The organism is Pseudomonas sp. 02C 26 (assembly GCF_002843585.1).
GTDB lineage: Bacteria > Pseudomonadota > Gammaproteobacteria > Pseudomonadales > Pseudomonadaceae > Aquipseudomonas > Aquipseudomonas shirazensis.
The window spans coordinates 1702682-1760352 of the sequence record NZ_CP025262.1; the positions used below are offsets into that span (position 1 = coordinate 1702682).

General features: G+C 62.2%; 47 protein-coding genes and 3 pseudogenes (1 of these 50 cut by a window edge). 32 read left to right on the forward strand and 18 right to left on the reverse strand.

All coding sequences use genetic code 11. From position 1 onward, the window contains the following. From sucC to brnQ, 3 genes are all read left to right on the forward strand, one after another. On the forward strand, window positions 1–900 hold the 3' portion of the coding sequence (gene sucC, locus CXQ80_RS07780) for an ADP-forming succinate--CoA ligase subunit beta (protein WP_008091914.1). Its footprint begins 267 nt before the window's first position; 900 of the gene's 1167 nt are visible here — the last part of the coding sequence; its start codon lies off the left edge, out of view; the stop codon is at window positions 898–900. After that, window positions 900–1784, forward strand: a complete 885-nt coding sequence (gene sucD, locus CXQ80_RS07785) for a succinate--CoA ligase subunit alpha (protein WP_101318141.1) — start codon at window positions 900–902, stop codon at window positions 1782–1784. Before sucC ends, sucD begins: the two co-directional genes overlap by 1 nt. 310 nt (window positions 1785–2094) lie before the next feature. After that, entirely contained in the window at window positions 2095–3408 is a 1314-nt protein-coding gene (gene brnQ, locus CXQ80_RS07790; RefSeq protein WP_101318143.1) for a branched-chain amino acid transport system II carrier protein, read from the forward strand. Between the two features lie 122 nt (window positions 3409–3530). On the opposite strand, the gene soxR is transcribed toward brnQ, so the two are convergent. Next, complete coding sequence (gene soxR / locus CXQ80_RS07795; RefSeq protein ID WP_101318145.1) at window positions 3531–3995, reverse strand: redox-sensitive transcriptional activator SoxR; 465 nt, start codon at window positions 3993–3995, stop codon at window positions 3531–3533. Between the two features lie 50 nt (window positions 3996–4045). On the opposite strand from soxR, the gene CXQ80_RS07800 reads away from it, so the two are divergent. The 5 genes from CXQ80_RS07800 (at window position 4046) to CXQ80_RS07820 (ending at window position 11233) form a co-directional block, all read left to right on the forward strand. After that, entirely contained in the window at window positions 4046–4648 is a 603-nt protein-coding gene (locus tag CXQ80_RS07800; protein ID WP_256585708.1) for a DUF2165 family protein, read from the forward strand. Between the two features lie 35 nt (window positions 4649–4683). Next, window positions 4684–5805: an efflux RND transporter periplasmic adaptor subunit gene (locus tag CXQ80_RS07805; RefSeq protein ID WP_101318149.1), complete on the forward strand. Its 1122-nt coding sequence runs from the start codon at window positions 4684–4686 to the stop codon at window positions 5803–5805. Further along, window positions 5802–8909 carry a MexW/MexI family multidrug efflux RND transporter permease subunit gene (locus tag CXQ80_RS07810; protein ID WP_101318151.1) on the forward strand — a complete coding sequence of 1036 codons (3108 nt, stop codon included), beginning with the start codon at window positions 5802–5804 and terminating at the stop codon, window positions 8907–8909. Before CXQ80_RS07805 ends, CXQ80_RS07810 begins: the two co-directional genes overlap by 4 nt. Next, window positions 8906–10342, forward strand: coding sequence for an efflux transporter outer membrane subunit (locus CXQ80_RS07815; RefSeq protein WP_101318153.1), 1437 nt, complete (start codon window positions 8906–8908; stop codon window positions 10340–10342). Before CXQ80_RS07810 ends, CXQ80_RS07815 begins: the two co-directional genes overlap by 4 nt. Window positions 10343–10468: 126 nt before the next feature. Further along, window positions 10469–11233, forward strand: a complete 765-nt coding sequence (locus CXQ80_RS07820) for a DUF599 domain-containing protein (protein WP_101318155.1) — start codon at window positions 10469–10471, stop codon at window positions 11231–11233. A 51-nt stretch (window positions 11234–11284) separates the two neighbouring features. On the opposite strand, the gene CXQ80_RS07825 is transcribed toward CXQ80_RS07820, so the two are convergent. Continuing rightward, window positions 11285–11551 (reverse strand): hypothetical protein, encoded by a 267-nt coding sequence (locus CXQ80_RS07825; protein WP_101318157.1) that lies wholly within the window; start codon window positions 11549–11551, stop codon window positions 11285–11287. Between the two features lie 149 nt (window positions 11552–11700). Here CXQ80_RS07825 and CXQ80_RS07830 point away from each other — a divergent pair, with 149 nt between their 5' ends. From CXQ80_RS07830 to CXQ80_RS07845, 4 genes are all read left to right on the forward strand, one after another. Beyond that, entirely contained in the window at window positions 11701–12177 is a 477-nt protein-coding gene (locus tag CXQ80_RS07830) for a PaaI family thioesterase (protein WP_101318158.1), read from the forward strand. Further along, entirely contained in the window at window positions 12177–12635 is a 459-nt protein-coding gene (locus CXQ80_RS07835; RefSeq protein WP_101318160.1) for a PaaI family thioesterase, read from the forward strand. The genes CXQ80_RS07830 and CXQ80_RS07835 overlap by 1 nt, the downstream gene beginning before the upstream one ends. 96 nt (window positions 12636–12731) lie before the next feature. Further along, complete coding sequence (gene htpG, locus CXQ80_RS07840; RefSeq protein WP_101318162.1) at window positions 12732–14639, forward strand: molecular chaperone HtpG; 1908 nt, start codon at window positions 12732–12734, stop codon at window positions 14637–14639. 74 nt (window positions 14640–14713) lie between these two features. Continuing rightward, complete coding sequence (locus tag CXQ80_RS07845) at window positions 14714–15460, forward strand: dienelactone hydrolase family protein (RefSeq protein ID WP_101318164.1); 747 nt, start codon at window positions 14714–14716, stop codon at window positions 15458–15460. Here the strand turns inward: CXQ80_RS07845 and CXQ80_RS07850 are convergent. Then, window positions 15449–16312 (reverse strand): pirin family protein, encoded by an 864-nt coding sequence (locus tag CXQ80_RS07850; RefSeq protein ID WP_101318166.1) that lies wholly within the window; start codon window positions 16310–16312, stop codon window positions 15449–15451. The two genes, CXQ80_RS07845 and CXQ80_RS07850, sit on opposite strands and share 12 nt — an antisense overlap. 114 nt (window positions 16313–16426) lie before the next feature. On the opposite strand from CXQ80_RS07850, the gene CXQ80_RS07855 reads away from it, so the two are divergent. Beyond that, the gene (locus CXQ80_RS07855) at window positions 16427–17431 is read left to right on the forward strand and encodes an amidohydrolase family protein (protein WP_101318168.1); all 1005 of its coding nucleotides are present in this window, start codon (window positions 16427–16429) and stop codon (window positions 17429–17431) included. A 78-nt stretch (window positions 17432–17509) separates the two neighbouring features. Here CXQ80_RS07855 and fabB read toward each other — a convergent pair whose 3' ends face one another. The 5 genes and pseudogenes from fabB to CXQ80_RS07880 all read right to left on the reverse strand — a co-directional run bounded on the left by fabB (window position 17510) and on the right by CXQ80_RS07880 (window position 23994). Next, window positions 17510–18730 (reverse strand): beta-ketoacyl-ACP synthase I, encoded by a 1221-nt coding sequence (gene fabB / locus CXQ80_RS07860; protein ID WP_101318171.1) that lies wholly within the window; start codon window positions 18728–18730, stop codon window positions 17510–17512. Window positions 18731–18741: 11 nt separating this feature from the next. After that, window positions 18742–19257, reverse strand: a complete 516-nt coding sequence (gene fabA / locus CXQ80_RS07865; protein WP_101318173.1) for a 3-hydroxyacyl-[acyl-carrier-protein] dehydratase FabA — start codon at window positions 19255–19257, stop codon at window positions 18742–18744. 227 nt (window positions 19258–19484) lie between these two features. Further along, a pseudogene (locus tag CXQ80_RS07870) lies at window positions 19485–20993 on the reverse strand (ATP-binding protein); the annotation flags it as partial. Further along, entirely contained in the window at window positions 20990–21880 is an 891-nt protein-coding gene (locus CXQ80_RS07875; RefSeq protein ID WP_101318175.1) for an ABC transporter substrate-binding protein, read from the reverse strand. The pseudogene CXQ80_RS07870 and the gene CXQ80_RS07875, both read right to left, overlap by 4 nt. Further along, a complete protein-coding gene (locus CXQ80_RS07880; protein WP_101318177.1) occupies window positions 21880–23994 on the reverse strand; it encodes a TonB-dependent siderophore receptor in 2115 nt (704 codons plus the stop codon). The genes CXQ80_RS07875 and CXQ80_RS07880 overlap by 1 nt, the downstream gene beginning before the upstream one ends. 186 nt (window positions 23995–24180) lie before the next feature. Here CXQ80_RS07880 and CXQ80_RS07885 point away from each other — a divergent pair, with 186 nt between their 5' ends. From CXQ80_RS07885 to CXQ80_RS07950, 14 genes are all read left to right on the forward strand, one after another. Continuing rightward, window positions 24181–25206 carry an NAD(P)H-dependent glycerol-3-phosphate dehydrogenase gene (locus CXQ80_RS07885; RefSeq protein WP_101318179.1) on the forward strand — a complete coding sequence of 342 codons (1026 nt, stop codon included), beginning with the start codon at window positions 24181–24183 and terminating at the stop codon, window positions 25204–25206. A gap of 26 nt (window positions 25207–25232) precedes the next feature. Then, window positions 25233–25580 (forward strand): DUF4389 domain-containing protein, encoded by a 348-nt coding sequence (locus CXQ80_RS07890; protein ID WP_101318181.1) that lies wholly within the window; start codon window positions 25233–25235, stop codon window positions 25578–25580. Next, a complete protein-coding gene (sixA, locus tag CXQ80_RS07895) occupies window positions 25577–26035 on the forward strand; it encodes a phosphohistidine phosphatase SixA (protein ID WP_101318183.1) in 459 nt (152 codons plus the stop codon). The genes CXQ80_RS07890 and sixA overlap by 4 nt, the downstream gene beginning before the upstream one ends. A 96-nt stretch (window positions 26036–26131) precedes the next feature. Further along, on the forward strand, window positions 26132–26473 hold the full coding sequence (locus CXQ80_RS07900) for a hypothetical protein (protein WP_101318185.1): 342 nt from the start codon (window positions 26132–26134) through the stop codon (window positions 26471–26473). A gap of 102 nt (window positions 26474–26575) precedes the next feature. Further along, entirely contained in the window at window positions 26576–27364 is a 789-nt protein-coding gene (locus tag CXQ80_RS07905) for an alpha/beta fold hydrolase (protein WP_101318187.1), read from the forward strand. Further along, entirely contained in the window at window positions 27361–28215 is an 855-nt protein-coding gene (locus CXQ80_RS07910) for an alpha/beta hydrolase (protein WP_101318189.1), read from the forward strand. The genes CXQ80_RS07905 and CXQ80_RS07910 overlap by 4 nt, the downstream gene beginning before the upstream one ends. Window positions 28216–28324: 109 nt before the next feature. Then, a complete protein-coding gene (locus CXQ80_RS07915; RefSeq protein WP_101318191.1) occupies window positions 28325–29107 on the forward strand; it encodes a DUF4892 domain-containing protein in 783 nt (260 codons plus the stop codon). Between the two features lie 12 nt (window positions 29108–29119). Continuing rightward, window positions 29120–30169, forward strand: a complete 1050-nt coding sequence (locus CXQ80_RS07920; protein WP_101322976.1) for an AI-2E family transporter — start codon at window positions 29120–29122, stop codon at window positions 30167–30169. A 114-nt stretch (window positions 30170–30283) separates the two neighbouring features. Next, window positions 30284–30373, forward strand: coding sequence for a K(+)-transporting ATPase subunit F (gene kdpF / locus CXQ80_RS07925; protein WP_101318193.1), 90 nt, complete (start codon window positions 30284–30286; stop codon window positions 30371–30373). Window positions 30374–30382: 9 nt separating this feature from the next. Continuing rightward, window positions 30383–32077: a potassium-transporting ATPase subunit KdpA gene (kdpA, locus tag CXQ80_RS07930; RefSeq protein WP_101318195.1), complete on the forward strand. Its 1695-nt coding sequence runs from the start codon at window positions 30383–30385 to the stop codon at window positions 32075–32077. A gap of 9 nt (window positions 32078–32086) precedes the next feature. Continuing rightward, entirely contained in the window at window positions 32087–34141 is a 2055-nt protein-coding gene (gene kdpB / locus CXQ80_RS07935; RefSeq protein ID WP_101318196.1) for a potassium-transporting ATPase subunit KdpB, read from the forward strand. A 10-nt stretch (window positions 34142–34151) separates the two neighbouring features. Further along, window positions 34152–34730: a potassium-transporting ATPase subunit KdpC gene (kdpC, locus tag CXQ80_RS07940; protein WP_101318198.1), complete on the forward strand. Its 579-nt coding sequence runs from the start codon at window positions 34152–34154 to the stop codon at window positions 34728–34730. 3 nt (window positions 34731–34733) lie between these two features. Further along, window positions 34734–37388 carry a sensor histidine kinase KdpD gene (locus CXQ80_RS07945; protein ID WP_101318200.1) on the forward strand — a complete coding sequence of 885 codons (2655 nt, stop codon included), beginning with the start codon at window positions 34734–34736 and terminating at the stop codon, window positions 37386–37388. Then, window positions 37385–38074, forward strand: a complete 690-nt coding sequence (locus tag CXQ80_RS07950; protein ID WP_101318202.1) for a response regulator — start codon at window positions 37385–37387, stop codon at window positions 38072–38074. Before CXQ80_RS07945 ends, CXQ80_RS07950 begins: the two co-directional genes overlap by 4 nt. 126 nt (window positions 38075–38200) lie before the next feature. Here the strand turns inward: CXQ80_RS07950 and CXQ80_RS07955 are convergent, their stop codons facing one another. From CXQ80_RS07955 to CXQ80_RS07965, 3 genes are all read right to left on the reverse strand, one after another. After that, entirely contained in the window at window positions 38201–40261 is a 2061-nt protein-coding gene (locus tag CXQ80_RS07955) for a TonB-dependent receptor (RefSeq protein ID WP_101318204.1), read from the reverse strand. Window positions 40262–40340: 79 nt separating this feature from the next. After that, entirely contained in the window at window positions 40341–40745 is a 405-nt protein-coding gene (locus CXQ80_RS07960; RefSeq protein WP_101318206.1) for a DUF2946 family protein, read from the reverse strand. Window positions 40746–40992: 247 nt separating this feature from the next. Beyond that, complete coding sequence (locus CXQ80_RS07965) at window positions 40993–42915, reverse strand: ATP-binding protein (protein ID WP_178080756.1); 1923 nt, start codon at window positions 42913–42915, stop codon at window positions 40993–40995. 228 nt (window positions 42916–43143) lie between these two features. Between CXQ80_RS07965 and CXQ80_RS07970 the strand changes: the two genes are divergently transcribed. The 3 genes and pseudogenes from CXQ80_RS07970 to CXQ80_RS25275 all read left to right on the forward strand — a co-directional run. After that, window positions 43144–44928 (forward strand): GGDEF and EAL domain-containing protein, encoded by a 1785-nt coding sequence (locus tag CXQ80_RS07970; protein ID WP_256585710.1) that lies wholly within the window; start codon window positions 43144–43146, stop codon window positions 44926–44928. Between the two features lie 180 nt (window positions 44929–45108). Continuing rightward, window positions 45109–45795 (forward strand): annotated as a pseudogene (locus CXQ80_RS25270) (PAS domain-containing protein); the annotation flags it as partial. A 99-nt stretch (window positions 45796–45894) separates the two neighbouring features. Next, window positions 45895–46347 (forward strand): annotated as a pseudogene (locus CXQ80_RS25275) (methyl-accepting chemotaxis protein); the annotation flags it as partial. Window positions 46348–46375: 28 nt separating this feature from the next. On the opposite strand, the gene CXQ80_RS07980 reads toward CXQ80_RS25275, so the two are convergent. The 7 genes from CXQ80_RS07980 to gloB all read right to left on the reverse strand — a co-directional run bounded on the left by CXQ80_RS07980 (window position 46376) and on the right by gloB (window position 56192). After that, on the reverse strand, window positions 46376–47986 hold the full coding sequence (locus CXQ80_RS07980) for an ABC transporter ATP-binding protein (RefSeq protein WP_101318214.1): 1611 nt from the start codon (window positions 47984–47986) through the stop codon (window positions 46376–46378). 1 nt (window position 47987) lies between these two features. Continuing rightward, the gene (locus CXQ80_RS07985; protein WP_101318217.1) at window positions 47988–49007 is read right to left on the reverse strand and encodes an ABC transporter permease; all 1020 of its coding nucleotides are present in this window, start codon (window positions 49005–49007) and stop codon (window positions 47988–47990) included. 3 nt (window positions 49008–49010) lie between these two features. After that, on the reverse strand, window positions 49011–50084 hold the full coding sequence (locus CXQ80_RS07990) for a microcin C ABC transporter permease YejB (RefSeq protein WP_101318219.1): 1074 nt from the start codon (window positions 50082–50084) through the stop codon (window positions 49011–49013). 1 nt (window position 50085) lies between these two features. Continuing rightward, on the reverse strand, window positions 50086–51933 hold the full coding sequence (locus tag CXQ80_RS07995; protein ID WP_101318221.1) for an extracellular solute-binding protein: 1848 nt from the start codon (window positions 51931–51933) through the stop codon (window positions 50086–50088). After that, window positions 51930–53759, reverse strand: coding sequence for an extracellular solute-binding protein (locus tag CXQ80_RS08000; protein WP_101318223.1), 1830 nt, complete (start codon window positions 53757–53759; stop codon window positions 51930–51932). Before CXQ80_RS08000 ends, CXQ80_RS07995 begins: the two co-directional genes overlap by 4 nt. Window positions 53760–53881: 122 nt before the next feature. Then, window positions 53882–55312 (reverse strand): lytic transglycosylase domain-containing protein, encoded by a 1431-nt coding sequence (locus CXQ80_RS08005; protein WP_101318225.1) that lies wholly within the window; start codon window positions 55310–55312, stop codon window positions 53882–53884. 100 nt (window positions 55313–55412) lie between these two features. Beyond that, entirely contained in the window at window positions 55413–56192 is a 780-nt protein-coding gene (gene gloB / locus CXQ80_RS08010; protein WP_101318226.1) for a hydroxyacylglutathione hydrolase, read from the reverse strand. Window positions 56193–56276: 84 nt separating this feature from the next. Between gloB and CXQ80_RS08015 the strand changes: the two genes are divergently transcribed. Both CXQ80_RS08015 and rnhA read left to right on the forward strand, forming a co-directional pair. Next, a complete protein-coding gene (locus CXQ80_RS08015; RefSeq protein WP_101318228.1) occupies window positions 56277–57053 on the forward strand; it encodes a class I SAM-dependent methyltransferase in 777 nt (258 codons plus the stop codon). A 23-nt stretch (window positions 57054–57076) separates the two neighbouring features. After that, window positions 57077–57529: a ribonuclease HI gene (rnhA, locus tag CXQ80_RS08020; RefSeq protein WP_101318230.1), complete on the forward strand. Its 453-nt coding sequence runs from the start codon at window positions 57077–57079 to the stop codon at window positions 57527–57529. Window positions 57530–57671: the final 142 nt, after the last annotated feature.

Genomic DNA, 57671 nt, shown 5'->3' on the forward strand with positions numbered 1-57671 from the left:
GGTCAGCCAGTGACCAAGATCCTGGTCGAGTCCTGCACTGACATCGCCAAAGAGCTGTATCTGGGCGCTGTAGTCGATCGTTCGAGCCGTCGTATCGTGTTCATGGCTTCCACCGAAGGTGGCGTGGACATCGAGAAAGTCGCTCACGAAACTCCTGAGAAGATCATCAAGGCTACTATCGATCCACTGGTTGGCGCTCAGCCATTCCAGGGTCGTGAACTGGCGTTCCAGCTGGGTCTGGAAGGCAAGCAAGTTGCACAGTTCGCCAAGATTTTCGTAGGCCTGGCCAAGCTGTTCAAAGAACACGACCTGGCCCTGCTGGAAGTCAACCCGCTGGTCATCAAGGCCGACGGCGACCTGCATTGCCTCGATGCCAAAATCAACATCGATGCCAACGCAATGTACCGTCAGCCTAAGCTGAAGACCTTCCACGACCCGTCCCAGGACGATCCTCGTGAAGCCCACGCTGCCAGCTTCGAGCTGAACTACGTAGCGCTGGAAGGCAACATCGGTTGCATGGTCAACGGTGCTGGCCTGGCCATGGGTACCATGGACATCGTCAACCTGCACGGCGGCAAGCCAGCCAACTTCCTCGACGTAGGTGGTGGTGCTACCAAAGAGCGCGTGACCGAAGCTTTCAAGATCATCCTGTCCGACAGCAATGTCGCGGCCGTACTGGTCAACATCTTCGGCGGCATCGTTCGCTGCGACATGATTGCCGAAGGCATCATCGGCGCTGTGAAAGAAGTCGGCGTCAAGGTACCGGTTGTCGTCCGTCTGGAAGGCAACAATGCCGAGCTCGGCGCTAAAGTACTGGCAGAAAGCGGTTTGAACATCATTGCTGCAACCAGCCTGACCGACGCTGCTCAACAAGTTGTCAAAGCTGCGGAGGGCAAGTAATGAGCGTCCTGATCAATAAAGACACCAAAGTCATCTGCCAGGGCTTCACCGGCTCGCAGGGCACTTTCCACTCCGAACAAGCCATCGCCTACGGCACCAAGATGGTTGGCGGCGTGACTCCGGGCAAGGGCGGCACCACTCACCTGGGCCTGCCAGTGTTCAACACTGTGAAAGAAGCTGTAGAAGCTACCGGCGCTGACGCTTCGGTCATCTACGTTCCAGCTCCTTTCTGCAAGGACTCGATCCTTGAAGCAGCCTTGGGCGGCATCAAGCTGATCGTCTGCATCACCGAAGGCATTCCTACCCTGGACATGCTGGATGCCAAGGTCAAGTGCGACGAACTGGGTGTTACCCTGATCGGCCCTAACTGCCCAGGCGTGATCACTCCGGGCGAGTGCAAGATCGGCATCATGCCAGGTCACATCCACTTGCCAGGCAAGGTCGGTATCGTGTCGCGTTCCGGCACCCTGACCTACGAAGCTGTCAAGCAGACCACCGACGCCGGCTTCGGCCAGTCGACCTGCGTCGGCATCGGCGGTGATCCGATCCCAGGCTCGAACTTCATCGACATCCTGAAGCTGTTCCAGGAAGACCCGCAGACCGAAGCGATCGTCATGATCGGCGAGATCGGCGGTTCGGCTGAAGAAGAAGCCGCTGCCTACATCAAAGCCAACGTGACCAAGCCGGTCGTTTCCTACATCGCTGGTGTTACCGCTCCTGCGGGCAAGCGTATGGGTCACGCTGGTGCAATCATCTCTGGCGGCAAAGGCACTGCAGACGAGAAGTTTGCAGCGCTGCAGGACGCAGGTGTCAAAACCGTGCGTTCGCTGGCCGACATCGGCAAGGCCCTGGCCGAGCTGACTGGCTGGGAAGCCAAGAAGTAATACGCTAGACCCCCCACGCGCACAGAGGCCACCTTCGGGTGGCCTTTGTCGTTTCAGCAGCCCTGCAAGTCAGCTCAGCGGGGCTGTCGTTCATAACCGCGACAGCCAATTGCATTGGCGAGACACCTCGTCAGCCAGCCGTGCAGTCGGGGTGCAACTTGGTTACACTGTCGCCCACTTTCGTGTCGGCGCCCCAAAAGGGCGCGGGTATGTCAAAAAGGTCTGTCCCACCCGGACGGTCCCATATTTCCCTCATCCAAGGGGAAATCCCTCTCTAAATCCCGATTTCAGTAGTGTGGTATTTCCTTAAATGAAAGTTCTCAAAGGCCAGGATATTCTGGCGCTTGGCTTTATGACGTTTGCGCTGTTCGTCGGCGCCGGCAACATCATCTTCCCGCCGATCGTTGGCTTGCAGTCAGGCCCGCACGTGTGGATGGCAGCCTTGGGCTTCCTCGTCACTGCAGTAGGCCTGCCGGTCATCACCGTGGTTGCCCTGGCCAAGGTCGGCGGCGGCATGGACGCGTTGAGCAGCCCGATCGGCAAGTTCTTCGGTGGCCTGCTGGCGGCGGTCTGCTACCTGTCGGTCGGCCCGCTGTTCGCCACCCCACGTACGGCGACGGTGTCGTTCGAAGTGGGCGTAGCGCCGTTGACCGGTGAAAGCCCGCTGGCGTTGTTCATCTACAGCCTGGTGTACTTCATCATCGTGCTGGCAGTGTCCATGTACCCCGGCAAGCTGCTCGATACCGTGGGCCGCTTCCTTGCACCGCTGAAGATCCTCGCCCTGGCGGCCCTGGGTATCGCTGCGTTTGCGCTGCCTGCCGGGACCATCGGCGAAGCACAGCCGGCTTACGTTGCCGCGCCGTTCTCGCAGGGTTTCATCAATGGCTACCTGACCATGGACACCCTCGGGGCGCTGGTCTTCGGTATCGTCATCGTCAACGCGATCCGCTCGCGTGGCGTAGAGTCGCCAAAGCTGATCACCCGCTATGCAATCATCGCTGGCCTGATCGCCGGGTTAGGGCTGGCACTGGTGTACATCAGCCTGTTCCGCCTCGGTGCCGGCAGCCATGACATCGCCGCTGAAGCTACCAACGGCGCGGCCGTGCTGCATGCCTACGTGCAACACACCTTTGGCTCGCTTGGTAGCGGCTTCCTGGCGGTTTTGATCGCGTTGGCCTGCCTGGTGACTGCGGTTGGCCTGACCTGCGCCTGTGCCGAGTACTTCAGCCAGATTCTGCCGCTGTCGTACCGCACGCTTGTGGTGATCCTGGCCGGTTTCTCGCTGGTGGTTTCCAACCTTGGCCTGACCAAGCTGATCATGTTCTCGATCCCGTTGCTGACGGCAATCTATCCACCATGCATCGTGCTGGTGGCGCTGAGCTTCTGCAAAGGGATCTGGAACTCGCCGGTGCGTATCATGGGTCCGGTGATGGCGGTGTCGTTGTTGTTCGGCATGGTCGACGCGATCAAAGGCACTTCGCTCGCGCACATCCTGCCGGATGCCGTAGCGCATCTGCCGCTTAGCGAACAAGGCCTGGCGTGGTTGGTACCTTCGGCGCTGACCCTCGGCGCGGCGATGCTTTGCGACTGGATGCTGGGCAAGCCGCGCGAGGTCCTGGCGTGACGCACTGACAGCTTTTGGCGAGCGCTGGCCACAAGCCGCTTGGGCGTTTGCTGCAGCTGAATGACAAAACCCCGTGTCCGTCAGGACCCGGGGTTTTTTTATGCGTGGCTTACAATGTGCAACTAGGAGCGTTCCAGGATCTGCGGGCCAGGGCCTGCTTCACCGAGTACATCACCTGGGTTGCGCAACGGGCAGTCATCCAGCGATAGACAGCCGCAACCTATGCAACTGTCCAGTTCGTTCCGCAATCTCGTCAGCCGTTCAATGCGCTCATCGAGGTTGGCCTTCCACTGGGACGACATCACCTTCCACTGCGCCGCGGTGAGTTTGCTGCCGACCGGGTACTGGCTGAACGCTGCGCGGATGGACTCCAGGGAAATCCCGGTGCGCTGTGCCACTTTGATGATGGCGATATAGCGCAACATGATTGCCGAGTAGCGGCGCTGATTACCTTCGCTGCGCGTGCTCGTGATCAACCCTTTGGACTCATAGAAGTGCAGGGTAGAGACCGCTACGCCGCTGCGCCTGGCCACCTCGCCGACGCTCAATGTCCGGTAGGGGCCGGTCGATTCGAGTTCTTTGTCCATGGTGCTTGACCTCAAGATAACTTGAGGTATTAGAGTGCCTCGCGCTGCATTTGGCAAATCTGCGTGCGCGCCGCGGGATCGGCGCGTGCTCCCGTGCGGGCTGGCTGCAATGGCAGCCGTTTGCAGCGGCAACGGGTAATAGCACTACTACGGATAAAGGCACTTCTATGAGTTTGGATAGTTCTGTGTGGCTGTTTCAGTCGCTGTACGCAGTCGGCCTGGCCATTTGGCTGACGATCGCTGTGATCGATAACCTGCGCGGGTTTCGTGAGTTGGTCCACGCGGTGGGGGTGACGATGTCGATGACGTCGCTGCAACAACCTCCCGCTATCCATTCGATCCTGTCGGAGCGTGCGCTGACCTCCGTGCGCTGGCATCGCCTGGCCGTGTCCGTGCTGCTGGTGCTGAAGTGCGTTGCTTTGCTTGCGTGCTGGATCGGGTGTTACCTGTTGCTTATCGGCGGCGGCCTGGACCAAGCCCGTCCTTGGCTCAACGTTGCCCTGAGCGCTTTCACTGGCTGCCTGTTGGCCATGCATCTGGGCGGCCTTTGGTTCGCTTACTGGATTCGCGAAGACGACCTGCAACGCGGTCACCTGGCGTTACTGATCTGGACGTTGGGCAGCTTTTTCCTGTTCAACGGCCGCTGGGCATGAACCGAACCAAGTCCGAGACCAGGAGCCTCTTCGCCATGCATACAAAAACGACCCGTGCCCTCGCCATCGCAGCGTGTGCCCTCATCCTGTGCGCTGCGCTCTACGCAGCGGGTAATTTCGAAGACACTGCAGACACAGCTGGAGTGACTGCATTGACCAAGGTCGCGCTCGCTACCGTCGAGCACGGCAACGCTTCGAGTAGCATCTCCGCAATCGCCGGGCTGGAAGCCGCTCGCCAGGTGCAGGTGCCGGCGGAGGTCGGTGGTCGGGTGACCAAGATCTCGTTCACCTCGGGGCAGGCGGTTGCCGCGGGTGAGTTACTGCTGCAACTCAATGACGCACCCGAGCAAGCCGAGCGCATACGCCTTCAGGCACAGCTGCGTAATGCGCAGACAGCGCTCGCACGCACCCGCAGCCTGGTCGCGCAAAACGCCGCGACCCAGGAGCAGCTCGACGACGCACGCGCGGCACATGACATGGCCCTCGGCGCGCTACGGCAGAATGAGGCGTTGATCGCACAAAAGGCTATTCGTGCGCCATTCTCCGGGGTGGTTGGCATCCGCCGTGTGCATGAAGGCCAGTACCTGAACGCTGGTGATGCAATCGTCAGCCTGGTCGACGCGCGTACGCTTCACGCCAACTTCTCGCTCGCCGAGCAAAGCAGCCCAGGCCTCTACGTCGGGCAGCCGGTCGAGCTACTGGTCGATGCTTATCCTGGTCGCAGTTTCCAGGCAAAGGTAAGCGCGATTGATCCGTTGATCGACCGCTCGCGTACGGTCCAGGTGCAAGCCACGCTGACCAACCCCGACAGCCTGCTCAAGGCCGGTATGTACGCGAGCATCCAGGTGGCGCTCGCCGAGACGCAGCCGGTGCTCACCATTCCGGAAACGGCGGTGACTTACACAGCCTATGGCGACACGGTATTCGTGGCGGAACGCAACGACCAGCAGATGCTGGTGGTCAAGCGTGTCGCCGTCGAGGCCGGCGAGCGGCGCGATGGTCGCGTGGAGATCGACAAGGGCCTGCGCAAAGGAGATCGGGTGGTCACCTCCGGGCAGCTCAAGCTCAGCGATGGCATGGCCGTCGAGGAGGTCACGCATGACACCTTGGCCGCACCAGATCCGCTTGCCAGCGATATCGCACAGGTGTCGCCATGAAATTTACCGATGTTTTCGTGCGCCGTCCGGTGCTCGCCTTGGTTGTCAGCACGCTGATTCTGCTGCTGGGCTTGCTCGCAGTGGGCAAGCTGCCGATCCGCCAATACCCCATGCTGGAAAGCTCGACCATCACGGTCATGACCGAGTATCCGGGAGCATCGTCGGAGCTGATGCAAGGCTTCGTTACCCAGCCGATTGCGCAAGCGGTGTCGTCCGTCGAGGGCATTGACTATCTATCGTCCTCCTCGGTGCAGGGGCGCAGCCTGGTCACCCTCAGGATGGAGCTCAACCGCGACTCGACCCAGGCGCTGACCGAGGTCATGGCCAAGGTCAATCAGGTTCGCTACAAGCTGCCGGCGCAGGCCTATGATCCGGTGATCGAACGCTCGTCCGGCGACTCCACCGCCGTCGCTTATGTTGGTTTCTCCAGCGCAACGCTCGCTACGCCAGCGATGACCGACTACCTGGCGCGGGTGGTGGAGCCGATGTTCTCCACCATCGAAGGCGTTGCCAAGGTCGAGGTGTTCGGCGGGCAACGGCTCGCGATGCGGTTGTGGCTGGACGCCGACCGCTTGGCTGCACGCGGGTTGACCGCTGCCGATGTCGCGCAGGCTGTGCGGCGCAACAACTTTCAGGCCGCACCCGGCAAGGTCAAGGGCCAGTACGTGGTGTCGAGCGTGCGGGTCAATACCGATCTTGCCAGCGTCGCCGAATTTCGCGAGCTGGTAATTCACAACGACGGCAACCGCCTGGTGAAGTTGAAGGACGTCGGCACGGTCGAGCTGGGAGCAGCAGCGTCGGAAACCAGCGGCTTGATGGATGGCACGCCCGCGGTACACCTGGGGCTGTTTCCGACCCCGGCTAGCAACCCACTGGTGATCGTCGCAGGGATCAAGGAACTGCTGCCGCAGATCCGCCAGACCCTGCCGCCCGGCGTGCAGGTCGAACTGGCCTTCGAGACTTCGCGGTTCATCGAGGCGTCGATCGATGAGGTCATGCGTACCTTGCTCGAAGCCTTGCTCGTGGTCGTAGTGGTGATCTATCTGTGCCTTGGCTCGTTGCGCACCGTGTTGATCCCGGTGGCGACCATTCCGCTGTCGATGCTGGGCGCCGCAGGTTTGATGCTGGCTTTCGGCTTCAGCATCAACTTGCTGACGCTGCTGGCCATGGTGCTGGCCATCGGGCTGGTGGTGGACGATGCCATCGTGGTGGTCGAAAACGTCCATCGGCACATCGCGGCGGGCAAGTCACCGGTCGCCGCTGCGTTGATCGGCGCGCGTGAGGTGGCCGGGCCGGTGATCGCCATGACCATTACCCTCGCGGCGGTGTATGCGCCGATTGGGCTGATGGCCGGCCTGACGGGCGCATTGTTCAAGGAGTTTGCTTTGACCCTGGCCGGCGCGGTGGTGGTGTCGGGCGTGGTTGCCCTGACCCTGTCGCCGGTCATGAGCTCGTTGCTGTTGCCAGCCAGACAGCAGGAAGGGCGCATGGCGCATGCCGCCGAGCAGTTCTTTGCTGGTTTGGCGCGACACTATGGCCAGCTGTTGAGTATTTCCCTGAGCCACCGCTGGGCCACTGCCGGGTTCGCGCTGCTGGTGTGCGTGAGCCTGCCGCTGCTGTATCAGTTGCCGCAGCGCGAGCTGGCACCCGCTGAGGATCAGGCCAACGTGCTGACTGCGATCAAGGCGCCGCAGCATGCAAATCTGGACTATGTGGAACGTTTTGCCCATAAACTCGATGCCGTCTATGCAAGCATCCCGGAGACCGTCAGCACCTGGATCATCAACGGCAGCGACGGCGTGGCCTCCAGCATCGGTGGCATCAACCTGTCGACCTGGGGCGAGCGCGAACGATCAGCCGCGCAGATCCAGGCGCAACTGCAGGGCGCCGTCAATGAAGTCGAAGGCACCAGTATCTTTGCCTTCCAGTTAGCGGCGTTGCCCGGTTCTACCGGCGGCCTGCCGGTGCAGATGGTGCTGCGCAGCCCACAGGGCCATGCGCTGCTTTACCAGACAATGGAGGAGATCAAACAGCGCGCACGAGACAGCGGCCTGTTTGCCGTGGTCGACAGTGACCTCGATTACAACAGTCCGGTGGTGCAGGTGCGCATTGATCGCGCCAAGGCCAACAGCCTTGGTATAAGCATGCAGGACATCGGTGAATCGCTGGCGGTACTGGTCGGTGAGAACTACGTCAACCGTTTCGGCCTGGAGGGCCGCTCCTATGATGTAATTCCGCAGAGCGTGGGCAATCAGCGCCTTACTCCGCAGGGGTTGGCGCGCCAGTTCGTGCGCACACAGGATCAAACGCTGGTGCCGCTGTCGACCGTCGTGCAGGTAGCGATGCAGGTAGAGCCCAACAAGTTGACGCAGTTCAACCAGCAAAATGCCGCTACCTTGCAGGCCATCCCTGCGGCGGGTGTATCACTTGGCGAGGCCGTGGCCTTTCTCGAGGGGGTGGCGAGCAGCCTGCCGGCCGGCTTCAGCCATGACTGGCAATCCGATGCCCGCCAGTACGTGCATGAAGGCAGCGCGCTGGTGTTCGCGTTCCTCGCGGCGCTGGTGATCATTTACCTGGTGCTGGCCGCACAGTACGAAAGCCTGATCGACCCGTTGATCATCCTGATCACCGTGCCGCTATCGCTTTGCGGCGCATTGCTGCCGTTGGCGCTGGGCTTTGCCACCTTGAACATCTATACCCAAATCGGCCTGGTGACCCTGATTGGTCTGATCAGCAAGCACGGCATCCTCATGGTCGAGTTCGCCAATGAGCTGCAGGCGCATGAAGGGCTGAACCGGCACACGGCCATTCTGCGTGCGGCACAGATTCGCCTGCGGCCGGTGCTGATGACCACTGCGGCAATGGTGGTGGGGCTGGTGCCTTTGTTGTTCGCCAGTGGTGCGGGTGCCAACAGCCGCTTCGGGTTGGGTGTGGTGATCGTGTCGGGGATGCTGGTCGGTACGCTCTTCACCTTGTTCGTGTTGCCCACGGTGTACACGCTGCTGGCCCGCAACCACTCGGCCAGCGCCACGACCCTTCGCGCACGACAACTTGCCGAAGTCGATACTTGTGAGGGCGCAGCGGAGCAGGGGAGCGCATCATGAAAAAACTCTACCCATGGGTCTTGATGGCCAGTGTCAGCGCGGTGCTCGGCTGCGCGGTAGGACCGCAATACGTTCAACCTGTCACGCCGCCGATTGCAGTGCAGAGCAAGCAGGCGAGCCAGTTCAATGCGGCGCTGAGTCAGGCGCCGTGGTGGACGTTCTTCGATGAACAGCGGCTCACTCAGCTTATCTCCACGGCACTGACGCACAACCATGACATTCGCCAGGCCCAGGCCAACCTGCAGGCTTCTCGCGCGGTGTCCGATGAACGCCGCCTGGATCGACTGCCCACCGTCACCGCGCAAGCTGGCTATCTGCGCAGCATCGCGCAACAAGCCGACGCTGACGGTAAGGTTGAACGCAGGCTGAGCGAAAGCTGGCGGACAGGTTTCGATGCTCAGTGGGAGATCGATTTGTTCGGGCGCCTGAACCGCCTGAGCCAGTCGGCACAAGCTCGTTCGCAGGCAATGCAGGCAGAATTGGACTTGATCCAACTGACCATTGCCGCCGAAGTTGCGCGTGCCTATTACGAGGGCCAAGGCGCGCAGCGCAGACTGCAACTGGCTCGAGCGCAGGCACAGAGCTGGCAAGAAACGCTGCAGTTGGTCCAGGCCCGCGTAATGTCGGGCAGCGGCTCCCCGGAGGATCTGGAGAACGCCCGCGCCAACCTGTTGCGCAGCGAGGCCGCCATTCCGCCGCTGGCAGTAATGCTTGAGCAAATGCGCTTACGGCTCGATGTGCTGACGGGTTATCGGCCAGGCCACCATTCAGTCAACTTCGACGCGCCATCATCGCCACCTCTGGTCAGGCAATTACCGCTGGGCGACGTCGATCGCCTGATCCGCGCCAGGCCCGACGTGGTGCGTGCCGAGCGCTTGCTGGCAGCGAGCACTGAAGGCGTCGGCGCTGCGACTGCCGAACTGTACCCGCGTGTGGACCTGGGTGGCTTCATCGGGTTCATCGCCTTGGGCGGCAACACCATCGGCAGCGCATCACGCGCATTCGAGGTTGCGCCTGGCGTCAGCTGGCCTGCACTGCGCCTGGGCAGCGCGCGTGCGCGCTTGCGCGGGGCGCAGGCGCTATCGGAGGGCGCCCTGGCAGGCTACGAGCAGTCCTTGCTGCAGGCTCAGGAGGAGGTTGAGCACGCTGTTACCCAGCTCACCCAGCAACAAACGCGTGTGGCCAGGATGCTGCAATCGGCCACTCATGGCCAGGCAGCACTCGACATCGCGATGGCGCGCTATCGCGCGGGCTCGGGCAGCTACGTGGCAGTGCTGGAAAATCAACGCGCCCTGTTCGAGATCCAGCAGGAGCTTGCCCAGGCGGAGACAGCCTCGTATGTCCACGTCATCGCCCTTTACAAGGCATTGGGTTGGGGTGCAGCAGGCCCTGGTCATGCGCCGCAGGCGCTCACTGCAGGTGCAGGCGTGTGAGCCGAAGCGTGGCAACCTGGGTGGTTGGCGAGGGGGCGCAGCTTTTGTAGTTCAACGCGTGTCTTTTGCCACATTCGGGCGTCGAAACCGATATCCTTTTGTGCACCTGAACGGTCGAGAACCTGCATGAGCTTTATCCAAAGCAACCTGAGCAACCTGTTGGCAGTCTGCTGGTTTGCCCTGTGCTGGGGTGGTTACACCCGCTACGCAATCTGGAAGGGCCGCGATACGGCCTGCCTGGCCAGCGTTCTGCACCTCTATCGGGAAGACTGGATGCGGCGCATGCTGCTGCGCGACAACCGCATTGCCGATGCCAGTGTGATCGGCAACCTTGAGCGCAATGCATCGTTCTTCGCTTCCAGCACGTTGATCATCCTTGCCGGTATCCTCACGGTGCTGGGGGCGTCGGACCGCGCCGTATCGCTGCTGGCCGACCTGCCGTATGTGCAGGTGGCTTCGCAGGGCATGTCGGAAGTGAAGCTGTTGGGCCTGGCGGCGGTGTTCGTCTACGCCTTCTTCACCTTCAGCTGGTGCATGCGCCAGTACAACTTTGCAGCGGTGCTGGTGGGCTCGGCGCCGATGATCGGCGAGCGCCTGGTCAACGAGCTTGAGCGCAAGGCATTTGCCGCGCGGGCAGCACGGGTGCTGTCACTTGCGGCCAACCAGTTCAACTTGGGCTTGCGCGCCTACTACTTCGGCATGGCCATGTTGACCTGGTTCATCAACCCGTGGCTGTTCATGGTCGTCAGCTTCGGCGTAGTGCTGATTCTTTATCGCCGCGAGTTCCACTCCGATGTATTGGAAGTGATGGTGTTCACGCCGACTGAAAGTGTCCCTGGTGACGCGCCGAAAGAGCCGACCGCGGTGTTGACTGAAACGATTAATCGTTAAACTTCAGGCATAAAAAAACCCGACAATGTCGGGTTTTTTAGTGTGCTGCGATTACGGCTTGACTGGTGCAGTCGGGGCCGGCTCGCCTTTGTCAGCAGCTTCTTCAGCTGCTTTTTGCTGCGCTTCAGCCTGGTCTTTGGCAGCTTCGGCGTTTTCCTTGGCAGCTTCATTCATCTTATCCTGAGCTTCGCCCGCTTTTTCCTGGGCTTGCTCAGCGTGTTCCTGTGCATCTTGAGCCTTGTTTTCGCTTGCCTTGTCGCAAGCAGCCAGGCCCATGGCAGCAGCCAGCATCAGAGCAAAAGCAAAAGGTTTACGCATGGGGTGTCTCTCCTTGGGTGGAATAACTTACTTGAACCTTCGAGTTCAAGTGCGCGAAATTAGTTCCACAGAGATTACAGATATATAAGTGCGCGTCCACTCTGGAATTTTCAACGCGCTTGTGCTGTCACGCCAACGAGGGCTTACCGGTGATCGATTCGTCTCTGACGGCCATGGCTGAACGCTTTCTGTCGGCACTCCGGCATTGCCAGTTATTGAACATGCGCGTGCATCAAGCTGATGCTGGCGGCATGACCCTGGTGCTGCCTTGGTCGCCGCTGCTGGTTGGCAATCCACAGACCGGTGCAGTCCATGGCGGCGCGCTGACCACGTTGATGGACACCACCTGCGGCATGGCCACTTTGTGTTCGTTGGTGCAGTTCGAAGTGTGCCCGACCCTGGATTTGCGCATCGACTATATGCACCCCGCCGAGGCCGGCAAGGATATCTACGGCCACGCGCATTGTTATCGTGTCACCCGCGATGTGATTTTCACCCGTGGCATGGCCTATCAGGATGACCCCGAGCAGCCTATCTGCCAGGTGGTGGGGACTTTCATGCGCCTGGGTCAGCAGGCCAGGGGTGGTATCCGCTTTGCTGGCAAGCTTGATGGAGGGCAGGGCTGATGATTCCGGCAGACGTTCGCCAGCGCCTCAATCAGGCCCACGCTGTGGGTGATTACGCACCACTGCTGTCATTGATTCCTTATGCAGGGCTCATCGGTATCGAGTGCGAGCGCCAGGGCGAGCAGCTGTTGTTCCGCTTGCCAGCCAGTGCCGACAATGTCGGCAATCCGCTGTTGCCGGCCATTCATGGTGGTGTCATCGCAGGTTTCATGGAGCTCTCGGCAGCGCTCTACCTGCTGGTCTATAGCGAAAGCGCGAGCATTCCGAAAATCATCGATTTCTCCATCGACTACCTGCGTGCCGGCTATCTGCGCGACACCTACGCCAGCTGCCAGCTCTGGCGCCAGGGGCGGCGGGTGACCAATGTCGCGATCAGTGCCTGGCAGGACGATCGCAACCTCCCGATCGCCATGGCCCGTGCTCATTTCAAGATCGAACCGGAAAAGCCCTTGAAATAGTCCGCCATGCCCCCATCTGTTGGACATCCCGCCGTAAACGCCGGCCACCGCGGCCTGCCAGGCGACCATTGCCATCAGATCGGAGTTTTGAAGACCATGAGTGTGGAGACACAAAAAGAAACCCTGGGCTTCCAGACCGAGGTAAAGCAACTGCTGCACCTCATGATCCACTCGCTGTACTCGAACAAGGAAATTTTCCTTCGCGAGCTGATTTCCAACGCCTCCGACGCCGCTGACAAGCTGCGTTTCGAAGCCCTGGCCAAGCCAGAGCTGCTCGAGGGCGACGCCGACCTGAAAATCCGCGTCAGCTTCGATGCCGAGGCCGGCACCGTGACCCTGGAAGACAACGGCATCGGCATGAGCCGTGAAGATGTCATTGCGCACCTGGGCACCATTGCCAAGTCCGGCACTGCCGATTTTATGAAAAACCTCAGCGGCGACCAGAAAAAGGATTCGCACCTGATCGGTCAGTTCGGCGTGGGCTTCTATTCGGCGTTCATCGTCGCCGACCAGGTCGACGTCTACAGCCGTCGTGCCGGTCAGCCAGCTGCTGAAGGCGTGCACTGGTCGTCGAAAGGCGAGGGCGAATTCGAAGTTGCCACCATCGACAAGCCACAACGCGGCACGCGCATCGTTCTGCACCTGAAGAAGGAAGAACAGGAGTTTGCTGACGGCTGGCGCCTGCGCAACGTCGTGAAGAAGTACTCCGACCACATTGCCTTGCCAATCCAGCTGCCTAAAGAGCAGGCCGAAGCCGCTGAAGGCGAAGCCGCACCGGCGCAGGAATGGGAAACCGTCAACCGCGCCAGCGCCCTGTGGACCCGTCCGCGTACCGAGGTCAAGGACGAGGAATACCAGGAGTTCTACAAGCACATCGGCCATGACTTCGAAAACCCGCTGGCCTGGAGCCACAACAAGGTCGAAGGCAAACTCGAATACAACTCGCTGCTGTACGTCCCGGCCCGCGCGCCGTTCGACCTGTACCAGCGCGAAGCGCCGCGTGGCCTGAAGCTGTACGTGCAGCGTGTGTTCATCATGGACCAGGCCGAGTCGTTCCTGCCGTTGTACCTGCGTTTCATCAAGGGCGTGGTTGACTCCAATGACCTGTCGCTGAACGTTTCGCGCGAGATCCTGCAGAAAGACCCGATCATCGACTCGATGAAAACCGCGCTGACCAAGCGTGTGCTGGACATGCTCGAGAAGCTGGCGAAGAACGAACCCGAGCAATACAAGGGCTTCTGGAAGAACTTCGGCCAGGTCCTCAAGGAAGGCCCGGCAGAAGATTTCGCCAACAAAGAGAAGATCGCCGGCCTGCTGCGCTTTGCTTCAACCCACGACGACAGCGGCGAGCAAAGTGTGTCGCTGGCTGACTACCTGGCCCGTGCCAAAGAAGGCCAGGACAAGATCTACTACCTCACCGGCGAAACCTACGCGCAGGTCAAGAACAGCCCGCACCTTGAGGTCTTCCGCAAGAAAGGCATCGAAGTGCTGCTGCTGACCGATCGTATCGACGAGTGGCTGATGAGCTACCTGAGCGACTTCGACGGCAAGAGCTTTGTCGATGTTGCCCGCGGTGACCTTGACCTGGGCAAGCTGGATTCGGAAGAAGACAAGAAAGCCCAGGAAGAAGTCGCCAAGGAAAAAGAAGGTCTGGTCGAGCGTCTGAAAGCTGCGCTGGGTGACAGTGTTGCTGAAGTGCGTGTTTCCCATCGCCTGACCGACTCGCCAGCCATCCTGGCCATCGGTGAGCAGGACCTGGGCCTGCAGATGCGTCAGATTCTCGAGGCCAGCGGGCAGAAAGTGCCGGATTCGAAGCCTATCTTCGAATTCAACCCGGCTCACCCGCTGATCGAGAAACTCGATCACGAGCAGAGCGAGGATCGTTTCGGCGAGCTTTCGCACATCCTCTTCGATCAGGCTGCCTTGGCCGCTGGCGACAGCCTCAAGGACCCTGCGGCGTATGTGCGTCGCCTGAACAAGCTGCTGGTCGAGCTGTCTGCTTGAGATAAGCGCTGAATAAGCCCGCTTCGGCGGGCTTTTTTATTACGGTCTTTTGTACCAGGACAAGGAGAAGCTTGATGAGCAAAGCAATCGTCGAATCGTTGGTCTATCACCACGCCGGCAAGGCTTACGAGAGCCGCTTGGTATACGCCCCAGGCGCAGAAGCAAAACCTGCTCTGCTGATGGCGCCGAACTGGATGGGCATCGGCGAAGGTGCCGAGCGCATTGCCAGGGAAGTCGCCGAGAAGGGCTATGTGGTGCTGATCGCCGACCTCTATGGGCAGTCGGTGCGGCCGACCAATGCAGATGAAGCGGGCGCCGCCATGATGCCGCTGAAAAACGATCGTGGTGAGCTGCGCAAGCGCATGCATGCCGCCCTGGCCCAGTTGCTGGGGCAGTCCAGGGCGCTGCTGGCGCCGGGCAAGGTGGCGGCGTTCGGCTTCTGTTTTGGTGGTTGCTGTGCACTGGAGCTGGCCCGCAGTGGCGCTGATCTGAAAGCCACTGTCTCCTTCCACGGCACCCTCGACACACCTGATAGCGCCGATGCCGGCAACATCAAAGGTTCGGTACTGGTGCTGCACGGCGCCAGCGATCCACTGGTACCCCGCGAGCAGCTACCTGCCTTCGAGCAGGAAATGAACGCGGCCAAGGTCGATTGGCAACTGGTCAGCTACGGCGGTGCGGTGCATTCGTTCACCGACCCGGCGGCAAACGTACCGGGCAAGATGCAGTTTGACTGGCGCACCTCGCAGCGCGCGTTCAAGGCCATGCACAATCTGCTCGAAGAAGTGTTCAAACCGGATCCTGCTTCGCTAGCGGGGTAACTCGATCCGCTGGGTTTCTCCGGCTACCACTGGCCATTTCCCGGCTGCCCAGTTGGCCCGTGCCTGTTCGATCAGTGCCGGGTCGCTGGCAACAAAGTTCCAGTTCATCCGCCGCGGCCCATCCAGCGGCGCGCCGCCGATCAGTGCCAGTTGGCATTCACCTTGCGCGTACAGCGTCAGTTCCTCGCCTTCTGGCAGCACCAGCAAGCTGTGCGGCTCGACCGGCTCATCATCGAGCAACACCTCGCCCTCCAGCAGATACAGCGCACGCTGGGTATGTTCAGTGGGGATCAGCAGGCTGGTTGCCGGTTGCATGCCGATGTGCGCGTACAGGGTAGGGGAGAGCACCGGTACCGGCGATTCAAGGCAAAAGCCTTGACCGGCAATCAGACAGATACGCACCCCCAGGGTGTCGCTGACCGGCAAGCTCGCTGCGCAGTGATGGCTGTAACTGGGCAGTGCCTGCTCGTGTTCACGCGGCGCCGCCAGCCACACCTGCAGCCCATGCAGGCGTGAACCGCTTGCGACCAGCTCGGCCGGCGTGCGCTCGACATGGGCCACGCTACGACCGGCGCTCATCCAGCTGACCTCGCCAGGCCGCACACGTTGATCAGAGCCAATGCTGTCCTTGTGCAGCAGTTCGCCTTCGAACAGATAGGTCAGGGTCGCCAGGCCGATGTGTGGGTGTTGGTGGATATCCATGCCACTGCCCGCAGCGTAGTCGGTTGCCAGCATGTGGTCGAAGAACACGAACGGGCCGACGCTGCGGCACTGCGCCGAGGGTAGCGGCCGCAGAATGGGCTGGCCTGCGATGGTTTCGGCGCGTGGGCGGATGATCAACGGGCGGCTCATGCATGGCTCCAGGCACAGGGCTGAGGCTGCAAGCATAGCGGTTTGCCAGCCATTGCTGAACCGTGGCCACCAGGCGCGGGTCTACTCTGTTCGAATCAGCTCAAGGAAACTGCCATGATCGCCAGAGCACTGGCTGCGGTGCTGGTCTCGGGCCTGCTGTGCCACGCGGCGCAGGCGCGCGACTACCGCTACAGCGATGCCCATCTGCATTACGTCGACTTTTTCCAGGAATCCGAGGGCATGCCGGCCCTGCTTGCGGCGATGGACAATGCCGGTATCGATCAGTCGATGATTTCCGGTGTGTCAGTGGCGAAGAAGTGGCACGAGGACGAACCCAAGCGCCCGCGCTACTACGCCGGTGATGATGCCGATGCCTACTGGTACAGCGCCACTGACGTCTATGTGGCGGCCGCATTGGAAAAGCTGCCGGCTGAACAGCGCAAGCGCTTCCATCCATTCCTGACCGGCTTCAATCCGGTCGACAAGAATGCAGCCAGCCACATCGAGCGTATGCTCGAGCTGTACCCGGGAATGTGGCAGGGCATCGGCGAGGTGTTCACCCGCCATGACGACCTTACTGCGCTGACCAGCGGCGATACGCCGAGGGCCAACAACGAGGCCATGACACGGATTTATCACCTGGCCGCAGAACGTGACCTGCCCGTGCTGATCCACTCCAACATCACCTCCAAGCGCGAGCGCAACCCACTGTACCTGGCCGAGCTGGAAGAGCCCCTGCGCAATCATCCGCACACACGATTCATCTGGGCGCATGCCGGTACCAGCATGGAGATTCATCGCCATCAGACGCAGATGGACTTTCTCTTGCCGGTAGTAACGCGATTGTTGAAGGACTATCCGAACCTGTACATCGACTTGTCCTGGAGTGTGCTCGAGCCGTATCTGCTCGACGAGGCAGGCAAGCCGCGCAAAGCCTGGGTCGAGTTGGTCGAGCAGTACCCTGACCGGTTCATGTTGGGTTCGGATGTGGTTGGTCGGTTTGACAGCCTGGGCAAGGAGCTGCATGGCTTCGATCCATTCCTGGATGCCTTGAGCGAAGAGGTGGCGCACAAGGTGGCACGGGACAACTTCCTGGCGGTGCTGCCCAAGGGGCACTAAGCCGCGCCAGGCAACGCAAACGCCGAAAACAAAAACGCCCCGAACCAGTCGGGGCGTTTTCAGTGCAGCAGTCAGGCCTTATTTGCCTTCCCAGCGCTTGAGCACCAGGGTGGCGTTGGTGCCGCCGAAGCCGAAGCTGTTGCTCATGACGGTGTCGATCTTCGCGTTTTCGATGGTTTCACGCTGGATCGGCAGGTCAGCAACTTCCGGGTCCAGCTCATCGATGTTGGCGGAGCCGGCGATGAAGTTGTTTTCCATCATCAGCAGGCAGTAGATCGCCTCATGCACGCCAGCGGCGCCCAGCGAGTGGCCGGACAGGCTCTTGGTCGAGCTGATCTTCGGTGCCTTGTCCTTGAACACTTCACGCACACCTTTCATCTCGGCAACGTCGCCGACCGGAGTCGAGGTGCCGTGAGTGTTGAGGTAGTCGATTGGTGTATCAACGGTCGACAGCGCCTGCTGCATGCAGCGGATCGCGCCTTCGCCGCTTGGAGCGACCATGTCGTAACCGTCGGAAGTTGCACCGTAGCCGACGATTTCAGCGTAGATCTTGGCACCGCGGGCGAGGGCGTGTTCCAGCTCTTCGACCACGACCATGCCGCCGCCGCCAGCGATGACGAAACCGTCACGGTCAGCGTCGTAGGCGCGCGAAGCCAGCTCAGGCGTTTCGTTGCGCTTGGTCGACAGCGCACCCATGGCATCGAACAGGAACGACTGGCTCCAGTGCTCTTCTTCACCGCCACCGGCAAAGACGATGTCCTGCTTGCCCCACTGGATCTGCTCCAGAGCGGTACCGATGCAGTGTGCACTGGTGGCGCAGGCCGACGAGATCGAGTAGTTGATACCCTTGATCTTGAACGGCGTGGCCAGGCACGCGGAAACGGTGCTGCCCATGGTGCGGGTAACCCGGTACGGACCGACGCGCTTGACGCCTTTCTCGCGCAGCGTGTCCAGCGCTTCCATCTGGTTCAGGGTCGATGCGCCGCCGGAGCCTGCTACCAGGCCGGTGCGTGGGTTGGAAACCTGCTCTTCGCTCAACCCCGAATCCTTGATCGCGTCCTGCATCGCCAGGTAGGCGTAGGCAGCGGCGTGACCGACGAAGCGGAACACCTTGCGGTCGATCAGTTCTTCGAGGTTCAGGTCGATGGAACCGGAAACCTGGCTGCGCAGCCCCATTTCCTTGTATTCCGGGTTGAAACGAATGCCCGGACGGCTCTTGCGCAGGTTTTCGGTGACGGTCTCTTTGTCATTGCCCAGGCACGATACGATGCCCAGACCAGTGATAACGACGCGGCGCATGCGAATAACCCTTAGAAATTGTCAGTGGAGGTGAACACGCCGACCCGGAGGGCTTCGGCTGTGTAGATCTCGCGGCCGTCGACACTGACCGAGCCATCGGCGATGGCCATGTTCAGCTTGCCTTTCAGGACGCGCTTGATATGAATGTTGTAGGTGACTTTCTTCGCAGTAGGCAACACCTGGCCGAAGAATTTCACTTCGCCAGAGCCCAGTGCGCGACCGCGACCCGGCAAGCCCTGCCAGCCGAGGAAGAAGCCGACCAGCTGCCACATGGCATCGAGGCCCAGGCAGCCCGGCATGACCGGATCACCTTCGAAGTGGCAGGCAAAGAACCACAGGTCTGGAGTGATATCCAGCTCAGCGACCAATTCACCTTTGCCGAACTTGCCGCCTTCCTCGCTGATATGCGTGATGCGATCAACCATCAACATGTTGGGGGCGGGCAGTTGCGCGTTACCTGGGCCGAACAGCTCACCGCGACTGCAGCGCAGCAGGTCTTCCCGAGTAAAGGCGTTTTGTTTGGTCATGCGAGCTCCTCAATAATCCCCATGCGGCAGGGGATGAATCTTCCCGGCCATCCCTGAGCACCAAAGGGCTCAAGGCGGCAGCCTACAGATAGACTATTGCGTTGTGGTGAAAGTCACAGTGATCCTGGTAAATGAGTACAGGTGTTCACTGAAACCGGTATTTTCAGGCCCAGCGGCGCGCCTGTCCAGCATTAAGACTGCCGCACTTTAACATTTATCGCCAGTCACGGCTGTCTGGCCGGGTGGCTCGCGGCCGCAAGCGTCAGCGGTATTTCCAGGGTGAACGTCGAGCCCCGCCCCGCGCGGCTCTGTGCGTGCAGGCGGCCGCCCATGCGCTCTGCCAGGGTTCGCGCGATGGCCAACCCCAACCCGGTGCCGCCGTAGCGGCGCGAGATCGAACTGTCGGCCTGCTGGAAGGCAACGAACATGCTTTCCAGATGCTGGTCGTCGATGCCGATGCCGGTGTCGCGAACCGCGCAGGTGAACCATAGCCCACCCGTATCGGCCAATTGCCAGCGCGGCTCGATTTCGACCCTGCCTTGCTCGGTAAACTTCAATGCATTGCCAATCAGGTTGAGCAGGATTTGGCGAATCCGCGTCGGGTCGCCATAGACGCGCATGTGCTCGGCGCCAGCGGGCAAATGCAGGTGCAAGCCCAGGCCACGCTGCTGGGCGCTGTGCTGGAAGGCTTGCACACTGCTGGTGATCAGTTCGCCAAGGCTGAATTCGATGTGTTCCAGCTCAAGCTGGGTGCGCTCGATACGCGAGAAATCGAGGATGTCGTTGATGACTTTGAGCAGATGCCCGGTCGATTCACTGGCGACAGAGGTGTACTCGGCCTGCTCGACGGTCATCTGGGTGGTTTCCAGTAACTGCAGCATGCCGAGCACGCCGTTCATCGGTGTGCGCAGCTCGTGGCTCATCATCGCTAGGAAGTCCGACTTGGCGCGGTTGGCCTGTTCGGCTTCCTCGCGCGCCTGGGTCAGTTGCGCGATTGCCTGACGCTGCTCCTGGCTGGCCTGCTCAAGGGCGCTGGCGAGGTTGTTGATGTGCCGCGCCAGGTTACCCAGTTCGTTGTCATCGACCACCGGCACCGGGGTATTGAAGGTGCCTTGCTGAATCGCCTTGACGGCAAGCCCCATGTCGCTGATCGGCTCGGCCAGGCTGCGTGCCAGGCGCCGCGCCACCAGGAACGTGAAGAGCAGGGCAAACAGGGCGAGGATGCCGGCCTTGATCACAATCTCCTGCTGGCGCTGGTTGAAGGCATCGTCCGACATGCCGACGATGACCCGGCCCAGGTAATCATCGGTGATGCCCGGCAAGGTGGTCTTGGTGGGTGGCAGGAAGTCACTGTCCAGGCGGATCTGCTGCAGACGGATCGGCGCCTGGAACACCTCGACCCGCTGTGCGCGGTTGGCGCTCTCATCGGCCTGCTCGACATACACCAGAATATTGTTGCGGCCATCCTGAACCTCGAGGAAGCGCACATGGGGGATGCTCAAAGTGGCGCGCATCAGGCTGTCGAGCACTTCATTGTTGCCTGAGATAACCCCGTATTCGGAAGCCGGGGCCAGCTGATTGGCGATCAGTTGTCCGGTGTGATTGAGCTCCTGACGCAAATCCTGAATGCGCACGAAGGTGAAGAAGCTGATCAGCAGCAGCGTCAGCAGCAGGGCCGGCCCCAGGCTGATGATCTGGGTGCGGGTATGGATATCCCAGCTCAGGCGTTTACTCATGGGGTGGACTCTCCTACGGCCAGGGCCAGTGCGGCGGCCTGCGGGTCGATCGGTTCGAGGCCCAGCGCGCGCGCCACCTGTTGGTTGCCGCTGACGCCGAAATGGACAGGATACAAGCTGCGTGGCCAGCGAGCTGGCGGCTGATCGAGCAATTGGTCGAGCACTGCCAGCCAGTCGTCCTGGTCGCTATAGGTGCTGGCCAAGGCGCCGGCACGGACAAAACCGGCGTTGGGGCCGATCAGCGCCATTTGCCGGCCGTAGCTACTGAGCAAGACGTTTTTCGCGGTCTTGGCGTTATACAGATCAGGGTCATCCAGGCCGAGCAGTACGTCGCTGTCAGCCAGCACTTGCTGTAGCGGGCGGCTGTCGCGCAGGTCTGGCCAGGGCTGGGCAACGATCTCAAGCCCCAGCGGCCGTGCGGCCTGGCGCAACTCATTGAGCAAAAAGTGGCTGTGCTGGCCATAGAGCACGCCGATTCGTCGTGCCTGCGGCATCAGCAAGCGGGTCAGGCGCAACTGCCGGGCCAACGGCGGATCGTTCCAGAGCAGGCTCAGGTAGCCCGGGCGATCTGCCCCCAGCAGATGTTCGGCCTCGACGCGGCTGACCCGCATGAGCAATGCGCGCGGCCCGGCGGATTCGCTCATGCGCCATTGCAGCGCGGCGCGGTCGAGCAGGATCAGGCGCAGGTCACGCGGCAGTTGGCTGGGGGGCGGCAAGCTTGAGACGGGTTGGAAGTGCACCTGATCATTGCCACGGCGAACTTGCAGTGCCTGGGCGAAGCTGCGCATTCCAGCCTGGTCGCTGGCGCCGACCACCAGCACCTCATTGGCCGACAGTGTCGCCAGTGGCCACAGGCAGATCAGCAGCAGACCGAGCAAGCGCGCCATCAGAACTCCAGCTCCGCGCTGACGCTCAGGCGCTGACGACTGTCGTAGCGGTTCTGCGCGAGGGTGATCGGTTCATCGTCCAGACGCTGCTGCCACAGTGCGGCCAGCTCAAGGTTGCTGCGCCGAATGCGCCAGCGCTTGGCCAGGCGCAGGTCAACCCGCTCATAGCGATACTGGTTAAGCGCGTCATCGCCGTAATAGAACAGCGCACTCGACCAGCCATCGCCCCAGTCGCGCAACCAGCCGGCAGAGCCGCTATTGCGCGCACTGGCTTCGCTGTCGTTGCGGTTGCTGGCCCAGGCGTCGACATAAGCGTAGGTCAGGCGCAGCCGGTCACGCTGGCCAAGGTGCCAATCGAGTTGCAGCTCACTGCCGCTGAAACGGGCCTTGTTGCTGTTGCTGGCGATGTACTGGTTATTGCGCAGCGGCTCGCTGATCATGCCGCTGATTTCGTCGTAGAAGACCTTCAGGTCAAGGTTCAGACCGATTTCGCTGAAGCTGCCGTTGTAGCCCAGTTCACGCGAGCGCATCCGCTCCTGATCGAGATCGCCTGGGCCGCGGGTCTTGACGAAATACTCGCCCCTGCCCAGGCCAGGCTGATAGGGGCTGAGGTTATTGACCGTATAACTCCAGTTGACGTTGTTCTCGAACATGTCGGGTGAGCGCACTGCTTCGGAATACACCGCGCGCAGGCCATGACGCGGGGTGATCAGGTAGTTGAGCGCCAGGCGCGGCGTCAGCGAGCTGCCGGACAGGCGGCTGTCCTCGAACATGGTTCCGCCCTGGATGATCCAGTGCTCGTCGGCGCGCCATTCCAGCTGGCCGAACAGGCGCCAGGTGTGGTCGCTCAGGGTGCCATTGAAATAGGTCTGCGAGTCAGCCTGGTCATAGCGAAAGTTGGCGCCGCTGAGCAGGCGCAGGTTGTCGGTCAGGCTCAGGGTGTCCTGGATTTCCAGGTCGTAGCGGGTTTCCCGGGTGCTTTGGTCGACATCACCGCACACGACCTGGCTGCCGCCCTGGCTGTCCCACTGGGTCTTGACCTGATCGCGCAGTGCCTGCAGCGCAGGATTGTTGTTGGCCGGCGGGTTGACGATGTTGCGGGCGACCTGCTCGGCGTAGTTCGAGTCGAGCTGCCACAGTCGAGTCAGGGCTGGGCTGAACGACAATGCCGCATCGCAGGCACGCCACACTTGCTGGCGGTCGAAGTGCTGCGCCGAGCCCTGTACATAGAGACTGTGCTGGTCATTGAAATCAATGTTCCAGCGCAGCGAGCCAGCGTAGTCCTTGGCCTTGACGTCTGCGTTGTTGCCACGGGCGGTGACGTAGGGAAACACCGGCTGATAGGTGTAGGGGCGCTGATTGCTGCCTTCCTTGGCCGCCAGTTGCCACTCCAGCGTCTGGTTGCTCGCCAACTGCTGCAGCACGCTCAGGTTGATCCGGTTGAGCCTGCGGCTGTCGCGGTAGTCAGCGCCCGACTGGTCGTGATCGAAGCCGTCATCCTCCTGGCCGGACATTGACAGACGCAGGTCGCCGCCCTCCCAGCCCAAGCCCTGGCTGGCGTAAAAGTCGTTGACGCCATCCGCCCCGCGGCTCAGCTTGAGGCGCGTGCCCTGGCTGTCGGCAGGGCTTCGGGTGAGGATGTTGACCACCGCCATCAGGGCATTGGCGCCATAACTGACCGTGTTTGGCCCGCGAAACACCTCGATCCGCTCAATATCCTCAAGTGCTACCGGGATATCGCTCCAGTCGACGGTGGCCAGGCCTGCGCGGTACACCGAGCGGCCGTCGATCAGCACCTGCATGCGCCGCGCCTCGCTGACGTTGCTGCCATGGTAGTTGACCGTCGGCTGGTTGCTCGCGCCGTAGCCGATCATCATGCCCGGCACCAGCCGCAAGAGCTCGGGGATGTCGCGGGCGCCGCTGGCGCGGATCAACTGGCTGTCGAGCACAGTCATGCTGCCCGGTACGCCGGCTGCAGATTGTTTAAGTCGGGTGGCAGTGAGAACTTGCGGCAGGTCCTGGTTGTCAATAAACAGGTCGTCGGCCACAGCTGGCCCGCCAAGCAGGGCAGTCAGTAATAGCAGACGAGGGAAGGGCGGCGTGCCAGACAACACGTTACAGCCTTGTTTCAGCAGGAAACGCGCATGTTAACCGACCGTAGAGGTTTTTCCAGCAGCCCCATCCATGCTGGCTACGCCGTCGAGCGGGTAACAGGCTGACACCGCGTGCCTCTGGTTATGCCGCATCTGGCCCGTATAATGCGCCCGTCGCCACTCAACTTTGGCTTTAACGGACTGGATATGACTGAACAGCAACCTGTTGCAGTTCTTGGAGGCGGCAGCTTCGGCACCGCCGTGGCCAACCTGCTGGCCGAAAACGGCAACCCTGTGCGCCAGTGGATGCGCGATCCGGACCAGGCGCAGGCGATGCGCGTCAACCGCGAAAACCCGCGCTACCTCAAAGGTATCCGCTTGCAGGACGGCGTCGAGCCGGTCAATGACCTGCTGGCCACCCTGCAAGCTGCACAACTGATTTTTGTTGCGCTGCCATCCAGCGCCTTGCGCAGCGTCCTGGCGCCGCATGCCGAGCTGCTGCGCGGCAAGTGCCTGGTGAGCCTGACCAAGGGCATCGAGGCGCAGAGCTTCAAGCTGATGAGCCAGATTCTCGAAGAAATCGCCCCCGAGGCGCGTATTGGGGTGCTCTCCGGGCCCAACCTTGCGCGCGAAATCGCCGAACACGCACTGACCGCCACGGTGGTCGCCAGCGAAGACGAAGCGCTGTGCCTGAGAGTGCAAGAGGTACTGCACGGGCGCACCTTCCGCGTCTATGCCAGTGCCGACCGCTTCGGTGTCGAACTGGGCGGCGCACTGAAAAACGTCTACGCGATCATTGCCGGTATGGCCGTGGCGCTGGGCATGGGTGAAAACACCAAGAGCATGCTGATCACCCGCGCGCTGGCCGAAATGACTCGGTTCGCCGTCAGCCTGGGCGCCAACCCGATGACCTTCCTCGGCCTTGCCGGGGTCGGTGACCTGATCGTGACCTGCTCGTCGCCGAAAAGCCGTAACTACCAGGTCGGCTATGCGCTGGGCCAGGGTTTGTCGCTGGAAGAAGCGGTGAGCCGGCTGGGCGAAGTGGCCGAGGGCGTGAACACCATCAAGGTGCTCAAGGCCAAGGCCGATGACGCCCAGGTGTACATGCCACTGGTAGCCGGGCTGCATGCGATCCTGTTCGAAGGGCGCACCTTGAATCAGGTGATCGAACACCTGATGCGCGCGGAACCGAAAACCGACGTCGACTTCATTTCCACCAGCGGCTTCAACTAAACGCTGAGCACAGCAAGGAGCAATACATGAGCGATACCCCCGAGCGCGTGGAGCGCGAATCGATCATCCTGCGGGTGCTGTGGATGCTCGTGTTCCTGGTGGTCTGGCAGTTGGCCGAATTGCTGCTCGCCGGCCTGGTGCTGGTGCAGTTGATCTACCGTCTGGTATACGGCGCGCCGAGTGCCAGCCTGATGAACTTTGGCGACAGCCTGAGCCAGTTTCTGGCGCAGATCGGCCGCTTTGGCACCTTTCACAGCGATCGCAAGCCGTGGCCGTTTTCCGATTGGCCAACCCCACGCGCACCCGAGGGTGAGGCGCCACACGTTGTAGCGGCCGCGCCCCATCCGGTGCGTGATGAGGAGCCCAAGCTGTGAAACTGTGGATCCTGCGTCACGGCGAAGCCGAGCCACGTGCTAATAGCGATGCCGAACGGCGCCTGACCAGCCACGGCCGCGAGCAGGTCCTGTACAGCGCTGCGCTGCTGCTGGGGCAACCACTGCAGGCGATTCTGGTGAGCCCTTACGTGCGTGCTCAGCAAACCGCTGCATTGGTGCAGGAAACCCTCGATTTTCCTCAGCCGCTGCGTACGGTGGCCTGGCTCACCCCAGAAAGCAGCGTGCGTGAAGCCATCACCGAGCTTGAAAAATTGGGCTTTGAGCACGTCTTGCTGGTCAGCCACCAGCCGCTGGTAGGCGCATTGGTCGGCATGCTTGAGCACGGCCATTTGCAACAGCCGGCAGCCATGAGCACCGCCAGCTTGGCCGAGCTGGAAGGGGACTGGCCGTTGCCTGGATTGATGTCACTGAAAGCCTTGAGTCATCCCGGCTAGCCTGCGGCAACTGGCATTTTTGCCAGTTGCCCGGGCGTTCGGCTGATTGCTAGCGTTGATCGCGTGAGAGTCGAACCGTGTAACAGGGAGTAGTGGATGAGTAGTCGACGTCTTGAATTGGTGAGCTCGGTGAGCCCACAGCGTGTGCTGGACAAACTGAACGAGCATGGCGTGCCGGACTTTGCCGAGCACCGTTTGCTGCAGGATTGCGCGGATGCCAGCTTCAATCGCCTCCTGGGCAAGTGCGAAGGCCAATATGAGCTTGAGCAACTGCGCCAGGCGAGCATTCGTATGGCGCATCTGCTGCAGACCAGCTGCCTTGCGCTGCGCCGCTCCAAGCTGGAAGAAGCGGACAAGGCACAGGCTCGCGAGGCACTCGAATATCAATTGGCCTACATGCAGGCGTGCCTGCGCCGGTCGATGGCCAGCTTCGATTGAACCGGCGATGACCTGAACGCCCTTGGCGATGACCTATCCGGACGTTGCCGCGGCCGCTGCGCTTGCCGACAATGGGCACTCTTTTCGTGAGAGCAGGCGGCCATGTCGCAGCAAATCTTCTTCGCCCATGCCAATGGCTTCCCCTCGGCCACCTACGGCAAGCTGTTTGCTGCGCTCGCGCCGGACTATCAGGTTCAGCATCTGCTCCAGCACGGCCACGACCCGCGCTTCCCGGTCGATGACAACTGGCTCAACCTGGTCGATGAACTGCTCCACCACCTGGCCCAGCAGCCAGGGCCGGTGTGGGGTGTTGGCCATTCTCTGGGCGGGGTACTGCACCTGCACGCGGCGCTGCGCTGCCCGCACTATTACCGCGGCGTGGTCATGCTCGATTCGCCAGTGTTGACCCGCGCCGATCAGTGGCTGCTGCGCACGGCCAAACGTTTTGGCTTCATCGACCGCATTACCCCGGCCGGGCGTACCCTGAACCGCCGCGCTGTGTTTGCTGATCGGGACAGTGCGCGGGGCTATTTCACTGGCAAGACGCTGTTCCGTCATTTTGACCCAGACTGCCTCGAGGCCTATCTGGAGCATGGCTTGGAAGCAGCTGAGGGCGGCCTGCGCCTGCGCTTCGATCCCGCCACCGAGATCAGCATCTATCGCAGTATCCCGCACTTGAGCCCGGCACCGGCGCGCCAACTGCAGGTGCCGCTGGCCATGATTCGCGGCGATCGCAGCCGGGTGATCCGCCGCCATCACGCCTTTGCCGTGCGCAGCATGCCGCTGGGCGAATACCACAGCGTGCCGGGCGGGCATATGTTCCCGCTGGAGCGCCCCGCTGATACCGCCAGCTTGATCAAAGGACTGTTTGATCGTTGGGGGCAGCCATGAGCGCGCAGGTCGAGGAAATCCGGCTCAATCTGGGCCACATCGAATTGGCAGCTCATCTGTTTGGCCCGGAGGATGGCGAGCCGGTGATCGCGCTGCATGGCTGGCTGGACAATGCCAACAGCTTCGCCCGGCTGGCGCCGCTGCTGCGCGGGTTGCGTATCGTTGCGCTGGATCTGGCTGGCCATGGTTATTCGGAGCATCGCCCGGCGGGTGCCAGCTATGCGCTGGCCGATTATGCCCACGATGTCGTTCGGGTTGCCGAGCAGCTCGGCTGGCAGCGCTTTGGCCTGCTCGGCCATTCGCTGGGCGCAATCATTTCGGCGCAGCTGGCCGGAGCGCTGCCAGAGCGGATCAGTCGCTTGCTGCTGATCGACGGCGTGCTGCCGCCTACCGGCGCCGAGCAGGATGCTGCGCAGCGGCTGAGCATGGCCCTGCAGGCGCAGTTGCGCATGGACAGCAAGCGCAAGTCGATCTATCCGAGCTTCGAACAAGGCATCGAGGCGCGTATGAAGGGTATGGTCGCGGTCAGCCGTGAAGCCGCCGAACTGCTCGCTCAACGCGGCCTGATGCCGGTGCCGGGCGGCTACAGCTGGCGCAGCGACAGTCGTTTGACCCTGCCGTCGCCAGCGCGCTTGAGTGAGGCGCAGGCCATGGCCTTTGTTCAGCGCATCGAATGCCCGACCTGCCTGGTGGTTGCGGCGGATGGCATGCTCGCGCGGCACACGGCGCTGCTGGAGCAGCTACCCTTCGAGCAGGTGCGCCTGCCTGGCGGTCATCACTTGCACCTGAACGACGAGCAGGGCGCGACCCTTGTCGCAGACTGTATCAATCGCTTCTGCGGGTTTTCTTGACTTGCTCCGGACAAGTGCCGAGGCTTGGCAGGTTGAACAGGGAGACAACCATGGACATGCCTGACATTTACCCCCTCGCCACCCACGCCGCCAGCGGCAAGGGAGGCCGATGAGTATTCGAATTCTGGTTGCCGGCTGCCTGGGTCTTGCCAGCCCGCTGCTGTGGGCCGGCAGCCTGCCAGTGCCGCTGGACGCCAAGATAGTCGATCAGCGCCCGGCGCTGGAGCAGGAGCGGGTTTACCCCCTCGGCCCGTTGCGCAAGATCAGCGGCCGGCTGCGGGTTGACGACAAGGTCGAGAGCCGCGGCCAGGTCAGCTCCGTGACCTACCAGCTGCCCGCCGAACGCACCGCACGCGAAGCCTTTACCAGCGCCCGCGAAGCACTGCAGGAGGAGGGCGGTTATCCGCTGTTCTGGTGTGAAAAACGCGACTGCGGCGAAGCCAGCCTGTGGGCCAACGAGGTGTTCAAGAACGCCAGGCTCAACGGTGGCGATGAGCAGCAGGCGTTTATCCTGCTGCGCCGCTCGGCCGAGGAAGCCGATACGCTGGTTGCCTTGTACAGCGTCACTGCGGGTAACAAGCGGGTTTACCTGCATGTCGAGGAATTTATTGCCGAGTCGCCGCTGGGCGAGCTGCTGCCGACCTCGGCCACGGTCATGCGTGAGCTGCGCGACACCGGCAAGCTTGACTATCCTGACCTGACGGCACCGTTGCCGGCCTGGGTGACCCTGCTCGGTCGCAGCCTGAATCTGGACAGCACTTTGCGCGTCAGCCTGAGTGGCGAGCAGGCTGAAGATTGGCGCGAGCAGTTGGTCAAGATGGGCGTACGCGCTGCACGGCTGGAGGTCGGCACTGCCGAGACCGAGGGGTTGCATCTGGAATTGATTCGTTAAATGAGTGCACCTGTGGCCAACAATGATCGCCTGCTGGTACAGATTCTGCTGTTGGCGCTGCTGGGCGCCGGCTTGTGGGTAATGGCGCCGTTCATCTCGGCACTGCTGTGGGGCGCAATCCTGGCGTTTGCCAGCTGGCCGCTGATGCGCCTGCTCACCCGTTGGCTGGGCGGACGTGAAACCCTGGCTGCGGCGGTGCTGACCACCCTGTGGATTCTGATCGTGGCGCTGCCACTGGTGTGGCTCGGCTTCAACCTGGCTGACCATATTCGCGATGCCACGGCGTTTATTCGCGATGTGCAGGTCGATGGCCTGCCCGAGGCACCGGCCTGGCTTGGCAGTATTCCGCTGGTCGGTGAGCGCCTGCTGACCTGGTGGAACTCCCTTGACCAGCAGGGTGCGGCGCTGCTGGCATCGGCCAAACCTTACTTCGGCCAGGTCGGCAACTGGCTGCTGGCGCGCAGCGCGCAAATTGGCGGCGGCGTGCTCGAGCTGTCGTTGAGCCTGGTCTTTGTATTCTTCTTCTACCGCGACGGCCCGCGGCTGGCGGCATTTGTCCTGCGCCTGCTGCAGCGGCTGATCGGCGAGCGCGCCGAGTACTACCTGGAACTGGTCGCCGGCACCGTGCAGCGCGTAGTCAACGGCGTGATCGGCACGGCGGCGGCGCAAGGCCTGCTGGCGATGATCGGTTTCCTCATCGCTGGCGTGCCGGGGGCGATTGTGCTCGGTCTGGTGACCTTCATGCTCAGCCTGATTCCGATGGGGCCGCCGCTGGCGTGGCTGCCCGCCACCGCGTGGCTGGTGTGGCAGGGGCACTACGGCATGGCAGTGTTTCTCGGTATCTGGGGCACCTTCGTCATCAGCGGCGTGGACAACGTGCTCAAACCGTACCTGATCAGCCGTGGCGGCAATCTGCCGCTGGTGATCGTGCTGCTCGGGGTATTCGGCGGCCTGATCGCGTTTGGCTTCATCGGCCTGTTCATCGGCCCGACCCTGCTCGCCGTGGCCTACAGCCTGTTGCTGGACTGGAGCCGCAGCACTCAGCCGAGCGTGCAACCCTAGCAGGCTTTACGCTTTCTTTATGCGCTGAACCAGCGCTCGCTCTCGTTCCTTTACGGCCATCCCCCGGACAATCCTCGCAAAGCGGCCCACGCCGCATTCCGGGGAGATTGGCTCATGTACATGCTTGAAGGCGTGTCACTGCTCTTGGCAGTGGCGTTGGCGGTTTACCTGCTGGTCGCGCTGTTGCGCGCCGACCACAGCTAGGGAGCGGCCATGCACAGTTATGATTTCGCCTTGCTGCTGGCGTTTTTTGCCATCGTGCTGCTGCCCGCGCCTTGGCTCGGGCGCTTCTACTACAAGGTCATGGAAGGCCAGCGCACCTGGCTGTCGCCGGCGCTCGGCCCGCTGGAGCGCGGCTGCTACCGGCTGGCGGGCGTCCAGGCCGAGCAGGAGCAGAGCTGGAAGCAGTACGCGCTGGCCCTGCTGACGTTCAACCTGGCCGGGTTTGTCCTGCTGTTCGCCGTGTTGATGCTGCAGGGTTACCTGCCACTCAATCCGCAACGGTTGCCGGGCCAGGACTGGTCATTGGCATTGAACACGGCGGTGAGCTTTGTCACCAACACCAACTGGCAGGCCTACAGTGGCGAAGCGTCGCTTAGTTACCTGAGCCAGATGCTCGGCCTGACCGTGCAGAACTTCGTCAGCGCCGCGACCGGCCTGGCCGTGCTGGTCGCGCTGTGCCGCGGGATTGCCCGGCGTTCGGCGACAACGGTCGGCAACTTCTGGGTCGACATGACCCGCGCCACCCTCTACGGCCTGTTGCCGCTGTGCCTGCTGCTGGCGCTGTTGCTGGTGTGGCAGGGCGTGCCACAGACCTTTGCCGATTACGCCCATGCCGTGACCCTGCAAGGCGCTGACCAGACTATCCCGCTCGGGCCGGCCGCAAGCCAGATCGCAATCAAGCAACTGGGCACCAATGGCGGCGGCTTCTTTGGTGTCAACTCGGCCCATCCGTTCGAAAACCCCACGGCCTGGAGCAACCTGTTCGAGCTGGGGTCGATCATCCTGATCCCGGTGGCGCTGGTGTTCACCTTCGGCCACTACGTCAAGGACCTGCGCCAGAGCCGGGCGATTCTCGCCTGCATGCTGGCGCTGTTCCTGATCGGCGGGGCTACTGCGCTGTGGGCCGAGTACCAGCCCAATCCAGCGCTGATCAGTGAGCAGGTGCAGCAGTCGGCACCGATGGAGGGCAAGGAAAGCCGCTTCGGCACCACCGGCTCGGTGCTCTGGACAGTCACCACTACCGCCGCTTCCAACGGCTCGGTGAACGCCATGCACGACAGCCTCAACCCGCTGACCGGGATGGTCGCGATGCTCAACATGATGGTCGGCGAGGTAATCTTCGGCGGCGTGGGTGCGGGCCTCTACGGCATGCTCCTGTTCGTCTTGATTGCAGTGTTTCTGGCGGGGCTGATGATCGGTCGCACGCCTGAATATCTGGGCAAGAAGCTGCAAGCGCGGGAAGTCCAACTGCTGGTGGCGACCTTGCTGGTGATGCCGCTTGGTGTGCTGGTGCTCGGCGCCCTCGCAGCCAGCCTGCCAGGCCCTGCCGGTGCGGTCAGCAACCCCGGCGCGCACGGCTTCAGTCAGCTGCTCTACGCCTACACCTCTGGCACCGCCAACAACGGTTCGGCCTTCGCCGGCTTTGGCGCCAACACGGTGTACCACAACGTCATGATTGCTTTGGCCATGCTCATTGGCCGCTTCGGCTACATCCTGCCGGTGCTGGCCCTGGCCGGCAGCCTGGCGGCGAAGAACCGCGCACCGCAAGGGCAGAACAGCTTCCCCACCCACGGCCCGCTGTTCACCGGTTTGCTGCTGGTGATCATCCTGCTGATGGGCGGCCTGACCTTCCTGCCAAGCCTGGCCCTGGGGCCGATTGCCGAACAACTGAGCCTGGGTTTCTGAGGAGTCAACATGAACATGCCTATTGCTCAAGTCCAGGCGCCACGCCCTGGCACTGATCAGACCCGCTTCGCCGCACTGTGGCGGCCCGCCCTGATACAGGCGCTGGTCAAGCTCGACCCGCGTCAGCTCAAGCGTTCCCCGGTGATGCTGGTGGTGGCGCTGACGGCGCTGCTGACTACGGCGCTGTGTTTTGCGCCAGAGAGCGGTGTCAGCACTGCGGTAGCGATCCAGATCGCGCTGTGGCTGTGGTTCACCGTGCTGTTCGCCAACTTTGCCGAAGCGCTGGCCGAGGGTCGCGGCAAGGCACGCGCCGACAGCCTCAAGGCCGGCAGCCAGGGCTTGAATGCGCAGCGCCGGCGTGCCGATGGCAGCTTCGAAACGGTTGCCGCCAGCGCGCTACGCAAAGACGATGTGGTCAAGGTGGTGGCCGGCGAGCTGATTCCCGGCGACGGCGAGGTGCTCGAAGGCATCGCGGCGGTCAATGAGGCGGCCATCACTGGCGAATCGGCGCCGGTCATCCGCGAGTCCGGTGGGGACCGCTCCGCCGTCACCGGCAACACCCGGCTGGTCTCCGACTGGCTGCTCATCCGCATCACCAGCAACCCGGGCGAATCGACCCTGGACCGCATGATCGCCCTGGTCGAAGGCGCCAAGCGACAGAAGACCCCGAACGAGATTGCCCTCGACATCCTGCTGATCGGCTTGACCCTGATCTTCTTGATCGTAGTGGTGACCTTGCAGCCCTTCGCCCGCTTTGCCGGCGGCAGCCTGCCGTTGATCTTCCTCGCCGCGCTGCTGGTGACGCTGATCCCGACCACCATTGGTGGCCTGCTTTCGGCTATCGGCATCGCCGGCATGGACCGGCTGGTGCGGCTCAACGTGATTGCCCGCTCCGGGCGAGCAGTGGAGGCGGCCGGTGACGTGCATACGCTGATGCTCGACAAGACCGGCACCATCACCTTCGGCAACCGCCGCTGCAGCGCTCTGCACACAGCGCCGGCGGTGACGGCCAAGGAGCTGGGCGAGGGCGCCTTGCTGGCGTCGCTTGCCGACGACACCGCCGAGGGCAAGTCGATTGTCGAATACCTGCGCCAGTTGCACGACTTCAACGAGCCGGGCGCCGATCAATTCAGCCCGGTGGCATTCAGCGCCGAGACACGGCTGTCGGGCGTCGACTTCGAGCAGCGCCGCTACCGCAAGGGCGCCGTCGATGCGGTGCTGGGCTTTGTCGGTATCGAGCGCTTGCAGATGCCATCGGCGCTGGCCAAGGAAGTCGAGCGCATTGCCCAGAGTGGCGGCACGCCGCTGCTGGTGTGCGTCGACCAGCGCCTGCTCGGCGTGATCCACCTCAAGGACGTGGTCAAGCCAGGCATCCGCGAGCGCTTTGCCGAACTGCGCAAGCTTGGCATCCGCACGGTGATGGTGACCGGCGACAACCCGCTGACCGCTGCTGCCATCGCCGCCGAGGCCGGCGTCGATGATGTACTGGCCGAAGCCACCCCGGAGAAAAAGCTGGCGCGCATTCGCCAAGAGCAGAACGACGGCCGCTTGGTCGCCATGTGCGGCGACGGTGCCAACGATGCGCCGGCGCTGGCCCAGGCGGATGTCGGCATGGCCATGAACGACGGCACCCAGGCCGCGCGTGAAGCGGCCAACATGGTCGACCTCGACAGCGACCCGACCAAGCTGCTCGACGTGGTCCAGGTCGGCAAGGAGTTGCTGGTCACCCGCGGTGCGTTGACCACCTTCTCGATCGCCAACGACGTGGCCAAGTACTTCGCCATCCTGCCGGCGCTGTTTGCCGCGATCTACCCGCAACTGGGCGTGCTCAACCTGATGCAGCTGGCCAGCCCGCAGAGCGCGATCCTCTCGGCGATCGTGTTCAACGCACTGATCATTGTCGCGCTGATCCCCTTGGCACTGCGTGGGGTGAGGGTGCAGGCAGCGAGTGCCGCCCATCTGCTACGGCGCAATTTGCTGATCTACGGTGTCGGCGGCCTGATCGTGCCGTTTGCCGGGATCAAGCTGATCGACATGCTGCTCAATGCCCTGCACCTGGTCTGAGGAGGCCGTTATGACTACTTACCTTCGCCCGGCCCTGAGCCTGGTTGTATTGATGACAGTGATCACCGGCGCGCTTTATCCGCTGGCGGTGACGGCGGTTGCGCAAGTGGCCTTCCCCACGCAGGCCAACGGCAGCCTGGTGCACGACGAGCAGGGCCAGGTGCGCGGCTCGGCGCTGATCGCCCAACCGTTCACTGGCGATGGCTGGTTCCACCCACGTCCGTCTGCGGCGGCGTATGCCACCGTGGCCAGTGGCGCGAGCAATCTGGCGCCGAGCAATCCGGCGCTGGCCGAGCGGGTCAAGGCAGACGCAGGCACGCTGTATCGCGCCGAGTTGGGGCCGGTACCGCAAGCCCTGCTGACCAGCTCGGCCAGCGGTCTCGACCCGCACCTGTCGCCGCAAGCGCTGGCGTATCAGATCCCCCGAGTGGCGGCGGCGCGCAAACTGCCGGTAGAGCGCTTGCAAGGGCTGATCGAAGAGGCCACCCTGCAGCCATTGATCGGCCCACCGGTGGTCAACGTGCTGGCGCTGAATCAGGCGCTGGAGCAATTGACCCGCTGTGCTGATCACCGCAACTGTGAAGGATGAAACATGAGTGACTCTGCCCGCGCCGACGCGCTGTTGGCCAACCTGCCGCGCGCCGGGCGTGGCCGGCTCAAGGTATTTCTCGGTGCAGCGCCCGGCGTGGGCAAGACCTACGCCATGCTCCAGGCCGCCCACGCCCAGCAGCGCCAAGGCGTGCAGGTGGTGGCCGGGGTGGTCGAAACCCACGGCCGGGCCGAGACCGAGGCGCTGCTCGGCGGCTTGCTCCAGCAGCCGCTGCTGCGCAGCCAATACCGGGGAGTCACTCTTGAGGAAATGGACCTCGACGGCTTGCTGCGCGCCAGTCCCGAGCTGGCTCTGGTCGACGAACTGGCCCACAGCAACGCCCCCAACAGCCGCCATGCCAAGCGCTGGCAGGATGTGCAGGAGCTGCTCGCGGCCGGCATCGATGTCTACACCACGGTCAACGTGCAGCATCTTGAAAGCCTCAACGACAAGGTTCGCGACATCACCGGTGTGCAGGTCCGCGAAACCCTGCCCGACTGGGTGCTGCAGGAAGCCTTCGAACTGGTGCTGATCGACCTGCCACCGCGCGAACTGCTGCAGCGCCTGCGCGAAGGTAAGGTCTACGTGCCCGAGCAGGCCCGCGCCGCCATCGATGCGTTCTTCTCGCAGACCAACCTCAGTGCCCTGCGGGAGCTGGCCATGCACACCGCCGCGGCGCAGGTGGATGCCGACCTGGCCCACGGCTATCGCCAGCTTGGCCAGGAAGCGCCGGCCCTGCGTGGTCGCTTGCTGGTCGGCGTCGACGGCGATCAGCAAGCCGAGCGGCTGGTCCGCCACGCCTGCCGCGTGGCCCAGCGCCGGCATTTGCCGTGGAGCCTGGTGCATGTCGACAACGGCAAGCTGCGCGACGAAAGCGCCCGCCAGCGTCTGCAAAGCGCGCAGCAACTGGCTGAGCGGCTGGGCGGCGAGGTAGTGCTGTTGCGCGCCGGCGAAGTCGCGAGGACCTTGCTCCAGCATGCCGCCGAGCGCCGTGCCAGCCTGGTGCTGGTGGGGCAGTCGCGTGATCGTCTGCGCCGGCGCCTGTTCGGTGCCGGTGTCGCTGCGCGGCTGCTGCGCGAAAACCACGGCCTGGAAATCAACGTGCTCGACCGCGAGGCGCAGCCACCCGCACCGCGCACGGCAGCGAAGCGGGTGTGGATCTGGCGGCACTATCTGCTGGCGCTGCTCGCCACTGCGCTTGCGGCAGGGCTGGCCTGGGCGGTGTCCAGCGTGCTGGCGTTGCCGAATATCTCGCTGGTATTTCTCGCCGCCGTGCTGCTGGTGGCGGTGCGCAGCAGCCTCGGCCCGGCGTTGGCGTGCGCGGTGCTGTCGTTTGTCAGCTATGACTTTCTGTTCATCCCGCCCAACTTCTCTCTGAGCATTCAGCGCGAAGAGGATGTGCTGACGCTGGTGTTCTTCCTGCTGATGGCCGCGCTCACCGGCAACCTCGCCGCGCGCCAGCGGCGCCAGTTGCAGGCCTTGCGCGAGACCCAGGCGCAGACCAGTCAACTGCTCGACCTGTCACGCAAGCTCACCGTCGCCACCGACCGCCAGGCAGTATTCAGCGCCGCCAGCCAGCACCTCGACGGCTGGCAGGATCTGCACGTATGTCTGCTCGAGCGAGGTAGCGAAGGCCTGCTGCAAGCTGCCAACGGCCAGTTGCCCGGCTTGAGCGACACCGAGCGCGCTGCCGCTGACTGGGCCTGGCAGCACGGCCAGGCCGCTGGCCACGGTAGCGACACCTTGCCCAATGGTCGCTGGTGGTGGTGGCCGCTGTTGGTCGATGAGCAACCGCTGGCCCTGCTCGGCGTACGTCCACGTGACAACGCGGCCCTCACAGCCCAGCGCCGACGCCTGCTGATGGCGCTGGCCCAGCCGCTGGCGCAGGCCCTGGCCCGTGCGCGCCTCGGCGAACAACTCGAAGCTGCGCGGCTGCACGGCGAAACCGAACAGCTGCGCAGCGCCTTGCTGGCCTCGGTGTCACACGACCTGCGCACACCGCTGACCGCTATGCGCGGCGGCATCGATAGCCTGCTTGCGCTCGGCGATGCGATCCCGCCCGACGACCGCCGCGAATTGCTCGAAGGCACCCGCGATGAAGCCGAGCGCCTCGACCGCTACATCCAGAATCTGCTCGACATGACCCGCCTCGGTCACGGCAGTCTCAAGCTCGCGCGTGACTGGGTGGCCCCGGCCGATATCGTCGCCAGCGCCCTGCAGCGTCTGCGCGCGGTGCTGGCGCCGCTGCGGGTCAGCACCGATGTGCCGAGCGAGCTGCCGCTGCTGTTCGTGCACGCTGCCTTGATCGAACAGGCGCTGGTCAACGTGCTGGAAAACGCCGCGCGCTTTTCACCCCCAGATGGCCGCCTGCAACTGCAGGTCGACGTGCGTGATGAGCAACTGTGCCTGGCCGTCAGCGATCAAGGCCCCGGCATTCCCGAAGCTGAACGCGAAAAGATCTTCGACATGTTCTACACCGCCGCCCGCGGCGACCGCGGCGGGCAGGGCACAGGCCTCGGCCTGGCCATCTGCCAGGGCATGATCGGCGCCCACGGCGGCAGCATCCAGGTGGCTGACGGCATCGATGGCCACGGCACCTGTATCACTCTATGCTTGCCATTGCCCCCACAGCCCACCGCCGAAAGCCAGGACTCATGAGCCAAACCGCCACTTTGCTGGTCATCGACGACGAACCGCAGATTCGCAAGTTCCTGCGCATCAGCCTGAGCTCGCAAGGCTACAAGGTCATCGAAGCCGCCACCGGCGGCGAAGGCCTGGCCCAGGCGGCCTTGGCCAAACCCAACCTGATCGTGCTCGACCTCGGCCTGCCAGACATGGACGGCCAGCAGGTGCTGCGCGAATTGCGCGAGTGGAGCTCGGTGCCGGTGATGGTGCTGTCGGTGCGGGCCAGCGAGCTGCAAAAGGTCGATGCCCTGGATGGCGGCGCCAACGACTACGTCACCAAACCGTTCGGCATCCAGGAGTTTCTCGCCCGCATTCGCGCCCTGTTGCGGCAGGTGCCACAGGGTAGCGCCGCGCTGGCCAGTGCCAGCTTCGGGCCGCTGCTGGTGGACTTCGCCTACCGCCGCGTGACCCTCGATGGCAGCGAAATAGCGCTGACCCGCAAGGAGTACGCACTGTTGGCGCAACTGGCCGGGCACCCCGGGCGAGTGATCACCCAGCAGCAACTGCTCAAGGATATCTGGGGGCCGAGCCACGTCGACGATACGCACTACCTGCGGATCGTGGTTGCGCATGTGCGGCAGAAGCTGGGCGATGACCCTACTGCGCCACGGTTTATCGTGACTGAGCCTGGGGTGGGGTATCGGTTGTTGGTGCCGTAAGCCCGTACTTTGCAACACCGCTTCGGCGCTTGATCGCGATTGAGTAATACGAGTTGTGGATACTCGTGAACCGCATTTGCATGCGGTCCCGAGCATTCCGATTCAATTGTGACGAAGATGTGCAGCCTAGAAGTCGACCGTCAACCCCGCATACAACGCTCGCCCATCACCAGGCGAGTGCAGTGAGTCTTTAGCCCCATCCGGGTCATACCAGGCATATTCGTAATAACGGTCGGTGAGGTTCTTGAGCTGCAGGTCAACGCTCAACGTCTCGGTGAACGTGTAAGTCGCTCCGATATTCATCAACACATAACCGCCATAAGTACCTTGAGTGTTTTCCCGCTCAAGATAGTAGTTGGTCTGCCCATTCATCCACGCAGTCAACTGCAACGCTTGCGTCGCCTGGTAACTGATACCGGTATTCCACAAATGATGCGGAACATGGTCAATTTCCTTACCTTTACTCTGTGGCAAGGCGCTACTCGGCTCGAGGATTTTCGAGTATTGCCATGAATACGAAGCCCACACTTCGGTACGTTCGTCCGGGTGCAGGTTGACCTGCAGGTCGTAACCCCAGCGGCGGGTTTCACCGACGTTGTCGGACTCCCCGCTGGGGTCGTTGAGGCGGCGGCTGACTTCGCCGGTGGCGTCCTGGCGCCAGTAGGCGACGCGGCCATCAACCCAGCTGGCGGGGGTGAACTTTATGCCGGTTTCCCAGCCTTCGTTGATCGACGGTTGCAGGTCTTCATTGCGCGGCGGCACCTTGTAGGCTGCAGCGCCGCTGCCGACCTGGAACGTGCGGCCCCAGTTGGCGTAGACGCTGGCATACTGCCAGGGCGAATAGACCACACTGAGCTTGGGTTGCTTGATCAGCCCGTAGTCGTTGATGTCGGAGGTTTGCCCGGTGAGTTGGTTGGTGAAGTCGCCGCTGATCTTGTCGACGCGATAGGCCGGCACGATCTTCAGCGACTCGATCGGTTCGATCTCGGCCTGTACGTAAGCGCCGACCGTGTTGAAATCGAAGGCCTGGTCGCGGGTCTGTGCCTGGCGTACGCGCTGGACGGTGCGATAGCGCTCGCTGCGGTTGTCCTGCTTCTGCACGTCGCTGCCGCCTTCCAGGGCAAAGCCGTGCAGCCAATCTACTTCTGGCCGCCAGGTCAGCGAGGTGCGGGCGCCGTACTGGGTTTCATAGGCATCGCGCTCTTGCTGCGCGCTGGTGCGCCAGTACTGGGTCCAGCGCCGATCATCGAAGGTATTCAGGTAGGTCTTGGCCGACCAGGCGAGGGTCTCGGCCAGGTCGGTGTCGAAGTGCACGCTGAGCTGGTTCATGCGCCGGGTGCCTTTGTCGCTGGCGTTGAAGTCGTTGCTCATGCGCGGGTGCTGGCGGGCATCGGCTTCGCTCAAGTAACCCGCTTCCTGTGCGTCGGCTTCGTAATGGCGGGCGCTAAGGCCGAGACGGTAGCTGCCGTCGTCGGGGGTATAGAACCACTTGCCGCTGAAGCTGTAGCGCTCGGTATCTGCATGCTCGCGATAGCCGTCGACCTGCTGGCGGGCGAAGAAGTAGTTCTGCGTCCAGTTGCTGGTTTCGATGCCCTTGGCCAGTTGCACTTCACGGGTGTTGAAGCTGCCGTAGCGCAGGCGTGCCTTGTTGTAGTTGCCGCCACTGCGGGTATTGATATTGACGTTGCCGGCGATGTTGTTGAGGCCATAGCGCGGATCGCTGGTACCGCGCACGACCTCGACGCTGTCGATGTCCAGCGGGAACACCGAGTCGATGAAGGGCATGTTGCCGTCATTGGTATTGCTCGGGATGCCGTCGATCAGCAGCTTTACGGCGTTGACTTCGCCTTCCCCATTGAAGCCGCGAAACGACAACTTGCCCGAGGTGGTGCCTTGGTTGAAGCCGGTGAGCATCACGCCCGGTGCACGGTTGAACAGCTCCCAGCTGTAGGCAACGGGCATCTTCTCGAGAATGTCGCCGCCAAGAATATCTACTGAACTGAACACACTGCTGGTCGCCAGCGGCCCGCTACCGGTGCCGGAGACGGTAACGGCGCCGAGGGTCAGGGTGGAATTGTCGGCAGGCGCAGCCTGAGCAATGGCTTGGGACAGTGGGCAGAGCGTGGCGGCACAGGTAATGGCAAGCACGGGCACGACGCTACGTGCAGTACTAAGGTACGCAGGCATGAATAAAGGTTCCTGACAGAAAAGCCGGAGACGACCGTGCTGCGCAGTTCGCGCGCACGATCATTTGCTTGGCGACGATTCAGGTCAGCGGCGGGGCGCGTGGGGTGAGGTTTGGCCACTGCTGGCGCGGCAGCGGCAACTCCGGGCGCTGGCCGAGCAACAGGGCGTCTGGCCAGAAGCGCGGCAACAGGTGTTTGAAGTAGGCGCCTGGCAGCGCCGCTTGGCCGGTATGGCCACAGCAGCAATCACCGGCCTGGGGCTTGATCTCGCCGTGCCCGGAGAAGTCTGGCAACTCCAGCTTGAGTTGCGCCAGCACCGATTTGGGCAAACTCTGCCCGCCATGCAGGCTGCAGAAGCTGCCGAAGATCAGCGATTCATCCAGGGCGGGCTCACGCAGGGCACGGTCGAGCGGCATCGCCAGCAGGTTGAACAACACTGTGCAACAGGCGAGTAGCAAGAGGTAAGGGTGCAGGCGTGACCGCATCGGCGTTACCAGAAAAGTAGGCGCGCATTAAGCCGCATTTGGCTGGGCCTGTAAAAGTGTCTTGATGCGCTATGTTGTCACGGGTAAGCGCGATTGGTGCCGGCTGCTCCAGGCAAAGCCAGGCGTCGAGCGCTCGACACAGGCGACTGCCGGCATCGGCTGTGCCCTGGAGCAAACGCCAGGTGCCCAAAGCGGCCGTCAACCACGCCTCTCGCAAGGTTTCGCTAGCTCGACAGCTGCGAACAGGCTAAGCGCCAGGCGGTGAGTTGAGCAAATGCTCAACGCTGGCCCTAAGCTGCTCGATGGTGAACGGTTTGGCCAGCAACTGCGACTGATCCTGCCGCTCAGCGCTGCCGTTCGCGGTATCGACGCAGCCTGAGATGAACAGCACCTTGAGTGTTGGCCGTACTGCCCAGGCGGCTTCGGCGATTTTGTGACCACTGCTGCCGCCGGGCAAGATCAGGTCAGTAACGATCAGCTTCAGATCAGGCAACTCGGCGATACGCTGCACGACCTGATCAGCGCTGGGCATTTCAGCCACTTCAAAACCTGCCTCGTGAAGCGTTTCGGCAACCAGCTCACGAATAGCGGCTTCGTCGTCGATAACCATTGCCGATCCGCGGCTGCTGCCAGGCGTTGCTTGCAGCAGGTCTGCCTGCTGCGTTTGCGCTACAGGGGCGCTGCCTTGGTAGACCGGCAGGAACAGGCACACCGCGGTGCCTTTGCCCAGCTCTGACTCAATACGAACAGCCCCGCCGGCCTGGCGTGCGAAGTCCTCGACCATCGACAGCCCCAGCCCGGTCCCGGAGCCCAGCGGTTTGGTGGTGAAAAACGGCTCCAGCGCGCGCTCGACAATGCTCGCCGGCATGCCCATACCGGTGTCCGCCACGCAGATCCGTACATAGTCACCCGCTTGCAAATGCAGAGTGCCCGGGTCGGTCACCGCCAGCGTACTGACCTCGATTCGCAGCCTGCCGCCTTGAGGCATTGCGTCACGCGCGTTGATGCACAGGTTGAGCAGGGCGTTCTCGAGTTGGTGGGCATCGCAGTGGCACAGCGTGGGTGCGCCAGGGGCGAGCAGTTCGATGTTGATCAGCGGCGTCAGCGTGCGTGCAATCAACTCTTCCATGTTCTTTATCAACACCGCCGGATCGACGCTAGCTGCAACCAAAGGCTGTTTTCTGGCATACGCCAGCAGCCGATGGGTCAGTGAACTGGCTCGTTGCGTGGCGTTTCGGGCGAGGGTGACATAGCGCTCGATCCCTGCCAGGCGGCCTTGGGCGATGCGTTGTTCGATCATGTCCTGGCTGCCGCTGATGATCGTCAACAGGTTGTTGAAGTCATGGGCTAAGCCTCCGGTCAGTTGCCCCAGCGACTCCATTTTCTGACTCTGCTGCAGCTGCGAACGGACTTGATCGAAGGCCAGCTGGCGCTCGCGGTACAATGTGACATCGCGGGCCACGGCAAAAAACCGACCCTGGCGGCCGGTGATACGCCAGTTCAGCAGCAGAGGCTGGCCGTTGTTGCGTACGCTTTGCGTGTCGAGCTCGGCAATCTGCCGATCATGCAGGTTACGCACGGCGTCGGATAATTGCGCAGGCGAAATATAGCTGTAGAACGCGCCATCTTTGAGCTGCTGCTCGGTCCAGCCGGTCTCGGCCTGCCAGGCCGGGTTCATCGCCAGCACTTCACCCTGTGCCGACAAGGTGCAGATCAGGTCGGGTGATAGTTTCCAGATGTCATCGCGCTCATCGGTACGCCGCTCGACTTCGTCCTCAAGGTTTTGATTGAGCCGGTCCAGTGCCCTGATGCTGCGCCGAAACAGCGCGCACACCACCGCCATTGCCAACGTCACCAGGCCAAAACTCAGGCTGTTGATCCAGTCGGTCCAGTCGGCGCCAAAGCCGACCGGCCCGATGAAGAAATATTGTGCCGTCAGCACCGCCATGATGCATCCCAGTACGGCTGGCCCCGCGCCGAACCAGAAGCCGATGAACATCAGCCCCGGAATGAAGAACAGGTAGGGCAAGGCTGTAGCGGGCAGTTGCGCTCGCGCGAAAGCGCACGCCACGACCACCACTACGGTGCCCAGATAGCGCAATGCAGGCGAGAGCTGCTTGCGCTCCAGGCGCAGCAGGGCAGCGGCGGTCAATCTAGGCAAACGGGTCAAAAAACACTCCGAACAGTGGTAGCCAGGCATGCAGGTACAGGGCGTATATAGCGCTAAAGCACTGCTTTAGGCGCCTTCCCGGACTGATAGGCTAGTTACGCCTGGTCGTCCAATAGTTTTTTTTACGGTCGGCCGTTGCGAGGTTTGATTGTCCTCGCGCGCTCGGGCTGACTAAGCTGGCAATGTGCCTCATAGGTAAGTCTTTTGGATAGTGCTACAGGAGTTACGGTGGGTAATTCGTCAATTATGCACGATGAGCGGTTGCGTCTGGCCGAGGTCGATCGGCTGACGTCCAATCTGGTCAGTGGCTCGGACCCGGTGCTGAACAGTGTCGTGGCGATGCTCTGTGCCCATTTTCAAGTGCCTACCGCGCTGGTCAGCATCATCGACCGCAACTATCAAGTGTTCAAGGCGCGGGTAGGCATGGTCGCCGAGCGCACGCCCAGAGAGATGTCGTTCTGCGCCCTTGAACTTGAGCAGGATACTGTGCTGGAAATCTGCGACGCCTTGACCGATGCGCGCACTGTCGATAACCCGCTGGTGCAGGGTGACCCCTACATTCGTTACTACGCTGGCGCACCGCTGGTGATCAAGCCAGGACTCAACCTAGGGCGGCTGTGCATCATCGACCAGGCGGCACGTCCGTCGTTGTCCGAGCGCGACCAGGCGCTGTTGCGCAGCGCGGCGCAGATTGTTGTGTCGCGATTGCAGTCGATCCATGATCAATATTTCTACGACAGTATGACCGGCTTGCCCAACCGGCGCCGTTTCGAAGCCGACTTCGCCGACTGCGCCAACGTCGCTGGCCAGGTCGCAGTGTTCATCGAGCCTATTTCAGCAGCCGGCATGGACCGCCTGGTGAAGGCACTGGGCATCGAGTTTTTCGCAAGCTTCATGCTGGCCGTGAAAGAGGCCTTGCTGGCAGCCCTGCCGCCGGGGTCGCGCCTGTACCGCCCGAGCACGCTGGGTTTTCTGACCCTGATCGAATGCAATGACGTGGCCTCATCGCCGGCCAGGCTTGACGCTATCGTTGCGGCGCTGAGTGGGCCGTTGCACAGCGGCAATGTGCCGGTGTTCGCCGATGTTGGCATGAGCGTGCTCGAGCCGGATGCAGACACCGATGCATCGCTGGACACCCTGCGTTTGATGGCGAGCATGACCGATGCGGCGCGCCGCAGCGAGCGACGCTGGCTGGTCTATGACCCGCTGGTCGATACCAGCCAGCGCCGCAGTACGGCCTTGCTCATCGCTCTGGAACCGGCGCTGGTAGCTGCCGACCAACTTCGTCTGGTCTATCAGCCAAGGGTTGATCTCAACAGCAAACGCTGCGTGGCAGTAGAAGCGCTGTTGCGCTGGAAGCATCCGACCATGGGCGAAATCAGCCCGGCTGAATTCATCCCATTGGCTGAAACCACTGCTTCGATTCGCGGCATCACCCGGTGGGTGATCTGGCATGTCTGTCAGCAAATGCGCAGGTGGCGGGCGCAGGGGCTGCAGATGACCGTGTCGCTGAATATCTCTGCGCTGGATCTCGCCGATGGGCACCTGTTCGAGTACCTGAGCCGTACGCTCGGCGAGTTCGGCGTGGACCCGCGGCGCATCGAGCTTGAGTTTACCGAAAGCGCTCTGGTCACTGACTTCGACCAGGTGCAGCAACAGCTTCAGCGTTTTCGCACACTCGGGGTGGCGATTGGCATCGATGACTTCGGCAGCGGCTACAGCAACTGGGTGTACCTGCGCATCATCCCGGCCACCAGCGTCAAGCTTGATCGCTCGCTGCTGGCCAACCTGCAGCCGGGTAACAACGATTGGCACATCATTCGCGGGCTGGTCAGCCTGCTGCGCGACCTACGCCTGACGGTGGTGGCCGAAGGTATCGAGACCGACCTGCACCACCATTTGTTGCGTGGCTGGGGCTGTGAGCAGGGCCAGGGCTATTTTTACGCGAAGCCGATGCCGCCCGCAGAACTTGAAACCTGGCTGCAGAAGGACTGCTGCGTGCCGATGACCTGACAAGGACGATGTTTAATCTCATAGCTGCACTTGCAAGATTGTCGACAACCTCCTGCCATTTCGGCCGCGTCGCTAACCACCGAGAACACCATGTTCAACTCAAAGCTAAAAAACCAGCTGCAGCGACTGCAGGACGAAATAGACGCGCTGCAGCGCGCGCAGGCCGCAAGAACTCACGAGATGCTGGAAATAACGGTTGATCGGAACCTGCTGATCACCGCGGTCAATCGCAACTTTGCTCGCTGGGTGGGGCGTGAACAGTCGCAATTGCTTGGGCAATCGCTGGCTAGCATCGCGCCCAGCTATGTCAAAGAGTTACCATGCTTCAAGGATTTTCAGCAGGCCATGAGCACTGGCACCGGGGTCAGCGACGAGTATCGCTATATCACCGCCGACGGCAGGATGGTCTGGATGAGAGCGGCCTGGTGCCCGGTCAAGTCAGCAGCGGGTGCAGTCACCCACATGTCGGCCTACGGCACCGATGTCACCGCGAGCATCGATAAAGCGCGTGAAAACGACGAGTTCATAAAGGCGCTGTACCGCTCGACCGCAGTCATCGAGTTTGAGCTGGACGGTACTATCGTTGCTGCCAACGACAACTTCTTGAGGACGGTGAACTATTCGCTGGCAGAGATCGTGGGCAAACATCACCGTATTTTCTGTGACCCCAACTATGTCAATTCGCCTGCCTATCAGCAGCTATGGCGCAGCCTCAACGAGGGGCAGTTCGTCGCCGAGCGCTTCCTGCGCTTTGACAAGTCAGGGCGCGAGCTCTGGCTGGAAGCATCCTACAACCCGGTGCGCGACACCCGTGGCCAGCTCTACAAGATCGTCAAATTCGCGGTCGATATCAGCGAGCAGGTCAAGCATGAGCAGGAGGTCAGCGCGGCCGCCGGGATTGCCTATGACGTTTCTCGCAAAACCGATGACTCGGCGAGAAGGGGGGCGGTGGCCGTAAAGGATACCGTCGAGACCATGAACCGTATCGTCTCGCAGGTCTCCACGGCCTCCGCCGGGGTCGAGGCGCTGGGGCAGCAGTCGCAGTTGATCACATCGATTGTTTCCACCATCGGCGGCATTGCCCAGCAGACCAACCTGCTCGCCCTCAACGCGGCTATCGAAGCCGCGCGCGCAGGCGAGCAAGGTCGGGGCTTTGCCGTGGTGGCCGATGAGGTGAGGAAGCTGGCCGGCCGCACCAGTGCCGCCACTCAGGAAATCGTAGAAGTGGTGCAGAAGAACAACACCCTTGTAGAGGCCGCAGTGGTCAGCATGGGTGAAAGCACGCATCAGGCTGAAATCGGCTTGGCGCTGGCCAGCCAGGCCGGCCATGTCATCACTGAAATTCAGTCGGGTGCGCAGGAAGTGGTAACAGCGGTCGGCCGATTCTCATCGCAGATTGCCGGTCAGTCACACCCGTGAAAGTGTGACCGGTAGCGCCGGCACGCCATCAGGCAGCCGGCTCGACCTCCAGAAACGCCGCTTCCAGCAGCTGCCGGGTGTAGGGATGCTGCGGCGCATGGAAGATTTCCCGCGCGTCACCTTGTTCCACCACCTGCCCCTGTTTGATCACCATCAGCTGATGACTCAGCGCTTTGACCACCGCTAGGTCGTGACTGATGAACAGGTAGGTCAGGTTGTATTTGAGCTGCAACGAACGCAACAGCTCCACTACCTGCCGCTGCACGGTGCGGTCAAGCGCCGAGGTTGGCTCGTCGAGCAGAATCAACGCCGGTTTGAGCACCAGCGCGCGAGCGATGGCGATGCGCTGACGCTGGCCCCCGGAGAACTCATGGGGATAGCGGTGGCGGGTGGCCGGATCGAGGCCTACTTCCTGCAGCGCGGCAATGATCGCCGCCTCTTGCTCTTGGGCGGTGCCGATGCGATGAATGCGCAGGCCTTCGCCGACGATATCGGCGACACTCATGCGCGGGCTGAGGCTGCCGAACGGGTCCTGGAACACCACCTGCATTTCTCGCCGCAGCGGCCGTACCTCCTGCTGGTTCATGCCCTGCAGGTTTTGCCCGTGAAAACGGATGTCGCCCTGGCTCGAGATCAGCCGCAGGATCGCCAGGCCCAAGGTCGACTTGCCCGAGCCGCTTTCGCCAACGATGCCCAGAGTCTGCCCTTGGGGCAGGCTGAAATTGATCCCGTCGACTGCCTTGACGTGGTCTACCGTACGCCGCAGCAGGCCTTTCTTGATCGGGAACCAGACGCGCAGATCATCCACCTCCAGCAGCGGCGCCCCAAGCGGGTTGGCCGCAGGCTGGCCGCTGGGTTCGGCGTTGATCAACATCTGCGTATAGGGATGCTGCGGGGCGGTGAACAGCGTCGTGCACTCGGCCTGCTCGACGATCTTGCCTTGCTGCATCACGCAAACACGGTGGGCGATGCGCCTTACCAGGTTGAGGTCATGGCTGATCAGCAGCAGGGCCATGCCCAGTCGTGCCTGCAGCTCTTTGAGCAGATCAAGAATCTTCAGCTGTACGGTGACGTCGAGCGCAGTGGTCGGTTCATCGGCGATCAGCAGTTCCGGCTCGTTGGCCAGGGCCATGGCAATCATCACCCGCTGGCGCTGGCCGCCGGACAACTCATGCGGCAGCGCCTTGAGGCGCTTGTGCGGTTCAGGGATGCCGACCAGGTCGAGCAGTTCCAAGGTGCGCGCCGTCGCCTGCTTGCCGGTTAAACCCTTGTGCAGGAGCAGGATCTCGTTGATCTGCTTCTCGATACAGTGCAGCGGGTTGAGCGAGGTCATCGGCTCCTGGAAGATCATTGCGATACGGTTGCCACGGATGCGCTGCATTGGCTTTTCGCCAAGCTTGAGCATGTCCTTGCCGCCATACTCGATACTGCCACTGGGGTGGCGCGCAAGTGGGTAGGGCAACAGGCGCAGGATCGAGTGGGCAGTGACCGACTTGCCCGAGCCGCTCTCGCCGACCAGGGCCAGGGTCTCGCCCTTGCGGATGTCGAAACTGATGCCATCGACAACGCGGTTGACCTGGTCACCGCTGAGGAACTCGACCGCAAGATCACGGACTTCGATCAGGTTAGGTTCGCTCATGTCATTTCCTCGGGTCGAAGGCGTCGCGGGCGGATTCGCCGATAAACACCAGCAGGCTGAGCATCACGGCCAGCACGGCGAAGGCACTGATGCCCAGCCATGGTGCCTGCAGGTTGGATTTGCCCTGGGCAACCAGCTCACCCAACGACGGTGAACCGGCGGGCAGGCCAAAGCCGAGGAAGTCCAGCGCGGTCAGGGTACCGATGGCGCCGGTGAGGATGAACGGCATGAAGGTCATGGTCGAGATCATTGCGTTGGGCAGAATGTGCCGGTACATGATCGCGCCGTTGCGCATGCCCAGGGCGCGCGCCGCGCGCACATACTCCAGGTTACGCCCACGCAGGAATTCGGCGCGGACTACATCGACCAGGCTCATCCACGAGAACAGCAACATGATCCCCAGCAGCCACCAGAAGTTGGGCTGGACGAAACTGGCCAGAATGATCAGCAGGTAAAGCACCGGCAAGCCTGACCAGATCTCCAGGAAGCGCTGGCCGGCAAGGTCGACCCAGCCACCATAAAAGCCCTGCAGAGCCCCGGCAATGACGCCGATGATCGAGCTGAGGATGGTCAGGGTCAGGGCAAACAATACCGAAACGCGGAAGCCGTAGATCACCCGCGCCATGACATCGCGGCCCTGGTCATCGGTGCCCAGCCAGTTGTCCGCCGAGGGCGGCGCGGGCGCCGGTACCTTCAAGTCGTAGTTGATGCTCTGGTAGCTGAACGGGATCGGCGCCCACAGCACAAAGCTGTCTTTCTTCTCCAGAAGATCGCGGATGTAAGGGCTCTTGTAGTTGGCTTCGAGCGGGAATTCACCGCCAAAGGTGGTCTCGGGGTAGCGCTTGAACGCCGGGAAGTACCACTCGCCGTCGTAGCGCACGGCAATCGGTTTGTCGTTGGCGATCAGCTCGGCGCCAAGGCTCAGGCCGAACAGGATCAGGAACAGCCACAGCGACCACCAGCCTCGGCGGTTGGCCTTGAAGCGCTCGAAGCGCCGTCGATTGAGCGGGGACAGGGCCATTGGTCAATTCTCCCGGCTGGCGAAGTCGATGCGCGGATCGACCAGGGTGTAGGTCAGGTCGCCGATCAGTTTCACCACCAGCCCGAGCAGGGTGAAGATGAACAGGGTGCCGAAGACCACCGGGTAATCGCGGTTGATCGCCGCTTCGAAACTCATCAGGCCAAGGCCGTCGAGGGAGAAGATCACCTCGATCAGCAACGAGCCGGTGAAGAAGATGCCGATGAATGCCGAAGGGAAGCCGGCGATCACCAGCAGCATGGCGTTACGGAACACATGCCCGTAGAGCACCCGCTGCCGGCTCAGGCCTTTGGCTTTGGCGGTGACCACATACTGCTTGTTGATCTCATCGAGGAAGCTGTTTTTGGTCAGCAGGGTCATGGTGGCGAAGTTGCCGATCACCAGTGCAGTGATCGGCAGCACCAGGTGCCAGAAGTAATCGAGGATCTTGCCAGTGGTGGACAGCTCGTCGAAGTTGTTCGAGGTCAGCCCGCGTAACGGGAACCAGTCGAAGTAACTGCCGCCGGCGAACAGCACGATCAGCAGAATGGCGAACAGAAACGCCGGGATGGCATAGCCGACCACGATCGCCGAGCTGGTCCAGACATCGAAGTGGCTGCCGTGGCGCACCGCCTTGGCGATCCCCAGCGGGATCGACACCAGGTACATGATCAGCGTGCTCCACAGCCCGAGCGAGATCGACACCGGCATCTTTTCGGCAATCAGGTCGATGACCTTGGCATCACGGAAGAAGCTGTCGCCGAAGTCGAGCTGGGCATAGTTCTTGACCATGATCCACAAGCGCTCCGGGGCGGACTTGTCGAAGCCATACATGTGTTCGATTTCAGCGATCAGCGCCGGGTCCAGGCCCTGTGCGCCGCGGTAGTTGGAGCCGGCCACCGAGACTTCGGCGCCGCCGCCGGCGATGCGGCTGGTCGCGCCGTCAAAGCCTTCGAGTTTGGCGATCATCTGCTCGACCGGGCCGCCGGGCGCGGCCTGGACGATGATGAAGTTGATCACCAGGATGCCGAACAGGGTCGGGATGATCAGCAGCAAGCGCCGCAGGATATAGGCGAGCATGTCAGTTGGCCTCGCTCGGCGTGGTCTCTGGCGCAGGCTGCGTGGTCACGGCCGGTTTCACATCAGGCTTGATCCACCAGGTGTCGATGCCGACATCGTACTTGGGCGAGACCTTGGGGTGGCCGATGTGGTTCCAGTAGGCCACCCGCCAGGTCTTGATGTGCCAGTTGGGGATCACGTAGTAGCCCCACTGCAACACGCGGTCGAGGGCGCGGGCGTGGTTGATCAGGCTCTGACGTGAGTCGGCGTTGATCAGTTGCTCGACCAGTTGGTCAATGGCCGGGTCGCGCAGGCCGATGAAGTTGCGGCTACCGGGGTTGTCGGCGGCGCCCGAAGTCCAGAACTCGCGCTGTTCGTTACCCGGCGAGCTGGACTGGGGGAAGCCGCTGACGATCATGTCGAAGTCGCGCGAACGCAGACGGTTGATGTACTGCGGCACCTCGACCCGGCGCAGGGTCAGCTCGATGCCGAGGTCTGCCAGGTTGCGTTTGAACGGCAATAGCACGCGTTCAAACTCCGTCTGTGCGAGCAGAAACTCGATCACCACCGGCTTGCCCTGGGCGTCGACCATCTTGTCGTCGACGATTTTCCAGCCCGCTTCCTGCAGAAGCTTGTAGGCCTGACGTTGCTGCTCGCGGATCATGCCGCTGCCGTCGCTGACCGGGTTCTTGAACACCTCGGTAAAGGCCTGCTCGGGAATTTTGCCGCGCAGCGGCTCGAGGATTTTCAGTTCATCCGGCGTGGCCGGCTGTGTGGCCGCCATGTCGGAGTTCTCGAAGTAACTGCTGGTGCGAGTGTAGGCACCGTTGAACAGCTGCTTGTTGGTCCACTCGTAGTCGAGCAGCAGGCTCAGCGCCTTGCGCACGCGCACGTCCTGGAACATTGGCTTGCGCAGGTTGAAGACAAAGCCCTGCATACCGGTCGGGTTGCCGTTGGGCAGCTCTTCCTTGATCAGGCGGCCTTCGCGTACGGCGGGCACGTTGTAGGCGTTTGCCCAGTTCTTTGCCGCCATCTCCAGGTTGTAGTCGAACTGGCCGGCCTTGAGCGCTTCAAGGGCAACGGTGCTGTCGCGGTAATAGTCAAAGGTCATGACGTCGAAATTGAACATGCCGCGGTTGATCGGCAGGTCCTTGGCCCAGTAGTCCTTGACCCGCTCGAAACGCACCGAACGACCGGCCTTGACCTCGGCAACCCGGTAGGGACCGCTGCCCAAAGGAATTTCCAGGTTGCCACGGTTGAATTCGCGGTTTTCGTACCAGTGCTTTGGCAGTACCGGCAGTTGGCCAAGGATCAGCGGCAACTCACGGTTGTTCTTGTGCTTGAACTTGAACAGCACTTTCAGCGGGTCTTCGGCAATGACCTCGGCGACGTCACCGTAGTACACCTTGTACAGCGGGGCGCCTTGGCTGACCAACGTGTTGAAGGTCCAGACCACGTCATCGGCACGCATGGGGTGGCCGTCATGGAAACGTGCTTCCGGGCGCAGGTAGAAGCGCACCCAGCTGTTGTCCGGGGCCTTCTCTATCTTGCCGGCAACCAGGCCGTACTCGGTAAACGGCTCGTCCAGGCTCTGGCGCATCAGCGTGTCGTAGATGCTGCCGACGTTTTCTGCAGCCACGCCTTTGTTGATGAACGGGTTGAGGCTGTCGAAACCGCCAAAGCCGGACTGGCGGAAGGTGCCGCCTTTGGGCGCATCTGGGTTGACGTAGTCGAAGTGTTTGAAGCTGGCCGGATACTTGGGCGGCTCGTCATACAGGGTCAAGGCGTGCTGCGGGGCAGCCAGCACGGGAAGGCTCAGGCAGGCTAGCAGCAGGCTGCCGGCCAGTTGGCGCAGGCGGTGCGGCATCATTTGGCTTTCTCCGAAGTCTTGAGCCACCAGCTGTTCAGGCCCAGGGTGTAGGGCGGCGTGGTGACGAAGGCGAACCGATTGCGGTAGGCCAGGCGATGATTGTCCAGATACCAGTTGGGGATCATGTAGTAATGCCACGACAGCACCCGGTCCAGCGCACGCGCGGCGGCGACCTGGTCATCGCGGGTGCGGGCAGCGAGCAGGGTGTCGAGCAGGTGGTCGACCACCGGATCTTTGACCCCCGCATAGTTCTTGCTGCCCTTGGTCGAAGCCTGGCTGGAATGGAAGTACAGCCATTGCTCGAGGCCTGGGCTGAGGGTCTGGTTCAGGGTCATCAGGATCATGTCGAAATCAAACTGGTCCAGCCGTTGTTTGTACTGGGCGCGGTCTACCGTGCGCAAGCGCGCATCGATGCCAATGCTCGCCAGATTTTCGACATAAGGTTGCAGGATCCGTTCTAGATTGGGGTTCACCAGCAACAACTCCATCTGGAACTGCTTGCCCTTGGCGTCCACCAGGCGTTGGCCGTCCAGCTTCCAGCCGGCTTTGCCCAGCAGGGCAAGGGCCTCGCGCAAGGTCTGGCGGCTGACGCCGCTGCCGTCGGTATGGCTGACCTGGTAGGGCTCGGTGTACAGCTTGGCCGGCAGTTCGTCGCGAAACGGCGCCAGCAGCAGCCACTCCTTGCCGGTGGGCAGGCCGCTGGCAGCAAACTCGCTGTTTGGGTAATAACTGGTCGAGCGCCGATAGGCGCTGCTGAACAGGGCGCGGTTGGTCCACTCGAAATCCAGCATCAAACCCAGCGCCTGGCGTACTTGCGGGTCGCTGAACGTGGCGCGGCGACTGTTCATGAACAGCCCTTGGGTCTGGGTCGGGATGCGGTGCGGGATCTGCGCCTTGATCACCTCGCCACGGCGCACTGCAGGGAAGTTGTAGCTGTTGGCCCAGTTCTTCGCCTGATGTTCGATGTAGATGTCGAACTCGCCGGCCTTGAACGCTTCGAAGGCGACCGTGGCGTCGCGGTAGAACTCATATTCGACGCGGTTGTAGTTGTACTTGCCGCGATTGACCGCCAGGTCCTTGCCCCAGTAATTCTTGACCCGCTTGAATACCAGGCGCCGCCCCGGCTGCACCTCGGTGATGCGATAGGGCCCGCTGCCCAGCGGTGGCTCGAAGGTGGTGGCCTTGAAGTCGCGCTTCTGCCAGTAATGCTTGGGCAGTACCGGCATCTCACCCAGACGCAGGATCAACAACGGGTTGCCGGCACGCTTGAACACGAAGCGAATGCGCAACGGCCCGAGAATGTCGACTCGCTGCACTTCCTGCAGGTTGGTGCGGTACAGCGGGTGGCCGTCCTTGAGCAGGGTGCGATAGGAGAACGCCACGTCCGCCGAAGTGATCGGCTTGCCGTCGTGAAAGCGTGCCTCTGGGCGCAGGTTGAACACCACCCAGCTGCGGTCTTCGCTGTACTCGACCGAGCGCGCAATCAGGCCGTAGCTTGAGGTTGGCTCATCGCCGGACGGATCGTACATCCCCGTACCGACCATAAGCGTCTCGTTCAGCTCGCTGACACCGTATTGCAGGAAGTTGGGCGTTGTGACCGGGCTCGACCCTTTGAAGGTGTAGGGGTTGAGCGTGTCGAACGTGCCAAATGCCATGGCCCGCAAGGTTCCGCCCTTAGGCGCTTGCGGGTTGACCCAATCGAAGTGGGTGAATGTGGCTGGGTATTTGAGCGTGCCGAACTGCGCGTAACCGTGGCTCTCGCTGACGGTGGCGGCGGCGGGGAAGCTCAAGGCCAGGCTGAAGGACAGCAGGAGGGGACGTATCAAATCGGCATCCGATCCAGAAGGCGTTGGGCTTTGGTCGGGCTACAGTAACAGCTTGGCGGGATTGGAAAAAGAGTGATGCGAGAGGGGGCTGCAAGCGGGGCTGGGTGACAGCCCCGGGAGGATCAATGACCGAGGTAGACGGTCAGGGTCTGGCCTGGTTTGAGGGCATGCCCGCTGCGCGGATTCCAGCGCTTGAGGTGCTGCATTTCGACGTTGAAACGCTTGGCCACCAGGTACAGTGAATCGCCCTTGCGGACTTTGTACTGAGTCGAGCGCTGCTTGGCCGAAGCAACCCGGTTGGCGGCTGCAGAGGGCGCATTGCCACCGCGCATGGCCAGGACCTGGCCGGCCTTGAGGCGATTGCCGGAGATCTTGTTCCAGCGCTGGATATCCTTGACCGAAACCCGGTTGGCCTTGGCGATGCTCCCCAGGTTGTCACCGCGCTTGACTCGGTAGCTGCGCGTGGCCGGTGCGCTGGCTTCGGCGACAGCGGCTTCGAACACGGCCTTGCGTGGTTGCAGGCTGAGCAACTGTTCAGGGTTCAGGTTGGACAGGCTGGCCGAGAGCAACTGCGCCTTGGCAGTCGGCACCAGCAGTTGTTGCGGGCCGTCGACCGTCATGCGCTTCTTGAATGCCGGGTTGAGCTGGATCAGCTCGTCTTCATCGATATCGGCAAAGGCTGCGACCCGCGACAGGTCGAGGCGGTCATTGATGGCGACGGCGGCAAAGTACGGTTCGTTGGCGATCGGGTTGAGGTTGACGCCATACGATTCAGGTGTTGATACCACCTGCGACAGGGCCAGCAGCTTGGGCACGTAGTCGCGGGTTTCCTGCGGCAGCGGCAGGTTCCAGTAATCAGTCGGCAGGCCGAGTTTTTCGTTGCGTTCGATAGCGCGGCTGACGGTGCCTTCACCGGCGTTGTAGGCCGCCAGGGCCAGCAGCCAGTCGCCGTTGAACATGTCGTGCAGACGGCTCAGATAATCCAGTGCGGCGTTGGTCGATGCTGTGACGTCGCGGCGGCCATCGTAGAAGTTGGTCTGGCGCAGATTGAAGTGGCGCCCGGTCGAGGGGATGAACTGCCACATGCCAGCTGCATGGGCTCGGGAATACGCCATCGGGTTGTAGGCGCTCTCGATCGCCGGCAGCAGGGCCAGCTCCAGCGGCATGTCACGTTCTTCGAGGCGCTCGACGATGTAATGCAGGTACAGGCTGCCGCGCTCGCCGGCGGTTTCAACGAAACGCGGGTTGCTGGCGAACCACAGGCGCTGTTGCTCGATGCGCGGATTGACGTCGATGGTGTCCTGCAGCGCGAAGCCCTGGCGCATGCGTTCCCAGACATCCTGGGGCGCCTGCTGCTTGGGCTTGGCCATGATCAACGGGGCCGGTTTGTGCTTGATCCGGGCCTGATAGTTGTGCGCGCGAACGCTTTCGGATTCATCTACCTGACGGGTGCTCTGGCAGCCCACTAAAGTGGCAGCCAGGGCCAGCGCACTGATCTGTGCGAGGCGCGTCAAAGCGACGGATTGCGAGGTTCTGCGGCTACTGGAAGGCATCGGCTGGGGCAGGTATCCGGGTGAAAAAGTTGGGCGATTCTAGGAACCGCTTTTGCCCGGGTCAACCTTTGCCCCTCAATTACGATATATCTTGAGGTTATCAGAAGCCGTCTTTCCAAGACCTCAAGGCAGCAAAAACAGCAGCTTGGCCTTCGTTTGAATGTCCCTTCCACTCGTCTGCTTTTTGTTTAACGGATGTTTCTGCAGTACGCAAAAAAGGGTTGGTGAGGCGTTCCAGGCCAATGCTGGAAGGCAGCGTTATGCGCTCATCTGCGCGCAGCCTGGTCACCTCCTCAAAGCGCGCGAGCACATCCGAATTGCTCGGTTCGACGGCCTTGGCGAAGCGCAGGTTGCTCAGGGTGTATTCATGGGCGCAGTAGACCTCGGTGGCGTCAGGCAGGGCGGCGAGGCGCTCAAGCGAGTTGTGCATCTGCGCTGGCGTGCCCTCGAACAAACGGCCGCAACCGCCGGCAAACAGCGTGTCGCCGCTGAACAGCACCGGTGTCGGCGTCTGTGCGGTATAAAAGGCGATGTGGCCAAGGGTGTGCCCGGGCATCGCCAGCACCTCGAAGGTCAGCCCCAACGCGGTGACCTGGGCATTGTCCTCGAGCGCCAGGTCACGGCCTGGGATCTGCTCGCTGGCCGGGCCGCTGACCCGCGCCCCGGTGGCTCGCTTGAGCTCGGCAACGCCGCCGACATGATCGTGGTGATGGTGGGTGATGAGGATATCCTTCAGCTCCCAGCCTGGGTTGGCCGCAAGCCAGTCCAGCACCGGTTGGGCGTCACCAGGATCGACCACCGCACACTGGCGTTTGGCAGTATCCTGTAACAACCAGATGTAGTTATCAGAGAAAGCGGGTAGTGCATCGATCTGTATCATGTGCGGATCCGAATCATCTGCCGTGGGACATAAGGGCATCTTAGCCGCGATGGTGCGGCGGGAGAACCTTGGAGGGAAGACGCAATGACCGACCAAGCCTTTGCCCAGGCCGACCCTGAATGGGTCGAGCTGATCAGCCTGGCCCGCGAATGGTTTCAAGGCCCTGTTGGGCAGTTGATGCTGCGCGAAGAAGAAAAGTTGCTTGAAACTGAACTCGCGCGTTTTTTTGGTGGTTATCTGGTGCATTACGGGCCAGGGGCGGAGGCGCCGCCGCATGCCAAGCAGGTGCATCGCAATGTGCGCCTCGGTGCGCCGTTGCCAGGGGTTGAAATCGTCTGCGAAGAACAGGCCTGGCCGCTCGCCGAACATGCGGCGGACGTCGTGGTGCTGCAGCACGGGCTGGACTTCAGCCTGTCGCCTCACGGCCTGCTGCGCCAGGCCGCCAGTGCGGTGCGTCCGGGTGGCCATCTGCTGATCGTCGGTATCAACCCATGGAGCAGTTGGGGCATGCGCCACCTGTTCAGCAAAGGCGCCTTGCGCAAGGCACGTTGCATCCCGCCGTCGCGGGTCGGTGACTGGCTCAACCTGCTCGGCTTTGCGCTGGAGAAACGCCGCTTCGGCTGTTATCGTCCGCCGCTTGCTTCACCGGCCTGGCAGCAGCGCCTCACCGGGTGGGAGCGGGTAGCCGGTGGCTGGCAGATGTCAGGTGGCGGCGTCTACCTGCTGATAGCGCGCAAGATGGTAGTCGGCCTGCGGCCACTGCAACCGGCCCGGCGTGAGCCGATGGGCAAACTGCTGCCGCTGCCCCTGGCCAAGGTCAATCGCGACCCGGCCAACCGCGACCATCATCCGGGTCGATAAATTACAGCGAATTAAGGCAGTACATGAGCGAAGAAAGCATCGAGATGTTTACCGACGGCGCCTGCAAGGGCAATCCGGGCCCTGGCGGCTGGGGCGTGCTGATGGTGTACAAGGGCGTCGAAAAGGAACTCTGGGGCGGCGAGCTGGAGACCACCAACAACCGCATGGAACTGATGGCGGCCATCGAGGGCCTCAAGGCGCTCAAGCGTGAATGCGAGGTTGTGCTGACCACCGACTCGCAGTACGTCATGAAAGGCATCAACGAGTGGATGGCCAACTGGAAGAAGCGCGGCTGGAAGACCGCGGCCAAGGAGCCGGTGAAAAACGCCGACCTGTGGCGCGAGCTAGACGAGCAGGTCAACCGGCACAAGGTCACCTGGAAGTGGGTGCGCGGGCATATCGGCCATCATGGCAACGAACGCGCCGACCAGTTGGCCAACCGCGGCGTCGACGAAGTTCGCGCGCGTCACAAGTAATCCGACGCTGGGGTATACTCCCGGCTCTTTTTTGTCGTAGCAGTTGGAGCCACCGCCCGTGGAGCAGCAGAACACCCGATACGTCGTGTTGGACTCCAATGTCAACCCAGGTGTCAAAACTTTCTAGAAGCTCAACATGCTG

Bases quoted from the DNA above. Each gene is read 5' to 3' on its own strand.
- sucD (WP_101318141.1), top strand. From the start codon at position 900: ATGAGCGTCCTGATCAATAAAGACACCAAAGTCATCTGCCAGGGCTTC.
- brnQ (WP_101318143.1), top strand. From the start codon at position 2,095: ATGAAAGTTCTCAAAGGCCAGGATATTCTGGCGCTTGGCTTTATGACG.
- soxR (WP_101318145.1), bottom strand. From the start codon at position 3,995: ATGGACAAAGAACTCGAATCGACCGGCCCCTACCGGACATTGAGCGTC.
- CXQ80_RS07805 (WP_101318149.1), top strand. From the start codon at position 4,684: ATGCATACAAAAACGACCCGTGCCCTCGCCATCGCAGCGTGTGCCCTC.
- CXQ80_RS07810 (WP_101318151.1), top strand. From the start codon at position 5,802: ATGAAATTTACCGATGTTTTCGTGCGCCGTCCGGTGCTCGCCTTGGTT.
- CXQ80_RS07815 (WP_101318153.1), top strand. From the start codon at position 8,906: ATGAAAAAACTCTACCCATGGGTCTTGATGGCCAGTGTCAGCGCGGTG.
- CXQ80_RS07820 (WP_101318155.1), top strand. From the start codon at position 10,469: ATGAGCTTTATCCAAAGCAACCTGAGCAACCTGTTGGCAGTCTGCTGG.
- CXQ80_RS07825 (WP_101318157.1), bottom strand. From the start codon at position 11,551: ATGCGTAAACCTTTTGCTTTTGCTCTGATGCTGGCTGCTGCCATGGGC.
- CXQ80_RS07835 (WP_101318160.1), top strand. From the start codon at position 12,177: ATGATTCCGGCAGACGTTCGCCAGCGCCTCAATCAGGCCCACGCTGTG.
- htpG (WP_101318162.1), top strand. From the start codon at position 12,732: ATGAGTGTGGAGACACAAAAAGAAACCCTGGGCTTCCAGACCGAGGTA.
- CXQ80_RS07845 (WP_101318164.1), top strand. From the start codon at position 14,714: ATGAGCAAAGCAATCGTCGAATCGTTGGTCTATCACCACGCCGGCAAG.
- CXQ80_RS07850 (WP_101318166.1), bottom strand. From the start codon at position 16,312: ATGAGCCGCCCGTTGATCATCCGCCCACGCGCCGAAACCATCGCAGGC.
- CXQ80_RS07855 (WP_101318168.1), top strand. From the start codon at position 16,427: ATGATCGCCAGAGCACTGGCTGCGGTGCTGGTCTCGGGCCTGCTGTGC.
- fabB (WP_101318171.1), bottom strand. From the start codon at position 18,730: ATGCGCCGCGTCGTTATCACTGGTCTGGGCATCGTATCGTGCCTGGGC.
- fabA (WP_101318173.1), bottom strand. From the start codon at position 19,257: ATGACCAAACAAAACGCCTTTACTCGGGAAGACCTGCTGCGCTGCAGT.
- CXQ80_RS07875 (WP_101318175.1), bottom strand. From the start codon at position 21,880: ATGGCGCGCTTGCTCGGTCTGCTGCTGATCTGCCTGTGGCCACTGGCG.
- CXQ80_RS07885 (WP_101318179.1), top strand. From the start codon at position 24,181: ATGACTGAACAGCAACCTGTTGCAGTTCTTGGAGGCGGCAGCTTCGGC.
- CXQ80_RS07890 (WP_101318181.1), top strand. From the start codon at position 25,233: ATGAGCGATACCCCCGAGCGCGTGGAGCGCGAATCGATCATCCTGCGG.
- CXQ80_RS07900 (WP_101318185.1), top strand. From the start codon at position 26,132: ATGAGTAGTCGACGTCTTGAATTGGTGAGCTCGGTGAGCCCACAGCGT.
- CXQ80_RS07905 (WP_101318187.1), top strand. From the start codon at position 26,576: ATGTCGCAGCAAATCTTCTTCGCCCATGCCAATGGCTTCCCCTCGGCC.
- CXQ80_RS07910 (WP_101318189.1), top strand. From the start codon at position 27,361: ATGAGCGCGCAGGTCGAGGAAATCCGGCTCAATCTGGGCCACATCGAA.
- CXQ80_RS07915 (WP_101318191.1), top strand. From the start codon at position 28,325: ATGAGTATTCGAATTCTGGTTGCCGGCTGCCTGGGTCTTGCCAGCCCG.
- kdpF (WP_101318193.1), top strand. From the start codon at position 30,284: ATGTACATGCTTGAAGGCGTGTCACTGCTCTTGGCAGTGGCGTTGGCG.
- kdpA (WP_101318195.1), top strand. From the start codon at position 30,383: ATGCACAGTTATGATTTCGCCTTGCTGCTGGCGTTTTTTGCCATCGTG.
- kdpB (WP_101318196.1), top strand. From the start codon at position 32,087: ATGAACATGCCTATTGCTCAAGTCCAGGCGCCACGCCCTGGCACTGAT.
- kdpC (WP_101318198.1), top strand. From the start codon at position 34,152: ATGACTACTTACCTTCGCCCGGCCCTGAGCCTGGTTGTATTGATGACA.
- CXQ80_RS07945 (WP_101318200.1), top strand. From the start codon at position 34,734: ATGAGTGACTCTGCCCGCGCCGACGCGCTGTTGGCCAACCTGCCGCGC.
- CXQ80_RS07950 (WP_101318202.1), top strand. From the start codon at position 37,385: ATGAGCCAAACCGCCACTTTGCTGGTCATCGACGACGAACCGCAGATT.
- CXQ80_RS07955 (WP_101318204.1), bottom strand. From the start codon at position 40,261: ATGCCTGCGTACCTTAGTACTGCACGTAGCGTCGTGCCCGTGCTTGCC.
- CXQ80_RS07960 (WP_101318206.1), bottom strand. From the start codon at position 40,745: ATGCGGTCACGCCTGCACCCTTACCTCTTGCTACTCGCCTGTTGCACA.
- CXQ80_RS07980 (WP_101318214.1), bottom strand. From the start codon at position 47,986: ATGAGCGAACCTAACCTGATCGAAGTCCGTGATCTTGCGGTCGAGTTC.
- CXQ80_RS07985 (WP_101318217.1), bottom strand. From the start codon at position 49,007: ATGGCCCTGTCCCCGCTCAATCGACGGCGCTTCGAGCGCTTCAAGGCC.
- CXQ80_RS07990 (WP_101318219.1), bottom strand. From the start codon at position 50,084: ATGCTCGCCTATATCCTGCGGCGCTTGCTGCTGATCATCCCGACCCTG.
- CXQ80_RS07995 (WP_101318221.1), bottom strand. From the start codon at position 51,933: ATGATGCCGCACCGCCTGCGCCAACTGGCCGGCAGCCTGCTGCTAGCC.
- CXQ80_RS08005 (WP_101318225.1), bottom strand. From the start codon at position 55,312: ATGCCTTCCAGTAGCCGCAGAACCTCGCAATCCGTCGCTTTGACGCGC.
- gloB (WP_101318226.1), bottom strand. From the start codon at position 56,192: ATGATACAGATCGATGCACTACCCGCTTTCTCTGATAACTACATCTGG.
- CXQ80_RS08015 (WP_101318228.1), top strand. From the start codon at position 56,277: ATGACCGACCAAGCCTTTGCCCAGGCCGACCCTGAATGGGTCGAGCTG.
- rnhA (WP_101318230.1), top strand. From the start codon at position 57,077: ATGAGCGAAGAAAGCATCGAGATGTTTACCGACGGCGCCTGCAAGGGC.